Here is a 57,671-nt window from a genome sequence, read left to right as displayed (position 1 = left end):
GACCGCGTAGACATGGCATGGAACCCGCACCGCTTATCATGGGTGCGGGTTCGTTCTTGATGGTGAAGATTCATGGCTGCTGCCATACATGTTGCGTTGATCGGTTACGGCTATGCCGGCAAGACATTTCATGCTCCGCTGATTACCGGGGTGCCTGGGCTGGCATTGACGAGCGTGGTATCGCGAGACGCGGCCAAGGTGCACGCCGATCTGCCGGATGTCCAGGTGATGGCCGAACCGTCGCAAGCCTTCACCCATCCAGATATCGATTTGGTGGTCATCGCATCGCCCAACGACACGCATGCTCCCCTCGCGCACGCCGCGCTGGAAGCGGGCAAGCACGTCGTGGTGGATAAACCGTTCGCGCTCGACGTGACGCAGGCGCGTGCACTGGCTGGCACAGCGTACAAGCACGATCGCGTGCTGTCGGTCTTCCAGAATCGTCGCTGGGACAGTGACTTTCTCGGGGTGCGACAAGGTATCGACAGCGGCCGGCTCGGCGATGTCGTGCATTTCGAATCGCATATTGATCGCTTTCGACCGCAAGTGCGGGCGCGCTGGCGTGAACAAGCTGGCGCCGGTACGGGGCTGTGGTATGACCTCGGGCCGCATCTGGTCGATCAGGCCCTGGTGCTGTTCGGTCTGCCTGACCAGGTGATGGCGAGTCTTGCGGTGCAGCGTGCGGATGGTGAAACGCCGGATTGGGCGCACGTGGTGCTGATATACGGACAGCGGCGGGTGGTCCTGCATGCCAGCATGCTGGTGGCTGGCGGCAGCCCACGCTTTGTCGTGCATGGTACGCGCGGCAGCGCCGTAAAATATCTGCCCGACCCACAGGAAGCACAGTTGCTGGCTGGCGTGCGTCCAGGCCAGGCCACCTGGGGGGAGGACGAGGACGCGCTGGTCTTCCACGATGGTGCCGGTGGCATATCGCGCGAGCTGGTGCCGTTGGGCGATCAACGGCGGTATTACCAGGCGTTGCGCGATGCCTTGCTCGGCCAGGGCAGCAATCCCGTGACGCCTGCCCAGGCCATCACCGTGATGATGGTGCTTGAAGCAGCGATAGCCGCGGCCGCGCAGGGTAGCGCGGTGAGTCCCCTCTGGACAGTCGAGGATCGTGCCGCCTGGCAAACCGCGCCGTGATAAGAGCGACTTCAAGGAGCCTGTAAAACCTCGCTTATCCGTCGTCCTGGCGTCTTGGCTTTGATGGAACTGGAGGCGCTGGATTACGGCCTTCGCCGGAATGACGATGTCGATGAGAGGTTCCAGCAGGCGCGTTGCCGATCGAAGGCGCGGCAAATGCTATCGTCGCGTGATGAACCGATGCCTCGTCGCGCTGCTGCTCACCGTTTCGGTCATCCTCGATGGCTGCTCATCGCATCAGGCATCACCGGACGACCAGGCCGTACTCGATGCGGTGCTTAGCCAGTCGTGCGCGCAGGGCAAGCACGGAGCCGTCGTACTTTCCACCCAGCCCGTGCTCCCGGATATCGACAAGCAAGGCCAGGCGTCCGGGCCCGGCAGCCTGTCGCTGCAGATGCTCAAGCAACTGGTGGATCGCACACGCGCCACGCAGCGACTGCCCGATATCTCCGCCTGTGCCCAGCTTTATGTGGTCGATGAACAGCGATTGCACACGTTGATGCAGACCCAGGTCGGCAAGCCGACGACCGTAGCGTCTGGACAGGCGATTGCCTTGGGCGATGGCACCGCGTTTCGCGCGACCTTTCCCAACGCGAGAATACTGGTGCGCGTCAGCATGCCCGCCTATGCCGCCGATGGTTTGCAGGCCGTGGTGTATCTCACCGAGGAATGCGGCGGCCTCTGCGCGCACAGCGGGTTTATCGTGCTGAGTCGCTCGAGTGGCACCTGGCGGGTCGTGGACCGCAAGCTTTCCTGGCAATCCTGAAGTGTTTGCAGGCCTATGCATGGCTGCTTGGTTATATGGCTGGCGATTGCCGCGCATCGTAAATAACTTCGCATGCATGGATTTTACATCGGTGAACAATCTCATGTGACTTGGGTCGCGAAGTGAGGCATTGCTTCGAATAATGACTTCATCATGGGTAGGGTTTTTTAATTCACCTGCGTTTCCCTGAAAAATTCAATATTTGCAGCGCCTTTGATATTTGGCGTCATAAAGCAGTTGCACGTCACAAAATGAGTTTGTTGACGCGGGCACAATCGTTTTTATCGCCTTGATGTAACCCTAAGTTACGGATACGAAAGCATTTTCGTACCCGCAAGGGGAGTGTGTCTTCAGGCGACGGCAATGACGGCATCCTATATTGATGATTCGAATTATCTTGCGATTGGATTTAACTCCGATTAATAGGCTCGAATTATGTATGCGCCGAATTTGCGACGGTTGTAATTGCTTTCAGGGGGATTATCCCGACGCCGGATCGTCCGGAGTCGAAAAAACCATCGTTATGGGAGGGTTGTATGCAGTCGAACGTGAAACGTGGGGTGCGTTACATGTTGCAGGTCGCGATCCTGGCCGGTCTTGCGGGAGGAGCCATGTCGGTTCCCACCGCATTCGCTGCCTCGAGCGTGGAACAGCAGGCTGTACAGACCGATCAGTTGCAGGCGCAGGCCCAGACCAACTGGCGTGAAACCATTTCGCATCTTTCCGCGCCGGCCGATGGATGCTTCGAGGCCGAGTATCCCAGCACCACCTGGAAGCAGGTGGCCTGTAATACCGCTCCGGCGCGCGCACACAGCATCCCGCCGGTACCGCCGCATCACCTGACATTGCTCAGTGGTGGTGGCCAGACCGTCGGCAACGGCAACGACTATGCGTTGAAGAGCAACACCCTGATCACCAGCACCGTGGGCTCGTTCCCGTCGGTGACCGGTGTTACCTCCGAGTCGGGCGTGGGCGTATCGTCGTTCGGTGGTGGCGGCATCCTGGGACCGAACGAGTACACGCTGCAGATCAACACCGATTTCAACTCGACTACGTCTTCGTGCGCCGGGCATTCGGGTTGCGTGGTGTGGCAACAGTTCATCTACTCGCCGGATTACAACGTAGACGGCCAGGCCGCCGTATTCATGCAGTATTGGCTGATCGGCTGGGGTAGCAGCCGTTGCCCGAGCGGCTTCGGCAGTGACGGCGAAGGCGATTGCTATGGCAACAGCAGTGCCGCGACTGCTCCGGACGTACCGGCGACCCAGTTGGCCAACCTCAAGTTGACCGGCACCGTGGTCAATGGCGGCAACGACACCGTGACCTTCACCAACGGCACCCACGCCTATAGCGCTAGCGGCAGCGACAGCAAGCTGCACATTGCCAGCGTGTGGAAGTCGTCGGAGTTCAACGTGGTCGGCAATGCTGGCGGTTCGAAGGCCCAGTTCAACTCGGGTTCCTCGGTCACCGTGAAGGTCGCCGTCAGCAACGGTAGCACCTCGGCGCCGACCTGCGCGTCGAATGCCGGTTCCACGGGTGAGACCAACAACCTGACCCTGCATTCGTGCACGACAGCGGGTGGTTCGAACCCGTCGATCCAGTTCACTGAATCGAACTGATGTAAGCTTGTTGAAGCCTCGCAGGGCTTGAGTGGGTAAAGAGCCGGGAGGGCAACCTCCCGGCTCTTTGTTTTCTGGTGGCCATTGTCCCATTGCAAGTCGCCGTTGACCCCAGGAGCGACTTCAGTTGCGATGCAAGGTGCGACGAGGTCGTGGCTTGGCGGTTTTCAGGGCCCGCATTCGCGACCCAGGCCGCTCCGGCGAGTCTCGGTGCTTCTGACGGTGATGGCCAGCGCCAGGGCAGCGACCAGGGCAACCGGTATGCCGAGCAGCCAGGGCAGCCTGGTCGATAGCCCGTACAGATACATGCCTGATGCGGGACCGGCCGAATCCTTCAGGTCATTGGCGGTGGAGATCGCCGCCATGTAGCTTGCGCGTGCCGATGGCGCTGCCATGGCATTGACCGCAACCGGGATCAGCGGGCCGATCAAGGCCTGTGCAAGAGCCATCAATGTGACGCAAGCACCCAATGACACGAGACTTGGTGTGAGCAACAGCGTGCAGAAGCCGCCTGCAAGCACGACGCCTGCGCCAAGCAGCAGTGAATACGCGGACATGCGCGAACTCCAGCGTGTGATTGGCCACTGCAACGCCACGGCTGCCGCCGCCGCATACGAGAACAGCAGGCCGACGCCAGTGGTGGAAAGCGCGCGCTCGCCATGTGCGTAGAGCGGCAGTATGGCTTCCGTCCATCCGCCGACGATCTCCATGAGCGTAAACCACAGCAGCAGGCTGGCGAGGCGTCGGTCGCGAAAGGCTGGCAACAATGAAGACAAGCCTTCTTCATCCTCGTCTTCCTGGTCATCGCTGGCCGCCACGTTGGCTGCCGTGGCACGCGTCTCGGGAAGAATCGCCAGGATGATCAGCGAGGCCATGAGCAAGGCAAGGCCACAACCGGAAAACACGCTGTTCAGCGAGATCAGTGCCAGGGCCGACCCGAGCGCCGGGCCCACCACGTGCCCGCTGCCAGCGGCCATGCGCGCCATGGCATAGCGCATGCGCAGTGACTCGTCATCTGCCGTATCGGCGATGACAGTGGCGATGGTCGGATGCAGGGCGCACTCGAACATGCCGATGGCCAGCAAGCTCACGGCCACGGCGATCATCCCCTGCAGATGCGCCAGCAGCATGAAACCGACACCCACGCCCAGTGTCGAGAGCAGCAGCACAGGACGCCGCCCAAGCCGGTCGGCAATGCCGCCGAGAATAGGTGTGGCCACCAGTTCACCGCCGGCATAGCACGCCAGCAGCAAACCGATATAGCGGGTCGGTATGGCCGCCTCGTGCTGCGCCCAGAGCGCGAAGAATGGCATCAGTGCACCGTCTGCCAGGCCAGCGAGAAAATACAGGCACATTGCCGTGGCATCCGGTCGGATGCGTATTCGTGGCAGGAAAGGCGTAGCGAGCAGGGAAGGCGTTTTCATCGATCAACCTCGGGCGCAGGCCCGCGAGCATGCGTAGCTCGCGTGGCGACATTGCGCGTTGGTTGACGTAAACGCTTACGGCATAGCCGGATGGCTTGGCGGCGAGGACGCTAACATGCCCGGCCCGGCGGTTCAAGAACACCGCCTTGGTTTCCTGGCTGGCCTATCAGTGCTGCAAGCTTTGCAGGTAGGCCTGGAACATATCCGCCAGCGCATCGGCGTAGGTGATGATGTCGCTGTCACGACGTGGCGTTTCGGAGAACTGTTTTCCCACCGCGCTCAGCGTGTGGGTGATCAGTTTCGCGGCCATGTCGAAGGTCTGCTCCGTCGCCCCGGGCAATGCTTCGCGCATGAACGCACGAATGATCTGCGCGCCCTCGGCCTTGGCACTCAGTGTCTCGGGTGCATTGCGATAAAGCGGCGCCGCGTCACTGAGTGCGGTACGCATGCCTGCCTCCTCGCACTCGGAACGAATGAAGGCGTGGACCAGTTTGCGCAGGCGATCGACAGGCGATAGCGACCTGTCTTCGAGGATAGTGCGCAGCATGTCCAGCGTTTGCCGCCACTCGTCGCTTTGCAGGCGATAGAGAATGGCGGCCTTGTTGGGAAAATACTGATACAGCGAACCCACGCTGACCCCGGCCTTTTCGGCAACGCGGGCCGTGGTGAAGCGCTGGGCGCCTTCCTTCGCCAAAACGTGAACCGCCGCCTCCAGGATGACCGCGACAAGCTCGGTCGAGCGCGCCTGTTTGGGCTGTTTTCGTGGGGAAAGCCGTGGTCTGGGTTGCTCGGTCATGGGGCGCCGGAAATGCGATTAGAAAACGCGATGAATTCATCGCATTCTAAGCCGATCGCTATGGCGTAACCAACCCCTCGGAATACCCATGACTACCTTGAACGCCGCGCCTGTGGCGCCCCTGCTCGACCAACTGTTTCGTGAAGCCAAGGCATCCTCGCCCCTGTCGTCGCCGGCCATGGCCGCCCTGTCGTCTCAGGAGCGCGGCCGCCTCCTGCGCAGCCGTACCGATTACCGCGAGTTCTACGGTCACCTGAAGGACTTTCCTCTGGCGGTCTCACGCGAGACCGGCTTGTTGCTGTACATGCTCGCGCGCAGCATCGGTGCCAGGCACATCGTCGAGTTCGGCACGTCATTCGGCATTTCCACGCTGCATCTGGCGTCTGCGCTGCGCGACAATGGTGGCGGCCAGCTGATCACCAGCGAGTTCGAACCCTCGAAGGTCATTCGCGCACGCGAACACCTGGCCGCAGGCGGTTTGCTGGATCTGGTGGACATCCGCGAAGGCGACGCCCTGCAGACGCTGGCGAGGGATCTGCCCGACAGCGTCGACCTGTTGCTGCTCGACGGTGCCAAGGCACTCTATGGTGATGTGCTGGACCTGGTCGAGCACCGGCTGCGGCCCGGTGCACTGATCGTGGCCGACAATGCCGACTTCAATCCAGACTATCTGACGCGGATGCGCGCTCCGGAAGGTGGCTACTTGTCGGTTCCGTTCGGCGAGGATGTGGAGTTGTCGATGCGAGCGGTATGAAGCAGGCGGCTATTCGCGCACCCGCGAGGCGTCGGGTGCAAGAGCAGAATTCGGGCTCACCGGCTTTTACCCCTCACTCCTCACGCCCAACTCCTGACCTCCCCGATACACGCATGCAGGGACAATACGCGCTCATGTCGACATCAAGACGCTTTGCCGGATCCCTCCATGGCTTTTCTACGATCGACTCCGCGTGCACGCCATGGGCTGGCGTGGTTCTTGGCCACGCTGCTCGCCGCTTGCAGCGGACGTCATGGCGACGCACAGCAGGCCAGTGCCCCGTCGGGTCCCGACAGCGCGCAGCAGGATGCGGCATCGACGGCTGAGTGCGAAGGTCATGTACTGGTCAAGGCGATGCCGCCCAAGGCCACGATCGGCGGCCTGCCGTTCAAGCGCTGGAGCTGCACATTCAACGCCATCACGGCCATTTACGGTGACGACAATGGGCGAGAGGTGGATGTATCGCTGACGGACACGCGCTCGCCTGGGCTGGACAAGCCCGACGTCGCGCCTGGCGTGAAAGCCACATTCGAGCGCCAGCGCAACATGACCAAGGCCACCTTGCAGATGATGCTGGATACCATCGACGGCATGAAGGCCAATCCAGAGCTGCTGCCGGCCTATGGCGGCCCCGACTATCTATCCGTCGCCTTGCCCGAACCGACCGGCGATCGCCTCGTCATCGAGGTACCACGCAAGGACGACGGCGGGCCCGTGCAGGTGGTGGCGCTGCCCAGGGATCGCTATGTCCTGGGCATCCAGGCCAAGGATCACGGCACCGCCGTCGGCGGCATGACGGCGTCGCAAGCCCAGGCACTCTACGATCCGTTCATCAAGGCCTATCACCCCGAACGCTTGCCGTGAGGTACCACGGCTCCAGATGGCAGGCCAGGAACCGTGGCATTGCCATCATGCCGGTTGCACGCTTTGTCGGTAACGCCAGCGCACGTATTTCCGCAATGTCTCGGTACTCGGTGCCGGGCAGGGCATGCCGTGGCGCGATAGGTCCTCCACGGCATTGCCAAGCGGGATGCGCGAGGGCTCCTCGGCATCTTCTTCGACCAGTTCGGCTGGCATGACCGCCGCCAGGCGGCTGGTCGCCGGCTGCGCCGCGCACTGGCGGCGCCACGCGCGATAGTCGACTGTCTTGACCGACAGTTCCTCGATGGCCGCGATCTGACGGGTCAATTCGCTCAGCTGGAATGACTGCATGCTGGCGAGATTGAAGCTTCGTCCATGAATGTCATCGCGCATGGATAGCTCAACGATGCATGCACTCATGTAATCGACCGGCAGGGAGTTGATGCCGGTATCAACCTCGGGAACACGCTCAAGCCGCAGGCAGGCATCAATGAACAGGCTCCAGGTGTCGCTGGGGTTGCTGGCGCCGCTGTCACGTGCCGCGCCGATATGTGTCGGACGGTAGATCGTATAGGGAATGCCGCGTTCACCGCCGATACGCAACAGGCGTTCGGCGACCCATTTGCTCTGCGCATAGCCCGATGCCAGCCCTCGCCAGTGCTCGGCCAGTTCACTCTCGGTGGTGACGTGTACCCCCGCCGTTTGCGCCAGCGGTATCGTGCTCAGCGTGGATACGTAGTGCACATGCTTGGGCGTGCCTTGTGCGGCAAGCCGCAGAATCTCCTGCGTACCGAGCACGTTGGCGGCCTTGAGGCTTTCGTAGGTATGCAGCGAATTGACCCAGGCGCCGTTGTGGTAGATCACGTCGATCAGGTTGGCCAAGTGATCGAAGCGCGTGCGGTCCTGGCCCAGCAAGGGCAAGGCGAGGTCGCCAGCGATCACCGACACGCGCGCCCGCTCGTACTCATCCAGGCCGAGCTGGCGCATGTTGGCATCCAGCCTGGCTCGCGCATCCGCATCGTCATCACCGCGAACCAGGCAATGCACGACGGCACGGCTGCATTCGAGCAGGCGTACAAGCAGGAATGCGCCGAGAAACCCCGATGCGCCGGTCAGCAGGATATGCTGCGGCTCGTCGCCTTGGCGGGGCGCAGAAGACGCACGGATGGTCTCATCCAACACCAACTCGGCGTCCAAGTCGAGCATGTCATGATCGCGTGACTTATTGGAGCTTATCAACGCGGCCATGTCCTTGAGCACCGGGTGATTGAACAGGTCACGCACGGCGACTGGTTTGTCGAACTGCTCGTGCATGCGCGCAGCCAGCCGGGTGACCAGCAGCGAATGGCCGCCGAGCTCGAAGAAGTGATCATGTCGCCCGATGCGTTCGACACCGAGCAGTTCACCCCACAGCGTGGCGATCGCGTGCTCGGCGACGCCTTGCGGCGGTGCATAGGTGCGTCGTGCGAACGCCTGGTCGCCGGGGGCGGGCAGGGCCTTGCGATCGAGCTTGCCATGCGAGGTCAGCGGCATCGCCTCCATGGCCACGAAAGCCGTGGGCACCATGTATTCGGGCAGGCGCTTGGCGAGGTGTTCGCGTAGCTGCGCAATGGCATTGGCAGCCGGCTTGTCCAGCACGACATAGGCCACCAGTCGCTTGTCGCCGGGTACGTCTTCGCGCGCCAGCACCACACACTCGCGAACCGCGGCGTGGCTCGCCAGATTGGCCTCGATCTCGCCCAGCTCGATGCGAAACCCGCGCAGCTTGACCTGATGATCGTTGCGGCCGAGGAAAACCAGGTTGCCATCGGGAAGGTAGCGCATCAGGTCGCCGCTACGATACATGCGTGCCTGTGGCTTATCATCGAATGGGTCGGAGACGAAGCGCTCCGCATTCAGCGCAGGGCGGTCCAGGTAGCCGCGCGCGACGTTCGCACCCCCGATATACAGCTCGCCGATGCTGCCGCGAGGCACGGGCAGGCCGTGTTCGTCGAGCAAGTACAGGCGAGTATTCCCGATGGGACGCCCTACCGGCACCACGGACAGTTCGCCTGGCTCATCGGGGCAGACCCAGGTGCTGGCACAGACGGTGATCTCGGTGGGGCCATAGGCATTGGCAAGTCTTGCGTAGCGGCTCCAGTGACGAAACAGGCCAGGGCTGGATGCATCGCCCGCAAAGATCAACATTGGGCGGTGCGCCCAGCACGGGGCTTCGGCATGGCCCTGCAGGAACGCCGGTGGCAGCGTGGCATGGGTGATGCGCTGGCGTCCGATGAAGGCCATGAACGCGGATGGGCTCTGCCGTTCGGCGACCGACGGCAGGTACAGCGCCGCACCCGCGGTGAACGCCATCGAGCACTCGAAGATGCTGGCGTCGAAGCCGGCGGAGGCAAACTGGCTGATGCGGCTATCTGCGTCGATACCCAGGCGCTCACCAAGCGAGTGGCCCAGATTGATGATGCCATGGTGCTCGACCATCACACCCTTGGGCGCGCCGGTGGAGCCGGACGTGTAGATCACATACGCCAAGGCCCGGGCATCGAGGCCTGGCACGGCCGGATTGTCGCCTGGCTCATGCTCCCATGCCGATGCCTGATCCATATCGAGCGCCGGCAACCGGCCTCTCGCACCGGCTCCCAGGGCCTCGCGACCGATCTCGTCGCAAAGCAGCAGACGCGGTGTTGCATCGAGGAGGATATGGTCCAGGCGTGCAGAGGCGTACGCCGGATCCAGCGGCACGTACACGCCACCGGCTTTCATGATCGCCAGCAGGCCGACGAACATGGAGACCCCCTTCTCCACACACAATGCTACGCGATCGCCCGGTCGCACAGCCATGCGTGCCAGGTGATGCGCGAGGTGGTTGGCCCGTGCGTTCAGGTCGGCATAGGTCACCTGTTCCTGTTGGCTGACCAGCGCCAGCGAATGCGGCGATTCGTGGGCGTGACGCTCCACCTGTTGATGCAGGCACAACGATTCGACCGCCATATCGGTGCGGTTCCACATTTCTATCAACTGCTCGCGTTCGTCGTCGGCGAGCATCGGGATGCGATGCAGCGGGCGCGTATCGCCAGCAGCCATGGCTTTGAGCACGTTGCGCAGATAGCCGGCGTGGCGTTCGATGGTCGATCGATCGAACAGCGCCGTGGCATAGTTGATGCCGCCCCGGATGTGGCCGTCGGCGTCGCTCAGAATCAACTCCTGGTCGAACTTCACCCAGTCAAAGTCGCCATGCGCCGGTGTGGCGGTCATTCCCGGCAGGTTCCAGGAACCTTCGTCATGGCTCTGCCACGCCAGCAGCACCTGGACCAGCGGTGTGTGGTCGATGCGACGAGGCACCTTGGCCAGCTCCACGATGCGCTCGAAGGGAAGCTCCTGATGTGCCTGGGCATCCAGTGCGATCGTGCGAACGTGGCGTAGCAGTGATGCGACATCGGTGGCCTCATGCAGGTCGATGCGCAGCGGCAGCGTGTTGACGAAAAAGCCGATCAGCGATTCAAGTTCCGGTCGTCCCCGACCGGCCGTCGGCGTGCCGATCACGATGTCGCGCTGCCCGGATAGTCGCGAAAGCACCAGCGCCCACGCGGCCAGCACGATCATGAAAAGCGTCGCGCCGTGGTGCTGCGCGAGCCGCTTGAGATCCTGCGTCAAGTTGGCATCCAGCTCGATCGGAACAAAGGCACCCTCGAACGACTGCCGTGCCGGGCGTGGTCGATCCGTGGGAAGCTCAAGCAAGGATGGCGATCCGGCGAGTTGGTCTTGCCAGAAAGTGACCTGTTCAAGCATGCGTTCGCTGACCAGCCAGCCATGCTCCCATGCCGCATAGTCGGCGTACTGGATCGGCAGTGGGGCCAGCATGTCGGAACGCGAACCCTGTGCCTGGGCATAGCAGGCGCCGAGCTCTCGGGAGAGAATGCCCAGCGACCAGCCGTCGGCCACGATGTGGTGCAAGGTCAGTTGCAATACATGCTGTTGTTCTTCGGTGCGCAGCAGACTGGCGCGAAGCAGCGGCCCTGCCGCCAGATCGAAGGGCCGGTTGCGCTCTCGGGCGAGCAGTATGGTGGCTGCGTCTACACGTTCGCTTGCACCGTAGTGACGAAGATCATGCTGGTGAAGTGCAACCTCGGCATTGCTGTCCAACAGCCGGGCATGCGGCTGGCCGTGTCGCGCGACGAATACCGTGCGCAGACTTTCATGGCGTGCGAACACTTGTTGCAACGCTTCGCGCAGCGCGGGCACATCCAGCGGGCCGTCCAGTTGCACGGCAATCGGGATGTGGTAAGTCGCGCTGTCGCCATCGAGCTGGGCGAGAAACCACAGGCGTTGCTGTGCATGCGACAGGGGTAGCATCTCCCCGCGCGTGGCGCGTGGGATGCCGGTCTGCTGGTGGGGAGTCGAGCGCTGCTGTTGGGCAATGCGTGCGGCCAGATCATGCAATACCGGCCACGCAAACAGGTCGGCCAGTGGCAGGCTGGCACCGAATGCCTGGGCGATGCGGCTGAGCAGGCGTACCGCGATCAGAGAGTGGCCGCCGAGTTCGAAGAACTGATCGCGGCGACCGACTTGGGCGACGCCCAGGAGATCCTGCCAGAGTGCGGCAAGCCTGGTTTCCACATCGCCACGCGGTGCTTCGTAATGGGCGCGGACCAGGGCCTGTTCGTCGGGTGCGGGCAGTGCCTGACGATCGAGCTTGCCATGGGCCGTCAAAGGAATAGCCTCCAGCGTGACGAATGCGGCAGGCACCATGTATGCCGGCAGCGTGGCGGCCAGGTAGGCGTGCCATGTCGCAGGATTGTCATCGGCATGCGAGCCCGCGACGACGTAGGCCACCAGTTGAATCTCGCCTTGCGCGTCGTTGCGTGCGATCACCGCGCACTCGCGCACGCTGGCATGTTCGGCCAGGCGTGCCTCGATTTCACCCAGCTCGATACGGAACCCGCGCAGCTTGACCTGGTGATCGTTGCGACCAAGAAATATCAGGCGGCCATCTGGCAGGTGCCGCGCCAGGTCGCCGGTGCGATACATGCGCGCTCCGGTACGCGTATCGAACGGATCGGCAAGAAAGCGTGCGGCAGTCAGGTCATCGCGCCCCAGATAGCCGCGCGCGATGCTCAAGCCGCCGATGTACAGTTCGCCGGCGACTCCCACCGGCACGGGCTGTCCATGCCCATCGAGCACATAGGTGCGTGCATTGGCGATGGGACGACCAATCGGCACATGGGGCAGTGATGTGGCGATGCTGCCGGCCGGCAGGACCTGTGCGGTGACCACGTGGGTCTCGGTCGGGCCATAGTGGTTGTGCAGGTCGCAGGCCGGCAGACGGGTGAACAGGCGCTGGATCTGCGGCGTGAGGCGCAGTTGCTCCCCTGCTACGATGATCGCGCGCAACTCGGGCAGCAGCGCCGTGCCGTCATCGCGGATATCTTCGGCCGCCTCGGCCAGGGCCTGTAGCGCGATATAGGGCAGGAATACCCGTTGCACGCGTTGGTGGCGCAGCAGCGCGATCAGCTTGCCGAACTGCATGCGCGTGCGTGTATCGACCAGTACCAGGGATGCACCCGCGCACAGGGTGGTAAAGATCTCCTGGAACGCGACGTCGAATCCAAGTGCAGCAAATTGCAGTGTTTTCGGAGCCGGCAAACCGGCCTTTACGGCTTCGGCCAGCTGCCATTGCACGAGGTTGACCAGCGGCCGGTGCGGCATCGCCACACCCTTGGGCGTGCCGGTAGAGCCGGACGTGTAGATGACATAGGCAAGGCTGCTGGCGTCGGTGCCCTCGGGCGATGGAAGGTTCTCTTCGGCCAGGTCGGTGCCATGCATGGCAAGCTCGCCGATATCCACGCAGCGATATCGGGCCAGTGAGGATACCCCGAGCGCTTCATGCCCTGCGGTATCGTGCAGTACCAGCTCGGCACCGGCCTCGGACAGCACCTGACGCAGCCGTTCGCTGGGATAGGACGGGTCCAGCGGTACGTAGCAGGCACCGGCCTTGAGAATGGCCAAAAGTGCGCAGATCATGTCGAAGCCGCGCTCCGCGCACAGGGCGATGCGCGGGTCGCTGCGCACTCCCGTGCCGACCCCCAGCGATCGCAGGTGACGAGCCCATTGATTGGCCCTGGCGTTCAACGCGCCATAGGAGAGTGCCTGGTCGTCGCATATCAATGCCGTGGCCTGCGGCGAGCTGGCTGCGTGCTGCTCGAACAGGCGATGGATAGCATCGACCGAGACAGGATCGACAGCGGTATCGTTCCAGCGCGCGAGCTGGGCCAGCTCGTGGCTATCGGGCAACGGCACGCGCAAGGCCGTAGCCGGATCGGCCACCATGGCCTCCAGGGTCGTGCTCAGGTAACCGATATGGCGGTCGATGGTCGTTTCGTCAAAGAGCGCCGTGGCATAGCCAAGGCCGCCGACGATAGCGTCTTCGGTTTCGTACAGGTGCAGCTCGAGATCGTAGCGAATCGACTCCAGCGACATAGGCGACTGGCTGATCGTCAGACCTGGCAGTTCAAAGCCGGTCTTGTCGTTGCTCTGCCAGGCAAACAACACCTGGAACAGCGGCGAATGATCCAGCCGACGCGAGGGCTTGGCGATGTCCACGATCTGCTCGAACGGAAGATCCTGGTTTTCCTGTGCCGCCAGCGTCGTGCGCCGCACGCGCGACAACAACGTCAGGGCATCGGGTTCGCCCGACAGGTCGATGCGCAAAGGCAAGGTACTGACGAAAAAGCCGATCAAGGGCTCGATTTCGCGCTGGCCGCGATTGGCCGACAAGGTACCGATCATGACATCGTCCTGGCCCGACAGCCTGGCCAGCACCGCGGCCCATGCGGCAGTTACCAGCATATACAGGCTCATGCCATGCTGCTTGCCCAGCTGGCGCAGCCGACGCGTCAGTGCAACGTCCAAGCGTATGGGGCGCATCGCACCGGCAAACGACTGGCGCGACGGTCGCGGATGATCGGTGGGCAGGTGCAGCAGGTCGGGCGCACCATGCAAGGCGTCCTTCCAATACGCGGCCTGGTCACGCAGTCGTTCGCTCGACAGCACGGTATGTTGCCAAGCGGCGTAGTCGGGGTACTGCACACGTAACGCGGGCAGCGGGTCAGCCTGTCCCTGTGCAAACGCGACGTAGAGCGCGTTGATCTCGCGTGCCAGCAGGTTGATCGACCAGCCATCGGAGACGATATGGTGCATGCCCAGCTGAAGTACATGCCGGCGGTCACCCAGGCGAATCACGTTGGCGCGCACCAGCGGGCCATGCTCCATGTCATAAGCCGCGTGCGCATGGTCGTGCTTATATCGGGCCAGCAGCTCATCGGCATGAGGGGATTGGCGCAGGTCATGCACCACCAGCGGAAACGGCGTATGTGCTGGAAGCAGCGACGCGCGCGGCTCGCCGTCGATCGCATGGAAAACGGTGCGCAAGGCTTCATGGCGGTGGAGCAGGCGGTCGAGTGCTTGTTGCAATGCCGGGATGTCCAGCGCGCCCTCCAACTGCAGCACCAGGGAGACATGATAGGTGGCGTTGGCTTGATCGAGCTGGGCCATGAACCACAGCCGTTGCTGTGCATAGGAAAGCGGGATGTGATCGCCGTGCGACACCGCGACGATGGGAGGCAGCGTCGCCGTCCCTGCGCCGTCATGATCGGAGGCGATCGCCTCGGCCAGGGCTGCCAGCGTGGGATGATTGAACAGGCTTGCCAGCGGTAGCGAGACACCGAACTGTTGGGAGACCTTGCCGAGCAGGCGAATCGCGATCAGCGAATGTCCGCCCAGCTCGAAGAAATGATCGTGTCGACCAACGCGTGCCAGGTCCAGCAACTGGCACCACAACTGGGCCAGCGACGCCTCGATGCCATCGCGCGGTGCCTCATAGGCGCGATGCGCGAACGCTGCCTCGTCAGGCTCGGGCAACGCCTTGCGATCGAGTTTGCCGTTGGGCGTCAACGGAAAGGCATCCAGGCGGACAAACGCCGAAGGGATCATGTAGGGCGGCAATTCGACGGCAAGATGCGCGCGCAGGTCGTTGGCGTCCCCGTCGCCCACCACATAAGCGACCAGGCGACGATCATGCGACTCGCCGCGTGCAAGCACCACCGCTTCGTGGACTTGCCGATGGTTGGCCAATCGCGTCTCGATCTCGCCCAGTTCGATGCGGTAGCCGCGAATCTTGACCTGATGGTCATTGCGTCCGAGGAATTCGATGTTGCCATCGGGTAGAAAACGAGCAAGGTCGCCGGTGCGATACATACGTGCATCGGCAACCGGCGAGAATGGATCGCTCAGAAAACGCTCCATGGTGAGCTGGGGGCGATCAAGATAACCACGGGCAACACCCGCGCCGCCGATGTAAAGCTCGCCGACGGCGCCGACCGGCACAGGTTGACGATATGCATCGAGCAGGTAGGCCCGCGTGTTGGCGATCGGGCGTCCGATGCATGACACTTCCATGGGCCGATCCACCGCAAGCATGGTGGCGTTGACCGTGGTTTCGGTGGGGCCATATGCATTGAACAGGGCAGGACGATGGCTCTGGCGACGCAGCCACGCCGAAGCGGCGGCCAGGCTCATGGCGTCGCCGCCGGCACTGACCTGGCGCAGGCAGACGGGTAGTTCCAGCTCCGGTTGGGCCAACGCCAGTTGAGCCCAGAACGTGCTGGGCAGGTTGAGGTACGTGAGCTGGTGGACGGCACAGAACGCGGCGAAGGCGGCCGGCGATTCCAGGCAGGCATCCGTGCGCAATACCAGCGTCGCGCCGGTAAGCAGCGCGGGAAAGATTTCCTCCACGGACATGTCGAACGCAATGGACGCGAACTGCAACAGGCGGTCGTCGGCGGTGAACTGGTAGGCATGCCGCAGTGCGGTGACCTGATGGCATACCTGGCGATGCTCGACCATCACGCCTTTGGGCTGGCCCGTAGAACCGGAGGTGTAGATCACGTAGGCCAGCCGCCGTGAATCCAGGCCTTCTACCTGCGGACGCTCGCGCGACAAACTCGCCCAGGCGAGGGCGGCGCCATCCAGGTCGAGCACTGGCAGTTGGGCCGGCGGCGCTCCCAGTGCCTGGCGACCGGCCCGGTCGGCCAACAGCAGTCGTGGCTGTGCATCGCCCAGCACATAAGCGACGCGCTCAGCCGGATAGGACGGGTCAATCGGCACGTATGCGCCGCCGGCCTTCAGGATCGCGAGCATGGCAACGATGGTTGCCGGTTGTCGCGCGGCGCACAGCGCTACCCGATCGTCCGGGCCCACACCCAGCGCGATCAGGTGCTGTGCCAACTGATTTGCGCGCGCATCGACCTCGGCATAGGTCAGGCTCGTATCCTCGTGCACCAGTGCGATGGCATCGGGTCGCCGTGCGGCCTGCTGCTCGAAGCATGCATGCACGCATGCGTCCTGGGGATAGTCGATAGCCGTTGCATTCCAGGCGTCGAACTGGGCGCGCTCCTGCGGGGTGACGATCGGCAAGCTGTCAAGCGAACTCTGCGGATCGGCGAGAAGCGCCTGCGTGAAGCGCATGAAACGATCTTGCAGCACGGCGATCTCGGCCTGGCTGTAATAGGCGTGGCCAAAGATGAAGAACAGCGATGTCTCTCGGCGATGCAGGTCATCGCGCACGCACAGGCGCAATGGTGTGCTTTCGTAATCGTTCGTGCACTTGAATACAAACGCCGTGACGTCGCCGAACCGGAGCGGTACGCCGCCGTTTTCATACGAGATGGAAAGTTCGTAGAGTTGGTCGCGCTGGCGAGCAAACAAGCCCAGCCCCTTGTTCAATTGCCCGATCGGAAAGCGCTGGTGGCGATAATCCTGGCGCAGCGAAGGCGCGATGGCCTTGAGCAGATCGACGAACGAACCGCGCAGGTCAAAGGCCAGCCGCATGGCCGACACATTGGTGAACATGCCGACAGTCCTGCGGGCGTCGGCATCCTTGCGGTTGAGCACGGATAAGCCGATGACCAGCTCCTCGCGCTGGTGCAGGCGCTGGAAAAAGGCATGGAAGATCGCCAGAACTACCTGAAACCGCGTGGACTGATGGGTGGTGGCCAGGTCGTCGATGCGTGCGTTCAATGCGTCATCGAGGCGCCAGACATGTTCACCGCTGATGGGCGTCTGGTCGTGCACGGCGTGTCGTGCCAAGAGCAGTGGATCGGGAAGATCCCGATACTTTTCATGCCAGTAGTCGCGGTCCTTGGTAAAGCTGGCCGATGCCTGGTAAAGGCGATCCGATTCGACGAATCGGGCATAGGAGGGAGCGGCCAGCTGCGGCTCTTCACCCTGTTCGAGCGCGCTGTACAGGCCCGCGAAGGACTGGAACAACGTATCCATCGCCCAGCCATCGGCGATCAGGTGATGCACGCAGATGAACCATTGATAGTGCGCATCGGCAAGCTTGATCAGTGCATGGCGAAAAAGCGGGGCACCCACCAGGACGAACGGCTGGTTCATGCTGTTGCGCATCCATGTGCGCGCCGAGTCGTCCGGCGACGCATCCTGGGAAAAATCCAGCAACATCAGATCGGCTGGCATATCGGCCATGATTCGCTGGCCTGGCAGGTCGTCGTCGCCGGCCATTAGCATGATACGTAGCGAATCGTGTTTTCTTATGGCCAGATTCAGCGCTTTTTCGAAGCGTTGAATATCCATTGAACCGTGAAAATCCAGATAGCCGCCGATATTGTAGGCGGGAGTACTGCCTTTCATGAGGTGATCATGAAAAATATCCAGCTGCGGGCTGGACAAGGGCAGAACATCCGAGCTTTGCAGCAGCGAGGAGCGCAAGTCTTGAGACGACATGGGGGAGGGCTCTTCCGTTCGGTCGGCGAATCGTAGGGAACCCTCAATTATTTATTGTGACAAGCTCCACTTCAATGATGGTCAGGTTGGTTATCTGTGAAAATCGGGCACAATATTTAGCTTGACATGCTGAAATCATTCGCCAAATTAAATTTAGACGTTCTAAATTTTTATTTGGCGAATGCCACGGGGTGGCCGCCTCTATTGTCAATCCGTGGCCGCTTGCCCTTGTCGGCATGAAGAGCCCTCCGCAAGGCGCCGCTGAGATCCTCTCATCAAAATCGGCGAAGGCCGAAATCTGGAGCCTCCAGCCGCATCAGAGCCGAGTCTCAGGGACTCGGCTGCGGCGGGACGACGGACAGGACGGGTACTGAGGTTGCCCAAAGTCAAACCATCGTAGGTAGCGACGTAACTTCGCGAAGTGGCCTCCCTCTTCGTTGATCGTTACGGGATGTCTCGCTCAAGCTCAGCGCGAAGCATGCACCACGCACTGGCAAGCCGCGACCTGGTCGCGGCTTGCCAGCCTTGAGAGCATCGCCCTGCATTTATGGTGCGGATGCCGGATAAATTCGCCCCGCTGGAACGGCGATAAGCGGCATCATCGTGAGTCGCGGGGGAAACTCAATCCGGAATTTCCGGTTCCACCAATTGTGCCAGCAGGGTCAACGATTCCTGCCAACCCAGGTAGCAAGCCTCGACAGGGATCATGTCGGGGATGCCAGCCTGCTCCACGGATAGCTCGGTGCCGCAAAATACCTTCTTCAGCGTCACGGTGGTGATCATTTCGCCTGGAAGGTTGGGGTCATCGAAGACGTCGGTATAGCGCAGACGCTCGTGTGGCTGAAGTTCGAGATAAGTGCCGCCGAAGGCATGCACCTTGCCGGTCGAGAAGTTGGTGAACGACATCTTGAAACCGCCGCCGACCCTGGCGTCCAGGTGATGCACCTTGCCGGTGAAACCGTGGGGCGGCAACCACTTGGCCATGGCGTCGGCATCAGTGAATGCTTTGTACAGGCGTTCGGGGCTGGCTCGAAGTACGCGGTGCAAGGTAACGGTACCCATGATATGACCTCGTTGAGTGATGGGAGGATGACCCTCATGAGAAGGACGAACGAAGCTTGGATATTTCGACAGGCATCCACACCGTCGATCACATCGAGGCAGCGGATACCCGGTCGGCTTGCCGGCGCCGCTCCCTCCCGTGACGGGGCTTGGCCATCCAGCCTGGGTGGTGAATCCAGCGGGGTCGACCAGCTTGGAAGCGTCGGCAATATGTCGACCATAAGGCGCGGCGCGGGTTTCGAGGCGATGGAGCGAGACCAGGATGCTGTTTTTGGACCTGGAAAGCCATGCTCGCCCGATTGAGCCGGCTGCCATGCCGCTTGGATACAATCAAGCCGTGGCTTGGCGATGCGCAGCTTGTATCATGGACAGAGCCAGATCCGTAGCCTTCGCCACGAAGCAACATGACGGCGACGGCACGCATCACCTGGCATCGCTCCGGTCCGCTCAAAGCACAAATCGGAGCATGATCCCTATCTGCATACTGCGACGAGGCGCCTATCGTGATTATTTCCAGCGGTCATCTGGAAGACCCGCGTGTCATCGATTTGCTTGGCTTTCATTTGCGCAGCATGCATGCCAATTCGCCGGCAGGTAACGTCTTTGCCCTGGATCTGTCTGGTCTGAAGCGACCTGACATAGCGTTTTTTGCCGCCTGGGATGGCGATGAGCTGCTTGGTTGCGGCGCGCTGCGCGAACTGTCCGTGACTCATGGCGAGATCAAGTCGATGCGCACTGCACCTGCGCATTTGCGCAAGGGCGCGGCGACGGCATTGCTGCAACATATGATCGCGCTGGCGCAGCAACGTGGTTACGAAAGGCTCAGCCTGGAAACGGGGTCTGGCGAATCCTTCCAGGCTGCCATTGCGATGTATCGGCGTTTTGGTTTCGCCAACGGAGCCCCGTTCGGCGATTACGTTGCCAGTGACTTCAACCAGTTCTTCCATCTCGTGCTAACGCCGGAGGGCGCGCGAGCCTCAAGTGATGACTGACCGGCACAGTTAGCGTAATGTCCGGGCACCCAGGCCGTCCTTGGCTTGAACCAAAGCCTCGCGCCTTGCACGCGGGCTTGTTTCAGTCTGTTGCTTCAGGCGTGGCCTGCCGCGCGGCGGCGTCATCGAGCGCATCTTCCAGGCGATCGTTGCCCCAGTACATGTCGTTACCGACGAAAAACATGGGGGCGCCGAAAATGCCCCGCGCCTTGGCCTGTTCGGTGCGCTCGCGCAAGCGTTGCTTCACCTCGTCGCTACCGGCTTGCTGAAGGATCTGCTCCACGGGCAGCCCGAGTTCGGACAACGCCTCGCTGACCGCCTGTACCGTGTCGATGTCACGGTCCTCGGCAAAGTTCATGCGCATGACACGGCGGCAATAGGCGGCCATCCAGGGCTGGTCTTCACCGAGCAGCGCCACGCGCATGGGTAGCAGTGCTCGTCGCGGAAACTGGCTGGGTTGTCGCCAGGCAAGCCCATATTTCAGGCATTGCCGCGGCATGTCCTGCCAGACATAGCGGCCTTTGGCTTCCTGTAGCACAAAGGGTGAATTATCCCAGCCGAAGCTATGAAAAATAGGGCCAAGAAGGAATGGGCGCCATTGAACGGTCACGCCGCGCGCGGCAGCTTCCTGCTCGATGCGCATGACGCTCAGATAGCTGTAGTTGCTGCCGAATTCGAACCAGCATTCGATCATGGAAAGCTCCGTCGTCAAGAATCAATCGAGAAGGACAAGGCAGCGCGCTTCGATGCTCAGCCGCGGCGGTGCATCCTTGGGTGCGTCCGGGTGCGCGAACGCTGCATGCGGGACGAATCGCGATACGCCACTGAGCCTGGAATCGTACTGCTTGAAGACCAACGCTTCGGGGCGATCCATGGCCGAGTAATACCACCACTGATGGCGAGCCGAGCGGGTGGCCAGGTAGATTTCTCCGTTGCGGCGCGGATAGCGCACTTCGGCCTGAATCAGGTCGCCCGCGTCCACGCTGCGTGCATCGCACACGGCCAGTGGAGTGTCCAATACCGGCCCGCGCAGGGAACGCCATACATTGACGATGCAATAGCGCGAGGATCGGTGGCGATTGAGGTCCTGGCCGAGCACCAGGCCAAGGCGACGCTGACCGGATGCTTCGGTGTAATCGGTATGGATGCGGGCGTTCGGTCCGGCGGTCTGGCCGCGCCTGGCGCGGCCGAAGTTCAGCGACTGGTCGTCAGGTTGGCGCTGGCGTACGAGATGGTCGAATACGAAGGCATGGCGACCGCCGGTCGAAACCAGGGCCAGCTCTTCGAGCTCGGGGTAGTAGACGCGCCGAATTTCATCGTCGTCGTCATGGTTTTGCAGTTGGGTCGGGGCATCCCATAGCTCGAAGCCATCGCGGTGCAACGATGGTTGCATGTCCCGCTTGCGGGCATCGCCGATGCTCATGGTCGCATCATCGAATTCGCCGCTTTCCCACGGCGTGCCGGCTGGCGGCTCATAAGCGTATTGGATGGGCGTCGCATCGCCCGGCACCAGGTAGCTCAACGTCGCTTGCACGATGGGCGGCGAGGGCATGAACCATTTTTGTGCGCCATGCATTGAGGGAATATGCGCTGTGTCTGGTGCGGATAGTTCGGGTTTGATCGACATGCGAGCTCCAGCACACGCCGCAGATGGCGTGTGCGGTTATTGGGCACCGATCACGGCGGCGCCTCAAACGCAAAACATGCGCATCTGGCATGCGTCCGGCGCATGCCAGAACCCGGGTTTCAGGTGATGCCGGCCTCGGCGAGCAGCCACGAGACGACGGCGAGCACGCCGTCGCGGTGTGGCCGGTTGTCCTGGAGCAGCCAGTAGGCGTGATCAGTCCCTTGGGGTTTGCCTGGCGTGTCCAACAACTGCAACTGGCCGCCTTCCAGCCATGATCCGAGCAAGGGTATGCGCCCCAGGGCAATACCCTGGCCAGCCAGGGCCGAATGCACCACCTGATCGTACTGGGTGAAACGCAGTATCGCCTTGGGCCGCACCTTCCAACTGCGGGCCTGCAGCCAGTCGCGCCACTGCAACCAGGGTCGCCTGGCGTCGTCATATTCCAGCAATACCGAGCCATCGAGGTCATCGGGTGATTGCAGGTGATGCCGCCCTGGCTGGGTGCTTGCCACGGGCGCGATCTGCTCATCGAACAGTCGCCTCGCCCCGTTGGGCGCATCGGCGCTGGCGCAATAGCGTATGGCCAGGTCGACATCGTCGACATCGAGGTTCACCAGGCGATTGCTCGCCGCCACGCGCAAATCGATGGCCGGGTGTTGCTGCTGGAAACGCCCCAGTCTGGGCAGCAGCCACAAGGAGGTCAGCCCGATGCTGGCGCTTACCGTGACTGGCTGGGGGATGTTCGTGGCGGATATCGACGTCACCGCCTGTTGCAGCTGCCGCAAGGCGGCATCAGCTTCGCGAAACAATCGCTCGCCTTCGGCGGTAAACGTCACCGCGCGATGACCTCGTTGCAGCAGTTTCACACCCAGGCGTTGTTCGAGCGCCTGTACCTGCCGGCTTACCGCCGACTGGCTCAGGCATAGCTCGTGTGCTGCCTGGGTAATGCTCATATGCCTGCCCACGGCGACGAAGCCGCGCAGCGGCTCCATCAGGGCGTTCAATGGCAACAGGTTAGCTGGCATGCGTTGGCCTCATGCGAGCGGAAAGGCTAGCAGCCTGGAAGCAAAAGTGTGAGCGGCCCAGCGCTGAGGCATGCGCCCGAGTCGCAGGAAAATACGATGTCGCGGACATGCCTGGTGTATGCAGGAGTGCTATCTTTCGAGCTTCGCCGTGCGACGGTGAAGGACTTGGCTGCGCCAGGTTTTCAAGAACAGGGGATGTAACGCATGGCTGGGCTTTGGAAACGGGTAGTTGCCCTGCTGGGTAAGGATACCGTGAGACCTGAGGTCGCCGCTCCGCACGCGAACACCGATCATCAACCGGTGACGTCGTGGGACGAAGGCTATGCAGCGCGCGTGCGTGCCTATGTCGAGCACATCGGCAAGCTGCCGGATGATCTCCTGAAACTCGGCCATCTCGTGGGTACCTGGCCAGGCGGCGGCCTGCATGCGATCCGTGCAAACAAGCTGTCCGAAGATGCCTGGGTCTACACCACCTTTGGCCTGACCAATACGGATATGCCAACGAAGGTCGCGTCTTCGGACCTGGTCGCCGGGCAAGATCCCTTGGGGCGCCTGGATCGGGCCTCTGCCACCTTGCAATCCAGGTCCGGCGTGGACGCGCCTGCCGGTCGCGCCGGCTACGGCTACGAACTCATGGTGCTGGCACACGAAGATGCCGAATGGCCGTTGTGGGTGCTGCAGTGGGTGGCGCAAGCCGAGCTGCTGCATGATGCGGGCATACTCCAGCGCGTCCATGATTATGACGGGCTGACCGTAGAGAATATCCAGGTTGGTGCGCAGGACCATGTGCATTTGCTGATTGCCCATGCGCAAGACGTATTGCCTACGGCAATCGAGTTGCCGCACGGCCGAATGGAGTGGCTCATTGCCACCGTCATCACCGATACCGAGATGCAATGGTCGAAAGAGCACGGCCGGCGTGCCTTGCTCGAGCGTCTGGCGGCCGCGGGTACAGGCCAGTTCAGCGCGCGTGATCGCGCGTCGGTCGTGGAGCCGCCCGCACCGCCGGATTTCTCCGATGTGTCCTCACGCCAGCAACTGGAAGAACTGGCGGCAGAAGGCTTGCTTGAAAAAGTCCTGCTGTTTCCACCGGAGCTGGGCGGCGATGACGTGCCGGCCAACACCTGCTTTGTGTCCACGGCGGCCAGGAAAGCCAAGCAGAAGATCGATCACGACGTGGTCGAACTCTTGCGCACCGGTCATGTGAATCGATACACCGCATCCCCGGCATATCGGGGGCAGAGTTTCGTGCCGGCGACCATTGCCATCAAGGCATGGAGTGATGGCCAGCCGCCTGCTCTGGAACTGATCGTGGATGTGTGGTGATGGTTGACGGCGGCCAGCCGCCGGGAGTTGACGACCGGGCTTATCTGTATATACTCACTATGCACAGTGAGTATCCGTCCATGCATGAGTGACGAACTGGTTCTGTCCAGTCACTCCAGCACGCCGATGTATGCGCAGATCGTCGAGCAGGTGGTGGCAAAGGTGATGGCGGGCCAATGGCCTGCAGGGTATCTGTTGCCTTCGATTCGCGAACTGGCCAGTAACAGCCAGGTCAGCGTGATCACGGTCAAACGTGCCTACATGGAGCTTGAGCATGCCGGGATCATCGTGACCCAGCATGGCAAGGGCTCCTTCGTTGCCGATCGGCCCGAAGCGTCACGATCCATGCTGGAAGCGGAGTTTCGTACCCAGTTGACGGGACTGATCGCCACGGCGAGGAAACTGGGATTGGAACCCAGGCAAGTACGCAAGCGGGTGGATGAAGCCTTGCTTCAACCCTCCGACACATCTTAAACGTCCAGGGCGGCTCCCAAGGGGGGATATCGCATGTCTTTGGCCATCGCACTTCATGGCGTCAGAAAGCAGTACGGTGAATTTGCGTTGCACGACGTTGCGTTGACGTTGCCCCTGGGGCAGGTCATGGGGCTGGTAGGCGTCAATGGCGCTGGTAAATCCACCTTGATGCGCCTGCTTGTCGGCCTGGTTCGGGCAGACAGTGGCACGGTCGATGTATTGGGCAAACCCATGCCCGACGCCCAGGTCGAGGTGAAGCAGCAGATCGGCTATGCCTCCGACGATATACGTCTGTATCGCGGACAGAGCCTGCGATGGCATATGGACCTGATCGGCCAGATCTATCCGGCATGGGATGAAACGTATGCGCAAGATCTGCTTTCCCGCTTCGACCTGCGTGCCTCGCAGAAGCTTGGCGGCTTTTCACACGGACAACGCGTCAAGGCGCTGCTGCTACTGATCTTTGCCCGCCACCCGCGCCTGCTGCTGCTGGACGAGCCGACTACCGGCCTCGACCCCGTGGCTCGCGCCGAAGTGCTGGGTGCATTGGCCGACGTGCTCCGCGACGAGGAGCGATCGGTCCTGTTCTCTTCGCATAACACCGCCGACATTGAGCAACTGGCCGATAGCATTACGTTTTTGCACGGCGGCCGCGTGGTCGCCAGCGACGACAGAGAATCCTTCCTCGACCGTTGGCGACGCATTCTGTGTCGCGGTTCGATCGACACATGGCTCGGTGAAGATCCTGGCATCGCCTCGATCCGTGAAAGCGCGCCATTCATCGAAATCAAGACCCACGCCTTTGATGAGTCGTTCCTGCATGGGCTGCGGCACAGAGGCCTGGAGATCGTGTCGGTCGAGCCAATGGCGTTGGAAGACATCTTCGTAACGACCGTTCGCCGGGGAGCAAACCCATGAGCCGCGCACGCATGATCGCCTTGCTGGTCATCAAGGACTGGCAGGTCTACCAGAAGCAACTGGCCGGCTACGTGGCTGGCATGGTGCTGGCACTGGGCCTGATCGGCACGGGCAAGCCCTGGGCATCGTCGGCTGGCGCGCTGTTGTTGCTGGTGTTGCAGGTCGTGGTGGGATCATTCGCGATCCAGAGTTCGCTGTTGACCGAGCGCAAGCAGCAGACGCTCGCCTTCATCATGAGCCTGCCGGTGTCTCCGATGGATGTGTACTGGGGCAAGCTGCTGGCCAATCTGGCGATTTACATGTTGCCCTTCTCGCTGGTGACCGGTGGCATGGTGGCCATGATCATGTTGACCGCGATCCCGGATGGTTCCCTTGTCTGGATGTTGTTGACCGCGATGTTCCTGTTCGCCAGTTTCAGCGCCTCGCTGTGTTTTGCCATCGTAGTGGAATCGGAAGGCTGGAATACCTTCATGATGCTGGCGCTGATGACGTTGCTCGGCCCATTCATGTACCTGGTCGCTCAGCTCGATGGCATCGCACCATTCATCCGTGGCGACCGGGTTGTCTGGAGCCCAGCGGCGCTAGGTGTGCTCGCGGCAGAATGCGCGGCGATCGCCATCGCGATAGGCCTGACCAGCTGGTTACAGAAGCGCAAGACCTCCTTCCTCTAGGAAACCGGCCCATGCCAGACGCGCGGCGGATTCATGCCATGGATAACCTGCGGGCGCTAGCCATGCTCGCGGGTGTCATCTTCCATGCTGCTCTGGCTTATAGCCCGATGGTCCACGGCATCTGGCCCGTGGCGGACAGGCAAAGCTCAAACGCAATCGACGCCATTGCCTGGTGGCTGCATATGTTTCGCATGCCGTTGTTCTTTGTGGTGGCAGGCTTCTTTGCGGCCATGCTGGTTGCCAGGCGAGGGCTCTGGAACATGTTCCGCTCACGGCTGCGCCGCATCCTGGTGCCGCTGGTCGTGGGCTTGCCCATCGTATGGAGCAGTACTTACTGGCTCACCGTATTGGCTGCCCGCACGGTGCGTTATCCATCGCCGATGCTGGCATGGATACGGCGCTACGCGTCGAATCATGGAAGCGTGCCGTTCATTCCCGGGCTCGCACACCTGTGGTTTCTCGCATATTTGATGCTGTTTACCATTCTGGTCTGGGTGGTTTCCACGATGGAAACCGGGCGCTGGCACGCACGCATGAAGACACGAAAAGCGTCGTGGTTGATCGCATGGCTGCTCCCCTTGGTGTTATCGCTGGCGCTCGGCGCAACCAGTCAACCCTTTCCCGCGCCCGAATCCCTGCTTCCCCAGCTATGGGCGGTGATTTTCTTTGGTGCGTATTTCGGGCTCGGCTACCATCTTTATCTCTATCGGGCGTTCATCGACGACATCAAGACCCTGGCGCCCTGGTTGTTCATCGCCGCCATGGTGGCCTACGTCGTACTGCATGGGAGCTGGAGTCACGCCGATATGCACGATGACGCGATCAAGGCGGCGCTCGAGTCGTGCGTTGGATGTTGGTTGACACTTTGCTGCCTGGTGGCCGGCTGGACATGGCTCGATATATCGAACCGGCTTCTACGATGGCTGGCGGATGCATCGTATTGGGTATACCTGGTGCACCTGCCGATACTCCTTGGCGTGCAGTATGGCCTGCTCGACCTGGAATGGCACTGGAGCCTCAAGCTGGTCGTGTCGGTACTGCTGACCTTGCTTGTTTGCCTGGCAAGTTATTCCTTGTTGGTTGCCAGGACAGGGCTGCGTCGTTGGGTGGGCGGCGGCCAGCCGTCAATCGGTAAGCAAGGGCGTAACGTTCTTTCTGCCTCTCCGATCTGAAGAGACCCAAGAGCCTGTCGCGAAGGTTTTCCAAGCCTGTACATTCTCCCTTTGAACGGCGCATGCTTTGGCCGATGCGCATGATGCGGCTCTCCCTGGGTCGCATGCGCGAAGCGTCTGCCCCGTCCCCAAGGAGCCACACGTGAAAAAACTCATCAATGACCCGCTGCATGTCGTGCAGGACATGGTTGAAGGCCTGGTGGCCGCCGATGGCCGCCTTTCCCGCGTGGAAGGACACAACGTCATCGTACGCAGTGACCATGCGGCGCATGCGTCAGCCGGAAAGGTCGCGATTATCTCGGGAGGAGGCGCAGGACATGAGCCTGCGCACGCCGGCTATGTCGGTGAAGGCATGTTGACGGCAGCCGTCATCGGCGAAGTTTTCACTTCACCCAGTGTGGATGCTGTACTGGCGGCCTTGCGTACGGTTACCGGACCTGCCGGGACCTTGATGATCGTGAAGAATTACACGGGAGATCGCCTCAACTTCGGGCTTGCTGCTGAAATTGCCCGCGCTTCGGGGCTGCGTGTTGAGATGGTCGTGGTCGGTGATGACGTAGCACTCGAAGCAACAGGAGCCGTCGGGCGGCGCGGAATCGCCGGCACCGTCTTCGTGCACAAGGTGGCCGGTGCCGCGGCAGCTGCGGGCTTGTCGCTTGCCGAGGTAGTCAACGAAGCGAGTGCGGCCAGCCATAACGTATTCAGTATGGGGCTCGGCCTGGGACCGTGCATCGTTCCGGCCGCAGGAAAAGCCGGATTCGAGCTGGGCGCCGACGAAGTCGAATATGGCCTGGGTATTCATGGCGAGAAGGGAACGCAACGCGGGCATGTCGAAGTCGCCGATGCCATGGTCGATACGATGATGGATCGCCTGCTTGCATCCAGCCAGTTGCGTGCAGGTGATAAGGTCGCGGTATTGATCAATAACCTGGGAGGTAGCGCGGTGCAGGAGTTGGCGATTGTCAATCGCCATGTGCTTGCTCGCCTGCACCAGGCCGGCATCGCTGCAGAAGCTTCATGGGCGGGTACCTTTCTCAGTGCGCTTGAAATGCCCGGTTGCTCGGTGTCCTTGCTGCGACTCGATCCGTCCAGGCTTGAGCGGCTTCTTGCGCCAACGGCAGCGGCTGCCTGGACTACCGCGACGCATCCGGCTTCAACGCCGCCGGTCAAAGCGCCTGCGACGGATGACCTGCATGCGGGTGATTCCGCGCTTGTTGGACCGACGTGGGCGCAACCTGCCGACGCAGATCGCTTCGTGGCCTGCCTGCATGGCGTCGCAGCGGCGCTACGTGAGGCGGAAAGTGAGTTGACGGAGCTCGATTCGATCGTTGGCGATGGCGATATCGGCCTGAGCCTGAGTCGTGGTGTCAACGCGATGCTCGATGCGCTCCCTGCGCTGGATGCATCCCATCCTGCGTCTGTGCTGGCTGCGTTGTCGGGCATTCTTCGCCGCGTGATCGGTGGAACGTCAGGGCCTCTGTATGCTGTATTCATGTTGCGCGCGGCAGTGACGCTTTCGGCATCGTCCAGTGCCAGCGACATCGATGCCTGGCGGGATGCTTTTCGTGCGGGGGTGGAAGGCGTGCAGGATCTCGGTGGCGGGCGCGCTGGTGATCGCACCATGCTCGACGCGCTCATCCCCGCCGCGGATGCGATCGCCGAAGCGGCCGGCCGGGCGATGGCTGTCGCATCGGTGGCCCATGCGGCCGCTGATGCAGCACAAGCGGGCGCACAAGCCACCAGTCAGATGTCCCCCCGCCTGGGCCGCTCTTCGTACCTGGGCGATCGCACCCGTGGTCATGCCGATCCCGGTGCGGTCGCCGTGGCACTGTGGTTGGCCGCGATTGCCGAGACCCTGGGTGCGTGAGTTCGGGGCGTGGGCAGTTGACGTATCCCGCGTCCCTCCGGTCGTCAAAGACCTTGCCGTACGGATTCATCCGCACATGATGGCTATCGAAACCCCGAGCCGTGACCGAAGTCGCTCCTGCAACGCCACAAAGGCACGATGCGTCTCCAGGGTGGAGCAAATTCATCGGCGAAGCCATCTGCGATCCATTCGCAGGTGGTGGCTGTCGAAACCATCAAGCCTCGCCCCCATCGCGACCTGCATCGGCCACTACAAAGCCACTCCTTCGAGACCCTGTCCGCCCACCACACCACATCGCTTGAACGAATCGCTGCCGTGCCGTCACGGCTGCCCGCCGGCGCGTATTGTTGCATCGTTGATGGCACGCACCTTGGATTCGTCCACTTTCTCGATCTTGCGGTCATAGGTGTACAAGCCGTTGTGCTCGCCCTCGACGTCGGTGATCTGGGTATAGACACTGCCAGATACGCCGACCGACGGGCCCTTGTCGCGTAGCACCGCGGTGTTGGCGACATAGCCATCGGTCAGCGCGTCGCTGTCCTTGACCGCGCCATAGGGATTGATGGGGGTATTGGGCCATACATGACCGGGCACGCCCAACGTCAGGCCGCCGTGTTCACCGTCGATCGCCGCGCGCTCGGCATCCGGGCTGGGCAGGCCGGGGCCTTGATAGTCATGGACGTCGTAGACATCGCCCGCATGCGGATCACCCTTGGTATCGCAACAGTTGGCGCCGCTGCGTGCATCCACCAGGCGTGACGGGTCAAGCTGCTTGATCTGCGCGGCCAGTTCGCCCGCCGCCGGGATGCTCCATCGGCCCCAGCCTTCGTTGAACGCAATCCAGCCGATGATCGAGGTTTCTCCCTTGAGCTGCTTGACGATGGCAGAGACGTCGTCGCGGAATTGCGTCTTGTCCGCGTCGCTCAGCGCATCGTTGTGTCCGTTCGAGAGTGCCGGCATATACTGCCAGACCATCAGGCCGATGCGATCGGCCCAGTAATACCAGCGCGCCGGTTCCACCTTGATGTGCTTGCGGATGGTATTGAAGCCCAGGTCCTTGGTTTTCTGTATGTCGAATTTCAGGGCGGCGTCGGTGGGTGCGGTGTAGATGCCGTCGGGCCAGTAGCCCTGGTCCAGCGTGGCGAGCAGGAATGTCGGCTTGCCATTCAACACGATGCGATTGCGACCGTCGACTTTTGCGATGGCAATGCTGCGCAAGCCCGCATAGCTGGTGACGTCGTCACGCTGTTTGCCTTGTATCAACGTGGCCTTGAAGGTGTACAGAAACGGGTCCTGCGGGCTCCACAGGTGAGGGTGAGCGATAGCCAGGTGCAGTGGCTGGCTCGCGGGCCCGGTTGCTGCGCCCACCGGCTTGCCGCCGGCTTACGCGTCAACATGTTTGGCAGATAAGTCATGGTGTCAACTTCCCAATGCAAATGTGCGCGATAAAAATCGGCACAGGTGATCCCCTGTTTGATCACTGCTCGCGGATTCGTGGTCTCAAGACGGCACTCGTCCTCCTGCTTTTTGGATCGATCTAAAATTTCGACAACCGGAAGGCGGCCATCCCTCTCGATGGATGCTTCATGCTTCCGGGGGGGTTACGGTCAGAATTCGGCTCATGCGTAGCCTTATGTGGCCGCCTGTTGCGACAAAATGAGCAAGGCGACCACCATCCAGACCACCGCTCGCCGCTCTCCCAACAGAAGAAACATGCGCACATGGCAGCCTGGTTATCGCGGAAAAGCGGGTAAAACCTCGTCTCATCTAGCGGCTTCCCATTCCCTCGTCGGTCTGGCGGGAAGCAGCAGCAAGCCGGTCAGCGCTCGCGCGCCGACTTGTTAGCCCTCCCACCCTTATCAAGCGCCACAGAGGTGTCGCCACGGCGACATGATCTACGTCACACTTAACTTGGATCGATCTAAATCCCCTGTGACAAATTAATACGCCGAATTCGCAAGCTGTCACGCTGCGGCGCAAAAATTCACATCAGACAAGGGGGAGATGAGGGCGCGAATGGACGGTCACGGAAGTATCGTGACCCGTAAATCGGCCGGGATATTCGGCGGGAAACGCCTGCCGATTATTTTTGAATCGCTAGTCCTTCGCCGGCCAGATGATGGCCTGAGCCACGACGACATGTTCGCCGTTGAATGTTGCGGCAGGCGAGCCATAAAGCTCGTAGCCAAGATTCAAGGCTTCGGAAACACGATGGCAAAACGAAGCATCATCCTTGCCCGTGAGCAGGCGATAACGAGGAAGGCCATCAGGAGGCAGGTTGTGCATGTCGCGTGTCCAGGGGTTCTACGCCGCGCAAAGCTTAGCGCATGCCGGGCAACTGCTCATGAGCCTGATGGCAGCTACCTGGCAGGGGCGCGACAGTATTGGCCTTCGATCCTGGCCGCGTCGGTCGGCTTGTTGCCAGGTCAAGCGTTGGATAGCCATCGGTCGGGTCAGTCGCATGAGCCGATCACGGATCTGATCGGCTCACGACCCGATCGGGCTACCCATCAGGCCCAGGGATTGATCGCGTTTCGGCGTCCAGGCCCATGCCTCTAAACTTGCCGATGCGATAAGACTCAAAGGAGCTGCAAAGATGCCCGGCACAACAAACTCGCTTCCTGGCGACGTGCCTTTGGAAATGTCGAAGCGTGCTCCAGGCATTCACCGTGTCGCCCCCAATGAAACCTGGCAACTGGTCATCGAGTTTGCTGGCAGCGAACATCGACTGTTCAATGCAAGCATCGCCCGCGAGGACTTGGGATGGACGCAACTTGCCTATCCCAGAACGTTCAAGCATCTGACGTACACGGAGCAACACGTGGCCTGGCCGCAGGTAGGTGAATTGCCTGCCAGCTACCTTTACGAACATTCGGTGCCCCTGACCGCCGAGCGACGGGAGAATCAACTGCTTCGCCTGAGCTATAAAAACCAGGCGCCCACGACCGAGCATCCGTCGCACCATGTCTATGATGTGCACGTCTATCCGTTCAGCACGCGACTGTTCGGCGTTGGCCAATCCATCGGTGGCGGTCATGCGGAAATGGGTGGTTCCCGGCGCGTGACCGTCGATCAATTGCTGGCGATGCCGCAATGGGAACAGCACTTTGTCCTTGCCGGCGGTGAATGGGCCATCCCTGCCATCCGGAAATACGATGGTCACGTGGCCGCACTGTCGCATCTGCTGGTCCAGGAGATCTGTCGCCGCGAAGGCTTATGACCGCCGCAGTTTCCTGCAGGGAGGCCATGGAGCGCGTTCAGGCTCTCCTTGGGATCGATTTGTCAGGCTGATCGCATCGGGAGCCTGGAAAGTGGATGCCACTTCCTGCTCTGATATACACGTCCAGCAACAAAGTGATCCAGGTGAGCCGCGGCATGGGCAAAGGACGTTACAGGCGCTATGGATGAACATGGGATGGGATCGGGGCGGGTGACCGTCGCCCTCATCGCTGGACTCATTGTGATCAGCTTCATGGCGCTGTATGCGCTGCCGTCCCGGCAGATGGTGGCGCCGCCCAAGATCGCCGTGGTCGAAAAGCCCGTCGTGCCTGTCGTCGAGCTGTGGCTGAGCACGGCCGATCGCCGGCTGAAGCTTGAGCCGCAGCCCGACATCGCCATGAGTGCGCGCGGCAAGGCCGACGCCGACATCGTGGTGGACGTACACAAGACCTATCAATCCATGGTGGGATTCGGCGCGGCCATGACCGACTCGTCGGCCTGGTTGATCCAGAACAAGCTCAATGCGCTGCAACGCGCCGCCTTGTTGCATGAGCTCTACGGACCGCCGCCAAACCTCGACTTCAACATGATGCGCCTGACGATTGGTGCATCGGATTTTTCGTTGAAGCCCTACACGCTCGATGACGTGCCTGTCGGTGATAGCGACCCGTCGCTTGAGCATTTCAATGTGGCATCCAACCTGCTCGACGTGATACCGACGGTACGCCAGATCCTGGCCATCGATCCCCAGCTCGCCATTGTCGCGACGTCATGGAGTGCGCCGGCATGGATGAAGAGCAGCGAGAACCTGATTGGCGGTACGTTGCTGGAGCAGTACGAAAGCGTGTACGCGGACTATCTGCTCAAGTACATCGACACCTATCGCAAGTATGGCATTCCCATTTTTGCGCTGACCCTGCAAAACGAACCTGCTTTCCAGCCCTTGACCTATCCGGGCATGGCGATGGGATCCGAGCAGCGAACGCGCCTGATCGCCAATTACCTCGGTCCCAAGCTGGCCACACGCAAGCCCTTCACGCGCATCATGGAGTGGGATCACAACTGGAGTCATCCCGAACAGGCATCGAGCGTGCTCGCCTATCCAGAGGCTGCCCGTTATGTCGACAGCATCGCCTGGCACTGCTACGAAGGCAGCCCCTATGCACAAGGGCGCCTGCATCGAGCTTTTCCGAGCAAGGATGCGTATCTCACCGAATGTTCCGGCGGCGATTGGGCGTCGAGTATTCACGGCGAGCTGTTATGGTTCTCGCGCAACCTGTTGATCGCAAGCATCCGGCAATGGGCACGCGGCGTCATCTACTGGAATCTGGCGCTCGATGAAAACCACGGCCCGCATTTTGGCGGATGCGCCAACTGCAAGGGCGTGATCACCATCGACTCGAAAACCGGCGAGGTGAGTCGCAACGATGAATACTACGCCCTCGCGCATTTCAGCCGCTTCGTGTTGCCGGGCGCGTTTCGGGTGAACTCGACCGATACCGACAAGGGCATCGCGAACGTGGCATTCCAGAACACGGTGGATAGTTCCATCGTGCTGGTGGTGGTGAACAGCAACGCCGAAGAGCGCCATCTTTCCGTCGTCGACGATCAAAGCCGGTTCGAATACATGATGCCACCGAAAAGTGTCGGCACCTTTGTATGGAGCCAGTATCCAGGGCTTAGCTTGATACGACGTGCCGCCTGGTGGGTGCAGGCGAGAATGGCCAAGAGCGGGCTTTAAAGCCAGGGATTTTCCTGCGCTGTATCAAGCGGCCATCGCATGATGGGATGCCTGTCGCGAGGGCGTGCCCCGGTTCGCGGCAGCACGACGCGCCGCAAACCTCTCCCATCCATCCCTATCCTTGTTGGCCGTCCGTCATCCAGCTCCGCGTCGCTTTCAGAAACCGGCCAGCACGAAGAACAGGAGCAGCTTCTTGAGTTCCAGAAACCATGAAAGGGCGCGAGCCCCAACGTTATCGCCTGCGAGCACGGGGTGACTTCTTGCCGATATGGGGTTCCGATCGCCATTGCGCCACCGCCAGCCGGGACGTGAGAAAGTCCGCTAGCACGCTGACTTTTGCTGGCCGTGCGCGGGTCGTCGGCGTGACAAAATACAGGCCACCGGATGGCATATTCCAATCAGGCAAGACGGGTTCGAGTTGCCCGCTGCGAAAGTATTCGGTGGCGATGAATTCGGGCACTTCGGTAATCGCCGTGCCTGCCAATATGGTAGGAAGCAGGATCTCCACACTGGTGGCGCGCAGCATGCCTGTAGGTGTGATGCTGCATTCCTCGCCACTTCGTTCATGGGTGAAATGCCATACATCCCTGCGGTTGCGGATGGCGTAACTCAGGCATGGATGGGCGCCAAGATCACGGGGATGCTGCGGTCGGCCACGAAGAGAGAGGTAGTCCGGAGCGGCCACCAGGAATCGACGCATCGGGGCGATGAGCCGCGCCACTAGTGATGAATCTTCCATGGCGGCGATGCGCAACGCCGCATCGAAGCCTTCGCCGATCAGGTCTGCTCGTGCATCGCTGGCATGCAGGTCGATAGCTATATCCGGATAGGCGCGAAAGAATTCCGGCAACAACGGCGCAACCCAGCGCGTACCGAACGATAGCGGCACAGCGAGCTTGATCAGGCCGCGCGGCCGGCGCGATGTCTCGCGTGCGAAATCCTCGGCATCCGCGGCATCGGTATAGATCTTCGTGGCGCGTTCTGCGAGGGAGCGGCCGTAATCGGTGAGGGACAATCGACGCGATGTTCGATTGAACAGGCGACCGCCAAGTCGCTCTTCCAGTCGGGTGACCGCACGCGACACCGTCGCCACCGAGACGCCCATGGCCGTGGCTGCCCCGGCAAAAGAGCCTTCTTCGGCCACCTTGCCGAACATGGCCAGGCCTTCAAAATCGGGAAGTTTGGACATATCAAATATGCAATGATGGTTTTCATTTGTTGCTATTTCGAAAAATAGCATGCGGCCCTAGATTTGTCTCACCCCACAACAGGAGACAAACCATGGCTCGCAAACTGGAAGGAAAGATTGCCGTTGTCACGGGCGGCACCAGCGGTATCGGACTGGCTACGGCCAAGCGTTTTGCATTGGAAGGAGCCCAGGTGTTCGTCACCGGTCGCCGCCAGCAGGAGCTTCAGGCCGCGGTGGCGGCGATTGGTTCAGGCGCCATCGGCGTGCAGGCCGACTCCGCCGATCTCAATGACCTCAATCGTCTCTACGAGCGGGTCAAGAACGAAGCCGGTCGCATCGATATCCTGTTCGTCAACGCCGGAGGTGGCTCGATGCTGCCGCTTGGCTCCATCACCGAAGAACATTACGAAGATACCTTTGGTCGCAATGTGAAGGGCGTGCTGTTCACCGTGCAAAAAGCGCTGCCTCTGCTTGTCGATGGTGCATCGGTGATCCTGACGGGGTCCAACGTAAGCATCAAGGGCACGCCGGCCTTCAGCGTCTACAGTGCGACGAAGGCGGCGGTACGCAATTTCGCGCGTAGCTGGACGCTTGATCTCAAGTCGCGGGGTATTCGCGTCAACGTGATCAGTCCCGGCCCGATCAAGACACCGGGCCTGGTCGAACTCGCCGGTTCCGACCCCGCAGACCAGCAAGGGATGCTCGACTACATGGCATCCACGGTTCCGCTCGGCCGGGTGGGGGACCCTAACGACGTGGCGGGCGCCGCGGTATTTCTTGCCTCGCCGGATGCTGCATTCATCGCCGGGATCGAGCTCTTCATCGATGGCGGTCAAGCGCAAGTCTGAATCAATCGGCTGCTGGCATATCCATTGCCAGCAGCCCGATTTTCTTGTCGTTACGTGAATGCGAGATCCGTTGAATCGTCTTACCTGTGACGCATCGCATCTACGATAGAAGCAGCCGCGTGTGCACCACGATGCAAGGCCGGGCCGAGTGCCATGCCCGTAGTGTGATCGGTACCACCGGCATACCGTTTTGTTCGAACGTAACGCAATATTTTAAAGCATTGGCTTGCATGGATTGCCATGACGGTGCCACTACGGCGCGTGCAAGTCGATCTGCTCGCAAGCAGAGCGCGTGTTACTGCAAGGCCGCCCGGAGAGTAGCTGCCAGTTCCATGCGTTCTTCCACGGTGTATGGAGCCTTGGGTCTGGCGTACAGATCGTCTTTGGCATAACGAGGAAACACATGGAGGTGGTAATGCCACACATCCTGGTTGCCAGCTGGGCCGTTATGTTGGCGAGTGGAAATGCCGTTGCACCCGAAGGCGGTCAGCATGGCCTGCGCCAGGCGACGCGTGGCGCGAAAGAAATCGCTGCCAAGGTCATCCGGCATATCCAGCACGTTTTCGTAGTGTCGTCGAGGAATCACCAGGCAATTCCCCTTGATGCCGGCGTAGCAGAGCGTGGGAATCAGGGCGTAAACGTTGGTCTCCACGAGCACGACGGCAGACTCCGAAGCCGGCGAAGGAAGCGTCTCGGCAATGCCGCAGAACGGACATTCGTAGCCGGGTGGAGCATGCTTCATAAGGCTTGGCTATCCACAGACTTTATGAGGAGGTTAATTCAGGATTCTGTGGTGCCACTTGGCCAGGCGTCAAGTTGGAATGCAATGGCTTGGCTTGCATTGCGCGGCGATAACTCTCGGCTTCAAGCGGCCCATTGCGGCATGGATTCTGTTTGTATTTTTGCGGCGCAAACCGGAAGTCCGTCAAGCAAGCCACTTCTCTTGTGTCAGCCTGCCACCAAGGAACGTCGAGATCGCCGCGGCACATCAAGCCAAGTTGCTGGATCGCTTTAAGGCGATGCAGCATCCATACAGAAGATCCCATGCATCGCGGTAAGCAAAGCTGCGACGCGCGAGTCCGCCATGCGATAGATGATCGACCTCGATTCGCGTCGGGTAGCGACCAGCTGTCGTTGACGCAGCTCGGCCAATTGCTGGGAGAGTGCTGGCTGGCGGATCCCGGTCGCTTCCTCCAGGCCGCCCACTGTCATTTCCCCCTGGGCGAGCTGGCACAGCAGCAGCAGGCGCGATGGCGTGGCCATAAAGCGCAGCAACTCGGAAACTTCAGGCACGCGCGCTTTCATGACGGCAAGGTCGGCCGGGGTGAACGAGGGGCTGGTAGCGGGCAGGGACGCCATGGACACCTTGGATTTTGCGGGAAAAGCGCCGCGAGCGGCTTCGGTGCAACCTACCACGAATTCAATAGTTGCATACTTTCATAAATCATGTAATTATCTCGCCATCCAACCGACGCGGAGCGTGCCGTGAACCCGTCCGTAGCTGCAGATGTCTCCTTGGAGTGGGCTTCTGGCATCGTCCTCAAGGCGCACGCCAACCCTGCATTTTCGCCTCATGTGCAGACCTTCTTCGATCCGGTCACTTTCACGGCCACCCATGTAGTACGCGATCCTGCTTCGTCCGCATGCGCCATTATCGATAGCGTGCTTGACTTCGACATGGCCGCGGGACGCACCTCCACAGACTCTGCCTCGGCACTGGTGCGGTATGTGCGCGAGGAAGGCCTGAACGTCCAGTGGCTGCTGGAAACCCATGCGCATGCCGACCATCTCTCGGCGGCCCCATGGCTGCAAGAGCAGGTGGGCGGCACGTTAGCTATCGGCGAGCACATCACTGCTGTGCAGGACACCTTTGGCAAGGTCTTCCATGCCGGTGCCGACTTCAAACGGGATGGCAGCCAGTTCGATCGTCTTTTCGCTGATGGCGCCACCTTCAACATCGGGAATCTAGAGGCGATAGCGCTACACGTGCCGGGCCATACCCCAGCATGTCTGGCCTATGTGATCGGAGACGCGGTGTTTCCCGGCGACACCCTCTTTATGCCGGACTATGGCACCGCCCGTTGCGATTTCCCTGGTGGTTCGGCACGCCAACTATATCGCTCGATCCACCGCCTGCTGGCGCTACCGGATCATGCCCGGGTTTTCCTATGCCATGACTACAAGGCCACCGGCCGCGATCATTTCGCATGGGAAACCACCATCGGCGCCGAAAGGGCGTCCAACGTGCACGTACACGACGGCGTGACCGAAGCGATGTTCGTGGAGATGCGGGAAGCACGGGATGCCGCGCTCCCCATGCCTCGCCTCATCCTGCCATCAGTACAAGTCAACATGCGCGCCGGCCACCTGCCCGAGCCCGACGACAACGGCGTGCGCTACCTCAAGCTGCCGGTGGACTTGCTATGACCCTGCACCCCTTGGCGTGGTATTGGCCGCTCCTAGGCGGTGTGATGATCGGCACGGCTGCCGGGGCCTACCTGGTTCTTGCCGGACGCATCGCTGGCGTCTCCGGTCTGCTTGCCAAGACCCTAGGCCTGTCGGAAGGCGACGGACGAGGTATCGCTGCGCTGTTCCTGGCTGGACTTGCCGTGGCATCAGGCTTGGCACTTCAGATCAAGCCCATTCCACTGCCGCCTCTCTCCGTCAACGGTGCGATGGAGCTTGTGGCAGCGGGGTTGCTGGTCGGCTACGGAACACGTCTGGGCGCTGGATGCACCAGCGGACATGGCGTGTGTGGCTTGAGCAGGGCTTCGCCACGATCCATGGTGGCCACCCTCGTGTTCATGCTGATGGGCATGGCCACGGTCGCCCTGATGCGAATGGTTACCGGGGGTGCGCCATGATCCGGCTGGCTGCATTCCTCTGCGGCGCGTTATTCGGATTCGGACTGCTCGTTTCCGACATGGCCAACCCGGCGCGCGTGCTTGCCTTCCTCGACGTCACTGGCACTTGGGACCCTGCCCTGGCGCTGGTCATGGTTGGCGCGCTGATCCCCTCCGCCGCGGCCTACCGATGGATGCGTGCCCGCGAAAAGCCCCTGCTTGCCGCGTCGCTGCATGTTCCAACCCACCGCACGATCGACCGGAACCTGATCGCTGGCGCGGCGATATTCGGTGTGGGTTGGGGATTGGCTGGGGTCTGCCCAGGCCCTGCCATCGCACTGCTTGGAACGGGCCAGCCCTTCGCGCTCGTCTTCGCAGGCGCCATGATCGCAGGCATGCTTGTGCATGGATTCGTTCATCGGCGTCGATCAGCGCTCTGATCTTGATCGCTGCGAATAGGGCCGCTCTGCGCAATGCCATAGCGTCTATGAGCACGTGGTGGCGTTGCCACCAACGTTCACGCTCGACATGCCACCCACTCAATTGGCGCGTTGCCTCTGAAGATGACTGATACTCACGATCAATTGAGCGGCTTTTCCTTGACCGGCCTAACAATCGCATACCAGCGACGTCAGTGTCGTTTTCGCATGTTATCGATGTGAACGCAGCTTGCTGCTCTACTCTGCATCGCCTGCACATGGCAGCCGCGAGAATGTCGCCATGGCTGCGTTTCATCTTCTATGCCTGATAAGCCTCGCCCTCAGCGGCCTTAGTGCCCTGGGCCTGTCGATTTATCTCGTCAGGCACCCCTTACGCATGCGGGTGATGAACGTTGTCTGGCCAGTCTGCGCTCTCTTCGGATCGGTTTGGATCGTGTGGTTCTTCGTCCGATATGGCCGCACTACGGAGAAGCAGCCACGTTGGGCAAGCGTGGCCAAGGGAACGTTGCATTGCGGAAGCGGGTGCACGCTTGGCGACGTACTGGCCGAATATCTCGTGCTCGGTGCTCCTGGTGTGGCAGTTGCCTTCGGCTGGCACTGGCTGTTCGACGGGAAGCTCTTCGCCACCTGGATTCTCGACACCTTACTCGCCTTCGGCTTCGGCATCGCTTTCCAGTATTTCGCCATTGTTCCAATGCGGCATCTTTCGCCGTGGGATGGCTTCAAGGCAGCGCTTCGCGCCGATATCGCTTCTCTGCTCGCCTGGCAGGGAGGCATGTTTGGGGCGATGGCCATAGTGCAGCTTTGGCTTTATCCGCGCGTTCTCGGTGGACCGTCCTCGGCTGGGCATGTCGAATTCTGGTTTGCCATGCAGTGGGCAATGGTCGCGGGTTTTTTCACCAGCTATCCAGTGAATGCCGTGCTAATGCGTCGTGGCATCAAGGAATCGATGTGACTGCTTGCATGCGAGGCAATGGCGCGAGATTCCGCCGCCCTGACGCGGCGAAAACACGCTTTCGACCTTGCAGCATCGCCTGTACGTGCAGGATGACGTCACCAAGCTGGTGATGGAAAACGGCAAGATCAAACTGCGGCGCGAGTATCTGAACCTCATCGCGACTGCGCGGATGTTGTTGCCGCAAGGACTGGCGAGCGTGCCGATCCGCAGTGTTGAGCTGTCCATGGCCGCGCCTTGAAACGCCTGCGATCTTTCGCCTAGCGGGAGCGGCCACGGGAACGTTGCCGCTCCTGTCCGGTCAGTGCGCTCTTGGGGCTCGTTTCTGATTCGCCATTACGATGCGTTCTTGCCGTTGTGCACGATGATCAACTGAGTGATCAGGTCGCTGCGGATCGTAAAGTAGTAGGTCAGCACGAATGGATCCGGCAGTTTCGACTTGTCGAAATCGCCATCCACGCGAAAACGAGCGATCGCGTTGCCCGATTGCGCATAAGCCTTCTCGATGCCCAACGTGACGCTGGCACCGATGATTTCTTCGCGTGCCCAGGCGCGAATCGCGGCATGGCCAAGGAATTCCCGCTTGGCGTCATTAATGAGCGCATCGGGTGCAAGCGTTGCCATGAGTGCGTCGAGATGACGCTGGTTGATGGCTTCGACATGACTGCGTACAACGTCGGGCAACGCCTCGATGGATATCTGCTGCATGGTTTATGGCTCCTTGGGAACGGAGCCAGCGTAGGTCGCACGTGTGTCTGGATGTGTCAGTAGTGTTTTGCCGAGGCGTGCTTGGATTGGCTTTCCATACCGTCGCCGCCGCGTCTGCGTGCGTTCGAGCGCGGTTCGCGATTGGCTGCCGGGTGTGATCTGCCGCGGCAGTGATATGCGCACAGTGCGGGGCACCGGGTCGGATGATGGCCGGGCACACCGCTAACCCTCGAACTCCGTCATGTCCTAAATCATTGCATATGCGACATTGAGGATATTGCCCGCCGTTCTCAGAATTCAGCTCAAGCACCGACGCCCTGTCGGGCCAAACTGAAGAGAGAAACGACATGACTCACTCCACGAAAGGTACTGCGCTGGTTACCGGCGCTTCCACCGGGATCGGCGCTGTGTATGCCGATCGCCTCGCCAGGCGCGGTTACGACCTGATCCTGGTCGCCCGCAACGAGCAGCGGCTTAATACCCTGGACCGCCAGATCACCGCCGAAACGGGCCGCACGGTGCTGGCGATTCCCGCCGACCTCAACGACAAGGCCGCGCTGGCCAGGATCGAGGCCATTCTGCGCACCGACCGCAACATCACCATGCTGGTGAACAACGCGGGTATCGGTTCGGTGGCATCGGTGCTCGACAGCAATGCCGATGAGATGGAAGCGATGATCTCGCTCAACATCACTGCGTTGACGCGCCTTACGTATGCAGCAGCCCCTGCATTCGTTGCACGTGGCGCAGGCACCATCGTCAACATCAGCTCGGCTGTGGCCATTGCGGCAGAGAAGTTGAACGGCGTTTACAGCGCGTCGAAATCCTACGTGCTGAGCTTCGGCCATCGCCTGCATCAAGATCTCGCCGACAAGGGCGTACGCATCCAGACCGTATTGCCGGCCGCCACCGCCACGGAATTCTGGGACGTCGCCGGCTACGCGTCGCAGAAACAAGCCGCTTCCACCATGTCGACCGAAGACCTGGTCGATGCCGCGCTGGCCGGCCTCGACCAGGGCGAGCTGATCACCATTCCCGCGCTTCACGACAACGACGACTGGTCCCGCTGGGAAGCTGGCCGTCTGGATCTATCCGCAAAGCTCGTCAACGCAAAGCCCGCTCCGCGTTACGTACTACCCACCCAAGCTCGGGTGTAAATCGCCCACCCATCATTTAGCCATTCAAACCAAAGAGAGAAATTACCATGAACATCATGAAACTCAGCGCCGCCGTACTGGCCATGGCCACCGCCATCGTCGTTCCGCCCACCGTATCCGCCCAGTCGCGCGGCAAAGTGCTCGTCGTCATGTCAAGCGCCCACGAGTTGGATCTGCGCGAAGGCAAGAAGTACAGCACCGGCTACTATCTCAACGAATTCGTCGTGCCGTACCGCAAGTTGATCGAAGCCGGGTACGAGCCGGTTATCGCCAACCCGAATGGCGACCAGCCGGTGATGGATGCCAACTCGAACAACAAGATGTTTTTCGGCGGCGACGACGCGGCCCGCGCCGATGCGCTGAAGTATGCCCAGGGTATCGAGCAGCTCAAGCGCCCCAAGACGCTGGCATCGGTGGTTGCCGAAGGTACGCAGGGTTACGTTGGCCTGTTCATCCCGGGCGGCCACGCGCCGATGGTCGATCTGCTGAAGGACAAGAACCTCGGCAAGATCCTGGTCAGCTTCCATGAAACGGGTCGCCCGACCGGCATCATCTGCCATGGCCCAATCGTGCTGTTGTCGGCGCTGAATGATCCGAACGCGTTTATCGCTTCGCTGATCGCCAACGATGGCAAGGCCAATTCGCTGGCCAAAGACTGGCCGTATGCCGGCTATCGCGTGACGGTGTTCTCCACTGGCGAAGAACAGCAGCTAGAAGGCCCGAACGGCCTGGGCGGCAACGTGCAGTTCTACCCGGTGAACGCGTTGGCCGAAGCGGGTGCGCACGTGGATTCGGTGGCCAACTGGCACAGCAACGTTGTCGTGGACCGCGAGCTGATCACTGGCCAGCAGCCGATGTCGGCCCCGGCGTTCGGCGACACGCTGGTGGCGCAGTTAAACAAGGCGATCAAGCGCTAAGCTGCAGCAACAAACTTTGCCAAACAAAAAGCCGGCGGAAACCCCTGGCTTTTTAATGTGCGATTCCACGGCGAGCAATCAAAGCGTGTGAGCGACGTGAGCCAACACGCTTTGGATGTTGCCAACGTCAGTGCTCGCCGGGTGTCCAGTCCGGACTGTAGCCACCCAAGGCAGGGTGATACATCTCATCGCCGGAGTGCTGCGTGAATTCGACGTTTAGTCGATGCTCTTCAAGGCCAAGGATGTCGATGCAGTGCGCGCATAGTGCTCTCGCCACTTCCATCCTCAGTTCGGGCGGGCGTCCGGATCGAATGTCGAGCATCATCACCGAGACGGGAATCGGTTCGGCGCCGGCTTCGGGGATTCGCCACACGCCACCTTCGCCAAGTTCGCGGATGGCGACGCTGATGCGCCGGATATCCACCGACATCAGGCGTGCATAGGTTTCGCTCATCGTCGCGGCCAGTGACTGCTTCAGCGGTGCCGGATAATGGCCGGTTACATCGAGTTGCAAGTACGGCATGAAACCTCTCAAAGCTTGAATGTTTTTCCGGTGGTGCCCAGGCTGAGCATGTAGGCCTGCAAGTGGGCAGGGAGACTTTCGAACCACGCCTGTTCTTCGCCTGGTACAGGAAGCACGCGGCCGAACTCGACCATATCGGTGGGCACGAGGTTGCAAAGGTAGATCCAGATATCCTGCTCCTTGACGCCAGTGATCGCGCTTACGTCTTTCATGATGTTCAGCATCAACGTCTGGCGCACCGCATCCGTGCGGCCAGCGCGAATGTCGCCGCGAATCCAAATGTGTGCGTCGCTGAGCGTTCCGCCCAGGAAGCGCAGCTTGGTAGGGCTTTCATCGATGTCCACCTGCACGAAAAAAGCCGGCGCGCCGGTCGCGTCGCTGTGGCGGCGGCCGATGGCCGTGGCGATTTCCGTTTTTTGTTCCTTCGTCAAACGCTGGGGAGGAACCGAACAAACGTAGGTTGGCATGACGCAAAACCTCGGGTTTTGGGGCAAAACAAAAAAGGGTCGCGAGCTTCGCCACCCTTGCAGGTTATCGATAACTATTGACGCCGATCCGGTGTCGGATGGTCTCGATACCGGATCGGACGTACGGCCTGCCTTGGCGATCAGTCGGGAATGGCGAAGCGCGAAGCAGGTTTGCCATTGGCGAAACCCGGTGCCATCGCATTACGTGCATCGTCGTAAGCCTGGTAGAGCGAAGCATCTTCCAGCGCCGGAATGGTGACAAACTCGCCTTGATCCAACCCTACCAGCGCGGCGCGCACGACATCGTCGGGCGTCATCGTGGTCGCATCGGCAAGCGAATCCGACGCCTTGCCAGCGCGATCCCAGAACTCCGTACGCGTGGTGGCCGGCAGCACCGCCTGGATGCGGATGCCCTTTGCCGACAGTTCGTTGCGCAGCGATTGGGCGTAGGCCAGCACAAAGGCCTTAGATGCGCTGTAGACGCCGTTCAGCCATTCGGCCTTGATGCCGACCACCGAACCGACCTGCACGATCGTGCCTGCGCCGCGCTTCAAGAAGGCCGGCACGGCGGCCATGGTGAGTCGCACCAGGGCGGTGATGTTGATATCGATCATGCTTTCCATGTCGTCGACATCGGAATCTACCAATGGCGTGATCGCGCCGACGCCGGCGTTGTTCACCAGCATGGTGATGCTCGAATCCGTGCGCAGAATCTCTTCGACCATGCGCAAGTCAGCAGGAACAACGAGATCTGCTTCCAACACTTCGAAATTGCGGCCCGTTTCGTTGGTGAGGCGGGATGCCAACGCATTCATGCGTTGGCGATTGCGCGCCACCAGGATGACGTCATAGCCGCGCTCGGCCAGTCGTTGCGCGTAACGCGCGCCGATGCCAGTCGAAGCGCCGGTGACGAGGGCAGTGCCCAGATTTTCTGTGCTCATGATGATCTCCAAAGTTAGCTGGCGGATGGCCAGCACATGGAGAGATCGTAGAGAGCCGCGCGCGCACGATCCATGTCGGATAGGCAGGGTTTTCAGGCCATGCGAGCGTGCGCGTCAGCAGCGCACGGCAATCGGCGACAGTCGTTCAGATGGCCAATTCCGCCGCCGCTGACGCGCGCTGAATGGCCTGTGGCGGTTGCCCGAACGCACGCAAGAAGGCTTGCCGCATCCGCTCGCGGTCGCCAAAGCCGGTCTCGCGCGCAATCACTTCGATCGGCAGCCGGCTGGTTTCCATCATCATCCTGGCCGCTTCCACGCGCAGGCGTTCGATGGCTTTGGCCGGCGATTGCCCGGTTTCCTCGCGGAACACGCGGCTGAACTGGCGCGCGCTCAAGCGTGCTGCTTCGGCGAGTGTTTCCACCGACAGTTCGCTACCGAGATTTTCTTTCGCATACGCCAGCGCCAACTGCACGCGATCGGATTTGGCATTGAGTTCAAGCAGCGCGGAAAACTGCGATTGACCGCCCCCGCGCCTCTGATACACCACCAGCTTGCGCGCGACCATGCGCGCGACTTCCACGCCGAGATCTTTCTCGATAACGGCAAGGGCGAGATCCAGGCCGGCGCTCATGCCAGCCGACGTCCACACCTGTCCATCGATGACGAAGATGCGGTCTTCTTCCAACTGCACGTTCGGATAGCGCTTCTGGAAATCGCGCGCGTGGAACCAGTGCGTGGTCGCGCGCTTGCCATCCAGCAAGCCTGCTTCGGCAAGCACGAAGGCGCCGGTGCAGACCGAAGCGATGCGGCGCGAATGCTGGGGTGCGTTCCTGACGTAGTCGAGCAAACTTGCCGGTGGCATCCGGCATTCGTTGTCTCCGGTGACTATCAGCGTGTCGTAGCCCACCTTGTTGATCGGCACGGTGTTGACCGAGAAGCCTTGCGACGACATCACCGCACCGCCTTCCTCGGAGATCAGTTTGAAGTCATAGGCCGGCGTGTCGTGCATCAGGTTCGCGTACTCGAACACCGTGCCGACGACGAGGCCAAGCGCCTGGAAATTGGGATAAACGAGGAGGCCGACGGTGTGCATGATCTTCTCCGAACGGAGTGTCCTAAATCATTGAATATGGATTAAATGAGACGTACTGCAAAAAAATCAAGCATTTCCCGAATGGATTTGGCGCCGCGTGACGGCGTAAATCTTGGCATATACGTCATTAAGGTCGCGGTGGGTGGCGCCTAAATTGTTCGCCACGGACGAGGCAATGCGTGCTCAAACACCGCCGCTACCAAATCGCCTTACCAGCACGTAGCGCTCCGCAAGGAGCTCCTTGCAAGCCAATGAGTGCGTCGCGGGTGCGGCGCGCTCCGGGCACCCTCACGGGCATATCTGGAGAATTTCATGGCATATCAAATCTTCAATCCCACCACCGGCGAACTGGTCAAAACCTGGCCCAGCTATTCGGATCAACAGGTCGAAGAGGCGCTGGCCGCCGCGCATAAGCTCTACAAATCGCAGTGGTCCAAGGGCCCGATCCAGCCGCGCTTGGTGGTGTTGCGTAAACTCGCCGACCTGATCGACGCGCGCACGGAAGAGCTGGCACGTATCATCACCGCCGAAATGGGCAAGCTGATCGTCGAGAGTCGCGCCGAAGTACAGGTGATCGCGCTACTCAAAATCGGGGGACGTCGAAGCTAGTCAAGGCATCGCAGGACTATGCAAGTACCCAATATGGGTACTATGACTACGCGCGAAAAGGCTTCATCACGCTGGTGGCGACACTACCGTTAACCGCAGTTCCTGGCATCCTGAAAGCCAAGAATTAGTTCGATATTTATTGGCCGAAGGCCTTGGCTTACTTCCTGGCGGAAGATATATGGGTTAAAACCGTCATACTCGGATGGCCGATCTCCGCTGTTGGCCTTGGATTATATTTTATCTACTAGGTTTCTTTTGGCGGACCAACATAAGATAGAAAGAAGAAGCGATATCTGGCCCTCACCGCTCTTCAGTGTAGCTGGGAAGAATAAGGGAACGCCTGTGAGGGCTGGCTTCTTCGAGAAAATCACATCGCTCCGCAGACCGCTGTAGAATGCCCCTGGGCTCGTCATTCAAGTTGTAGAAATAACGGTCGATATCGTCCTCATTACCTACCCTCCGAATATACGTGCCTCTTGGCAGGCAGCGTGGCATTCCAATGCAAAAGGAACTCAGATGAATCTTACGGAATATGAGACGAAGCAACTCAGCGCTATTACAGCCTGGAAGGCGGAAGAGCCCTCTGTCGTCTCGCAGGCCGTGGGTATCGCATTGACGCCAGTGTCCTGGCTGATCAACAAGATCGTGCCGGTATCGGCCATCCAAGGGTTGCTGGAGCTGTCCTCTTCCGCGGCAGACTGGCTAACGGATACCGGGGACATCCTTCGCGACGCGGGCGTGTCGAGCCTCGAAGAGCTTAAGTCACTTGATCTGGCGCGGTCCGACAAGTTGGCTGATGAGGTCCACAACTGGGCCATAGGTATTGCCGGTGCGGAGGGCGCCGCCACAGGCGCGGCTGGCATTTTTGGTATTGCTGCAGATATTCCCGCAGTACTGGTCCTGGCTTTGCGCACGATCCACAAGATCGGTGCCTGCTACGGCTACGAAGCGAAAACGAAGGATGACAAGGATTTCATGCTGGGCGTACTTTCCGCTTCAAGCGCCAATGAAATGGCCGAGAAAACGGCAGCGCTGACCGCCTTGCGCATGATCCAGGTAACCATCGCCAAGACCACATGGAAGAAGATTGCCGAGAAAGCCGCCTCGGACAGGTTGAGCAAGGAGGCCGGGGTGATCGCCATCAAAACACTGGCAAAGCAGCTTGGCGTTAACCTGACGAAGCGAAAGGCACTTCAAGCTATTCCTGCTATCGGAGCAGTGGTAGGAGGCTCGGTGAACAGTTGGTACCTCAGAGAGATCGGCTGGGCGGCACGACGCTCCTTTCAAGAGCGCTGGTTGGTCGACAATGAACGGATTGTCGACGCAGCGCTGATTTGATGTCGATACTGGATGCCAACATCTCCATCGGAATGGAACAACTATGTTTCTAGTCGGCAAGGGCTACAGCAAAGCCATCAAAGACCTGGCCGTCTCCGATGAGACTGTGGATATGGCCATTGCCTTTTGGGGAAAGGGTGCGAACGATGTCCTTCTTGGGGCGGCCGTCGGCAAGCGCCGAATCATTTGTAATCTCCTGAGCGGAGGAACCAACCCCAGCGTCATCGGGGAGCTAATGAAGCACACGAACGTGGAGGTCAAACAGCTGAGCAACCTGCATGCGAAAGTGCTGTTGGGAGCCAGCTACGGCATCATCGGATCCGCTAACTTTTCTGCCAATGGCCTTGGCTTCGAGGGCGACGAGGTTGGCCATTGGATCGAGGCGGGCTATCGGGTGGAGGATCAGGCACACCTTGAACAGGCACGTGATTGGTTCAAGACTCAATGGGATAGTGCAGAGACCGTCGACGACGATATGATCAGGGAGGCATATCTTCGCTGGAAACCCCATCGTGCCGGTCGTCCAAAGCCCGCAACGTCGAACAGCAACAGATTTGCGATTGATAACAGCAACTGGATGACGTTCCTTGATCGCGGCATCAAGCTCATATTGTGGCGTTCGGTTCCTACTAGAGCGGAACGCAAGCTCGAACAGGCAGATCGGGAGCAACGTCAGCTGAGTCGGAGCATGGGGGCGAAGGCTCACCGGAAAGCCTCCATCTCGCTGGACTATTACCACAATTGGCAAAGCTACCTCAGTCGTGACTTATCGGATAGATATATTGACATTCAATATAAAAAGCGCGGCGGTACGGTCTGCCACGGCGCACGTCGCCCCCTCGCCGGTGGACATAAGACCTATCCGGGCGGCATGGTGATGGATGTCATGGAGGCGACCGATGGCTTGTTTGGTATGTCCTTAAAAGGTAAGGAGCGCGAGGCATTCGCTATGTTAATCAAGCCTGTGCTGGATAGTCACTTCATTAGCTGGTCGAAGAAACAGAACAAAGACTATTCTTCGAGCGTTGGAGCTGTTATCAGCCTTGATCGGGTATTGCGCTATCGATTTGGCAGTGCAGGCAGAGCGGAGTATGGCAATCCAATGTTCAATTGGTTGCTGCAGTGTGGATGCATGGTCAGTGATTTTCTAGGGATGCGCTGTGTAGCAATAGACACCACGACACCGCAAGTTCGTATCGGACTTGGCGAGAGAGCGTTGCGTTACAAGGACGAGCCGGCCTTGCGCCGCGTAAGCGTACTTCTTTACTTGGCCGGGCCAAACGTTGTTTGCGGCGTATTTCTTCCGAAGGAAGAGGCGCGCCAGTTTGGCTTTCCGGCGGACCGCCATACCGGTAAAGACCGCAGTTGGATCCAGTGGCCGATTGAAAAAACGCCCGCGGTTCTTTTTCGGCTCGTTGAAGCAGGCATGCCACGCTTCCTAGCGAAGTGCAAGACATCGACGATCGAGACGTCCAACTTGCGTTGGCCGGCCGCTGGCGCGACTTCGCCGCAGTTACCGATGCCGCCGACACAGTCGATGAGCAAGCAAGGGCCTCGGTAACTGGTGCAGCAGTGGCGGCATGCCACAAGCGTCTGTTGTTCAGCGGTGGCCGTTCAATCTAGTGGCGGAATATATAGCTAATTCCATAACTGGAATCTCGCACCTCCTATGCATCGGTCGATATGGAAGCGTAAGCTCCCCCGTCGGACAGACATCTCATAACTAGAACTTTCTGGCATTGTTCCCAAGTCAGGAGGTTCCATGCGCACATCGAAGTTCACCGAGACGCAGATCGTCTCGATTCTCAAGCAGGCCGACGCCGGGGTGCCGGTGAAGGATCTGTGTCGCCAGGCTGGCATCAGTGCCGCCACGTACTACCAGTGGAAGAGCAAGTACGGCGGCCTGGAGGCGTCCGAGTTGCGCCGGGTGAAGGACCTGGAGGCGGAGAACGCCAAGCTGAAGCGTATGTACGCGGAGTTGGCGCTGGATAACGCGGCACTGAAGGACCTGATCGCAAAAAAACTATAGGGCCGGCCCATAAGCGAGAGGCGGTGCGCTTCCTGACCGAAGTGCACAACCGCCCATTGAGCCGGTCCTGCGGATATCTGGGGCTGTCGCGAGCGGCCTGGTACGCGCCGCCACTGGACTGGACGATGCGCGACGCGGAGTTGATCGCCGCCCTGGCAAAGCTGGTGGAAGAGCGGCCAAGCCGGGGCTTCTGGAAGTGCAGCGACCAGTTGCGCAAGAAGCGAAAGGATTGGAACCCAAAACGGATTTACCGTGTGTACAAAGCGATGAAGCTCAACATCCGGCGCGCAGCGAGGCGCCGCCTTCCGAAACGCGAGCGTGTCGCGCTTTATGTGCCGAGGCTGCCGGATACCGTGTGGTCCATTGATTTCATGAGTGATGCTCTAGCTTGCGGCCGTCGCTTCCGGACGTTCAACGTCGTCGACGACTTCAACCGGGAGGCGCTGCATATTGAAGTGGATACATCGATTACCTCGAGCCGCTTGGTGCGAGTTTTCGATCAGATCAAGCGCGACCACGGACTGCCGCAGGTGGTGCGTTCAGACAACGGGCCGGAGTTCCTGGGCGAAGCGTTCACCCAGTGGGCAAAAGCCAATGGCGTGGCAATTCAATACATCCAGCCCGGCAAGCCCAACCAGAATGCCTTTATCGAACGCTTCAATCGCACCTTCCGCGAGGAGGTCCTGGACCAGCACCTCTTTGCCCGCCTCGAAGATGTTCGCGAGGCGGCACACTGGTGGATGATCGACTACAACGAAGTACGACCCCATGATGCACTTGGCGGCCTCAGCCCCGTCGAATTCCGCACCAATCACGCCAGAAATTCTACTTTTGATGTGTCTGCTTGACGGCGGAGCTTACGCCACGACCGAGGATGCTTCGAAGGGCCGAGTACGACCCAAAGCCGCCGTTCCACGTGTCCGGCTTTGCGTTAGGTTGTTAGCCGGACGTGGCAAGGATAAGCTCCTGCAAAATGGGTTGCGTAGGCGTTTCATTGCGCGATCGGGGATGTATAGCCGGACAGGCGTGTCCGTATATTCAATAGTTCGGCCTAATTAGGGCGCCCATGCAAAGTGTAGAGTTCATTGAAGCTGCATACCAGACACTTATCGAGTTCGATTTACGCAGGAGCTTTTATAACGCAGGCCAGCGCTTTGAAATTCACACGTACGCGGGGAAGCAAGAAAACGCGCTTGGGTATGACCTGGAAGCACTCGCTCTTGTGCCGCTATTTCTGCAGTTAAAGGTTGCAGACCTTTACCCCACGTTTTCTAAATCACCTCTGCAAGCTGCGCGAAGAAAACTTAGAATTGCAGACGCTCCCGGCTGTTACGCATTTCCACTTCACCCAGACAAGAAGTCCGCCAGGTATAAGCAGCATAACTTGCTTGCGGCTCTGCACTCAAACGGAAATTACTCGCGATATGTTGCCCCGCTCTTCCACACGAAATCCGACCTTGAGCGTTACAAGTACTCATTTCGGGAGCCGTTCTGGGGTCCTAGCGCCGCTGGATTGTGGGATGCCGGTTGGTATTACTGGCGAGACTATCTTTCATTTGACCACTCGATCAGCATTGTTCCCCATAGACAAGTCGCTGACCCCACAACGGTAAGTCACCACTACACCTACAGCCTAAAAAAGCACGTTTGCTTCCATTCCGAGCCGGAGCGGGCGGAGGACGGCAAGAGCTTCGTGGAATCTGTATATGAAGAGCTGACACGCGCGCAATCAGCAGAGCCAATATCATTGGCAGCGATCAACACAAAGATCATTGCCGCGCTGGAGCAAATCGAGGAAGACGGTGATCTGGCAGAAAGATTCCATGAGGGGCAATCACCTAGGCGCCAGTATTTCATTTTGGCGAACCGGTTGAAACGCACCTTCAATATCGACTGTGTGCTTGTGTCCGCTCGGGGATAGGCCTAACGATCCCTCCAAGCCGACGCCGCTTCGCGGCGCGGCTTAACTCAGGTGTTGACTGTCCGCTTCTGGCCCGGTCGCCCTCCGCTGCTCGCAAGCGTTGCCTGCTCGACGTCACCCGTATTGGTCAGGCTCGACGTCAACAATAGGCAACGCGATGATGCTGATGGCAGCCAGTTTGCCGGCTGCGGGCAATTTCTCTAGCGAAGCTGGTTGGTTGCTTAGGGGACGTCGCCCCTTCTCGACATCTTGCTAGATCCCACGTGCGCCGGTTCTCAAGAACTGATGGATATCCCTCCACCAGCGGCTCGGCGTAGGAAGAAACGGCGAGCTATCGGTCAGGAGCGCCTGGGCAGATACCGGCAGTTGCTGGAAGAAGCCCTTCAAAGAGGGCCTCCTTATCCAACACACGAGGCCTTGGCCACGCAGGCTGATATGCACCCTCACGCACGGCCGGCATGTTTAGACAACCTCGTTCGTCAGCTTCACCAACTGCGCGCAAACGACGTGAAGCAACGGTGTACTCAGAAGCAGGCACAGATCGACCAGTTGGTGCTTGATCGCACCAGGATGGATGGCTCATATCCTCGCAAACCGTTTATCAGAACGATAGTTGCTGAGGCCGAAGCGCCCGTGCACACCGTCCGCGACAGGGTGCGCTTCCTTTGCGACTAGGTCGGCCAATGAGCCATCTGCCGTCACCTTAAGTCATTCAGTCAGTCCGCCGTCGCGCGCGTCTCGGCACGCGATCGGGTCGTTGCAGCCCCAAAGGACTAAATGGCCTACGAGGCCCTGCCCTGCCTAACTGCGGCCAAAGCCGGCCAACTTATGCTTTCCATAAACAAGAACTTGGCCAAATTGGCCACTTTTTGGTTTAGAGAACACGGACATCTTTGGACTGTTGTGTGGTGGGCCCACCAGGATTCGAACCTGGAACCAAGGGATTATGAGTCCCCTGCTCTAACCGTTGAGCTATAGGCCCGCGTCGTGCGGTGCCGCATTGCGCGGCTGGGAACGTCGAATTTTAGCCGCTGGGCGGTGGGGCGTCGAGAGTGGTGGGGTGGGTCGCGGTGTGGGGCTTGGGGGCGTAGGCTGGTGGTTCCTTCCTGTGGAGTGGCTTCCATGAGTATCGAGTCGGTGGCGAGGCGCCTGGTGGAGTTGTGTCGGGCGGGACAGTTCGAGGCGGCGCAACGGGAGTTGTATGCCCAGGATGCCGAGAGCCTGGAGCCGCCAGGCGCGCAGCCGGGCGCGCTGGGGAGCGTGAAGGGGCTCGATGCCATCCTGAAGAAGGGGCAGGCGTTCCAGGATGCCGTGGATGACCTGCATCGCATTGAGGTCAGCGATCCGCTGGTGGCGGGCCAATGGTTCAGCATCACCATGACCTTGGATGTGACCATGAAGCAACACGGACGGCAGTTGATGACCGAGATCTGTGTGTACCACGTCAAGGATGACAAGGTGATCTCGGAACAGTTCTTCTACGACATGGGCTGACGGCGACCGTTCGGACGGGTCGGAAAATTTCTTTTTTCCTTGGCGTTGCGGCGACGTGCGCGTGCAGTAAGCTTCGCCCACATTCCGGTCGATACGTTGAGGAGGGGCCATGAAGCGTTTGCTGTTGGGTATGGGTCTGGTGCTTGGCATGGGCCTGATGGCTTCGCCGGTCATGGCGCAGCCGGTTCACCATCCTGTGCATCACCCGGTGCACCATCGCGTGCATCATCCGGTACACCACCGTCACCCGGTGCATCATCGCCGGCCGGTGCATCACCGGGTGGTTCACCACCGCTGATGGTTGGAAAGGGCTCGCCTCGGCGGGCCCTTTCTTTTTGCGAAGTGCCGATAGAAGCCAGGGCATCGATGCTCTTCGTCGATCCCTGTCCTCAGCTTCGTCGAGAAGCCCCTGGCGCACCGCCCTTGACGGTACTGGTCCAGGCGACCGTCGATCTTCATGTCGTCAAGCCGTGGCATGGGGCGGGTGTTCTCGGGGAATGTCCCGGATTTATGCGTGCGGACAGGTCTTCTGGCGCGCGCCATCGCGAATGAGCCACACCAGGGCGGTCATGTCGGAGCTGTCGAGCTGATCGGGTTGTTCCCCGAAGGCGCATTGCGAGGCGTGCACGAGATCCGGGCCATACGGTGCCGGGAACCCTTGGCTTGCGATGATGGCCAGACGCTCGTCATCGGACAGGTGCAGCGCGTTGAGCTGGGACCATAGAAAATAGTGCAGCCCCCAGTAGCGGGATGTCGAGAAATCGACTTGCCGCATCAGCAAGCGCGTGGAGTAGGGAACCAGGTCCGGAGTCTGCATTTGCAATTGGGCAGCGAAGCCTGGTGAGGGGACGCGGTCTGCTGCCGGTGCATGCGCTATGGCGATGCGCATGTCCAGGCGGGCTGGCTGGAATACGCATACGTCGTACGCGGCCAATGCCAGCAAGGGAAGCAGCAACAGCGTCGCGACACAGATCAACCAGGATTTCATCGAAGTCTCCTTGGCTGGCAGTGTGGTCCTGCGATGTGGCTGATACGGGTTGCCAGATGGCGAATTGAAGGCGGCCTGCCGGAAGAATGCGGAAGCAGGGAAGGCCAGCCAGCCAAGACAAGGCCTTTACACCAGGTTGTCCCGGGATGGCCTCCGTGCCGAGCGGCTGAGTTGCGCTAAACTCAATACGTAAGTTGCTGATTAATATTGTTATTTATTAAATTGCGCCGCGCCGCAGCAGTGTGATTGTGTAGCAGCCCTGACCGGCGTATCGTACGCATCCATTCCGTTACGCGTAACGCGTAGCGTCAGGGAGCGCCGGCAAAGCCATGTCATCCAAACAGGCAGTCAGCACGGGAGCGCAACGCCAGAAGGCGTTTCGTGAACGCATGACGCGGATGGGCATGACGATTCCGCGGATCTACATGACTTCGAGCGAACAGGCGTTGGTCAGGGAGTTTCTGCGTAGTCACCGCAACGTGCGCACCGAACGGTTGATCGAGGGCATGGACCTCGCCGACATGAACGACAAATGGAGCACGCAAGGCTTGTTCGATGCCTTGCGCGAGTACGCGGCCACACGGCCGCATCTGGTCGATATCCGCATGCACGATGCGCCGCCCGCCGTGGAACTGGCGCTGGCGCACTACGGTGACCAGCCCGTGCAACTGGTTGTGAGCGAGCATGAGATCTTCATGGCCGTGGCCTTGTGCGATGTGGCCTCGGTTATCGATCCGGCTCGTTTCAATGAGGCCTGCCTGCGCCTGGGGCCGCGCCTGCCGTTATCCAACGTGGGTCTGGTTGGCGATCACTACATTCTGTTTGGACAGATTTCCGCGCATGCGCCACTGGCCAATATCGTCGAGGAGCTCGACGTGATGGGGCGCAACGCCATCGATACGGTCAACGAACTCTCCGGTCTTATCCGATAGGGAAAATTGCCATGCATCGTCTACGTCAACCGTGTGTCTGCGCGGCGCCTGGTGCCATGCGTTAGTCGCCCATTCCAAGGGGTTTTCCGGTTTATCCATCGAGGGCTGCCCGCGCACCGGGTGGCTAGGGGTCGCTTTGCCAGTTGCTGGCAGCGGCCGATTTTTCGAGCTCTCCCGGCGAGGCCGGGGCTCATTACACAAGGACATTCAGCCATGACCTGGCTCATTGCAATCGCTGCTGCCGTTGTTGTGTTGATCGTGCTGGTTTTCATATCCAACGTCATTGTCTACATACCCAATGACCGCGTGGGTGTGGTCGAACGCCTGTGGGGCGCACCGTCGCTGGTGCGTGGATTGATCGCGCTGAACGCGGAGGTGGGTTATCAGCCGCGTGTGCTGCGTGGCGGCTTGCACTACTTCGCGCCTTTTCAGTATCGGGTGCACAAGGTGGAACTGGTGACCATCCCGCAAGGCGAAATTGGCTACATCTTTGCGCGCGACGGCGAAGACCTGATCGATGGTCAGGCCTTGGGTCGCAATGTGGAGCCAGGTATCGAAGATGCCGCCGCGTTTCTGAAGGCGCACGGCCAGAAGGGCCCGCAGCGTGCCATCCTGCGCGAAGGTACGTATGCCATCAACGTGGCGCAGTTCGCCATCATCACGGCTACGCGGGTGCATGGCTTGCTGCTATCGGAGGAGGAGCGTGGCACCATCGATCAGATGGGCAACGTGCTGCGTGATCGCGGTGGCTTCTCGCCCGTGGTCATCGTGGGTGGCCATCCAAAAGCTGCCACGGAAGATGCCGTCAATGACATGCTCGGTGTGGTCACCGTGCACGATGGCCCGGTGCTGCCTGCCGATGAAATCGTCGCCCCGCGCGTGGGTCAGGATGCCGCCAATCGCCTGACCTTCCATAACAATTTCCAGAACATCGATGCCTTCCTGCGCGCCGGCGGTAGTCGTGGTCGCCAGCACCAGGTGCTGGTGGAAGGCACGTATTACATCAACCGCTTGTTTGCCACGGTGGATTTCATTCCCAAGACCGTGGTGCCGGTGGGCTTTGTGGGTGTAGTGGTTTCCTATATCGGCAAGCAGGGCATGGATCGCTCGGGCGAGGGCTATTCGCATGGCGAACTGGTGGACAACGAATGCCGTGGCGTGTGGAAAGAGCCGTTGCTGCCGGGCAAGTATGCCTTCAACACCTATGCGGGCAAGATCCAACTGGTGCCGACGACCAATTTCATTTTGAAATGGACGCCGGAAGTCACCAACAATCACAAATTCGACGAAAACCTGTCGGAAGTGTCGTTGATCACCAAGGACGCCTTCGAGCCGTTGCTGCCGTTGTCGGTGGTGGTGCATATCGACTATCGCAAGGCACCGTTGGTGGTGCAGCGCTTCGGTGACATCAAGCGCCTGGTGGACCAGACGCTGGACCCGATGGTGAGTGCGTATTTCAAGAACATCGGCCAGACCAAGACGTTGATCCAGTTGATCCAGGATCGCGCGGACGTGCAGAAGGTCGCTGGCGTGGAAATGATGACGCGCTTTGCAGCCTATAACCTGGAGCTTCAGGAAGTGCTGATCGGTACGCCGCATGGCAGCACCGGAAATGCCTCTGGCGCGCGCATCGATGCGATCCTCAATCAGCTGCGTGATCGCCAGGTGGCACTGGAGCAGGTGGCGACGTTCGAGTTGCAGGAGCAGTCGACGGTGAAGGAGCGCTCGCTGCGTGAGGCGCGCGCCAAGACTGACATCCAGGCCGAGCTGACCAATTCGGTGATCCATATCGAGATCAAGAAGAACGTGGGTGAGGCATCGGTGGTGGAGGCCAACAAGCGAGCCGAGGTCATTGGTATCGATGCCGATGCCGAACGTCGTCGCCTGACTGCCGAAGGCGATGGCCGCGCCAGTGCGATTGCTGCGGTGGGTAAGGCCGAGGCGGAGGCTATTCACGCCAAGTCCAAGGCGTTGACCGGCGAAGGTGCGCGCCTGCAACTGATCAATACCCTGGGCGCACAGTTC

General features: G+C 60.5%; 50 protein-coding genes and 1 tRNA gene (2 of these 51 running past the window's edge). 32 read left to right on the top strand and 19 right to left on the bottom strand.

Annotated elements, in window-relative coordinates; translation table 11 throughout:
* The 4 genes from VF436_RS02855 to VF436_RS02840 all read left to right on the top strand — a co-directional run.
* On the top strand, positions 1-2 hold a 2-nt sliver of the coding sequence (locus VF436_RS02855; RefSeq protein ID WP_330902466.1) for a carboxymuconolactone decarboxylase family protein. It extends 535 nt beyond the left edge of the window; only 2 of the gene's 537 nt are visible here; its start codon lies off the left edge, out of view; only part of the stop codon is in view: it crosses the left edge, with 2 bases visible at positions 1-2.
* 70 nt (positions 3-72) lie between these two features.
* The gene (locus VF436_RS02850; protein WP_330902465.1) at positions 73-1,143 is read left to right on the top strand and encodes an oxidoreductase; all 1,071 of its coding nucleotides are present in this window, start codon (positions 73-75) and stop codon (positions 1,141-1,143) included.
* 172 nt (positions 1,144-1,315) lie between these two features.
* On the top strand, positions 1,316-1,909 hold the full coding sequence (locus tag VF436_RS02845) for a hypothetical protein (RefSeq protein ID WP_330902464.1): 594 nt from the start codon (positions 1,316-1,318) through the stop codon (positions 1,907-1,909).
* Between the two features lie 536 nt (positions 1,910-2,445).
* Positions 2,446-3,528: a hypothetical protein gene (locus tag VF436_RS02840; protein WP_330902463.1), complete on the top strand. Its 1,083-nt coding sequence runs from the start codon at positions 2,446-2,448 to the stop codon at positions 3,526-3,528.
* A 167-nt stretch (positions 3,529-3,695) separates the two neighbouring features.
* Here the strand turns inward: VF436_RS02840 and VF436_RS02835 are convergent, their stop codons facing one another.
* Positions 3,696-4,952: an MFS transporter gene (locus VF436_RS02835; RefSeq protein WP_330902462.1), complete on the bottom strand. Its 1,257-nt coding sequence runs from the start codon at positions 4,950-4,952 to the stop codon at positions 3,696-3,698.
* Between the two features lie 166 nt (positions 4,953-5,118).
* A complete protein-coding gene (locus VF436_RS02830) occupies positions 5,119-5,748 on the bottom strand; it encodes a TetR family transcriptional regulator (protein ID WP_330902461.1) in 630 nt (209 codons plus the stop codon).
* A gap of 88 nt (positions 5,749-5,836) precedes the next feature.
* On the opposite strand from VF436_RS02830, the gene VF436_RS02825 reads away from it, so the two are divergent.
* Together VF436_RS02825 and VF436_RS02820 are read left to right on the top strand one after the other, a co-directional pair.
* A complete protein-coding gene (locus VF436_RS02825; protein WP_330902460.1) occupies positions 5,837-6,502 on the top strand; it encodes an O-methyltransferase in 666 nt (221 codons plus the stop codon).
* A gap of 168 nt (positions 6,503-6,670) precedes the next feature.
* On the top strand, positions 6,671-7,366 hold the full coding sequence (locus VF436_RS02820; RefSeq protein ID WP_330902459.1) for a hypothetical protein: 696 nt from the start codon (positions 6,671-6,673) through the stop codon (positions 7,364-7,366).
* Positions 7,367-7,411: 45 nt separating this feature from the next.
* On the opposite strand, the gene VF436_RS02815 is transcribed toward VF436_RS02820, so the two are convergent.
* Together VF436_RS02815 and VF436_RS02810 are read right to left on the bottom strand one after the other, a co-directional pair.
* A complete protein-coding gene (locus VF436_RS02815) occupies positions 7,412-18,160 on the bottom strand; it encodes an amino acid adenylation domain-containing protein (protein ID WP_330902458.1) in 10,749 nt (3,582 codons plus the stop codon).
* Between the two features lie 621 nt (positions 18,161-18,781).
* Positions 18,782-19,222, bottom strand: coding sequence for an SRPBCC family protein (locus tag VF436_RS02810; RefSeq protein WP_330902457.1), 441 nt, complete (start codon positions 19,220-19,222; stop codon positions 18,782-18,784).
* Between the two features lie 503 nt (positions 19,223-19,725).
* Between VF436_RS02810 and VF436_RS02805 the strand changes: the two genes are divergently transcribed.
* Positions 19,726-20,214, top strand: coding sequence for a GNAT family N-acetyltransferase (locus tag VF436_RS02805; RefSeq protein ID WP_330902456.1), 489 nt, complete (start codon positions 19,726-19,728; stop codon positions 20,212-20,214).
* Positions 20,215-20,296: 82 nt separating this feature from the next.
* On the opposite strand, the gene VF436_RS02800 is transcribed toward VF436_RS02805, so the two are convergent.
* From VF436_RS02800 to VF436_RS02790, 3 genes are all read right to left on the bottom strand, one after another.
* Positions 20,297-20,908 carry a 2-hydroxychromene-2-carboxylate isomerase gene (locus VF436_RS02800; protein WP_330902455.1) on the bottom strand — a complete coding sequence of 204 codons (612 nt, stop codon included), beginning with the start codon at positions 20,906-20,908 and terminating at the stop codon, positions 20,297-20,299.
* 21 nt (positions 20,909-20,929) lie between these two features.
* Positions 20,930-21,841, bottom strand: coding sequence for a CmcJ/NvfI family oxidoreductase (locus VF436_RS02795; protein ID WP_330902454.1), 912 nt, complete (start codon positions 21,839-21,841; stop codon positions 20,930-20,932).
* Between the two features lie 119 nt (positions 21,842-21,960).
* Positions 21,961-22,866: a LysR substrate-binding domain-containing protein gene (locus tag VF436_RS02790; protein ID WP_330902453.1), complete on the bottom strand. Its 906-nt coding sequence runs from the start codon at positions 22,864-22,866 to the stop codon at positions 21,961-21,963.
* A 204-nt stretch (positions 22,867-23,070) separates the two neighbouring features.
* Between VF436_RS02790 and VF436_RS02785 the strand changes: the two genes are divergently transcribed.
* From VF436_RS02785 to dhaL, 6 genes are all read left to right on the top strand, one after another.
* Entirely contained in the window at positions 23,071-24,192 is a 1,122-nt protein-coding gene (locus VF436_RS02785) for a suppressor of fused domain protein (protein WP_330902452.1), read from the top strand.
* A gap of 84 nt (positions 24,193-24,276) precedes the next feature.
* Entirely contained in the window at positions 24,277-24,666 is a 390-nt protein-coding gene (locus VF436_RS02780; RefSeq protein ID WP_330902451.1) for a GntR family transcriptional regulator, read from the top strand.
* A 33-nt stretch (positions 24,667-24,699) separates the two neighbouring features.
* Complete coding sequence (locus VF436_RS02775) at positions 24,700-25,584, top strand: ABC transporter ATP-binding protein (RefSeq protein ID WP_330902450.1); 885 nt, start codon at positions 24,700-24,702, stop codon at positions 25,582-25,584.
* Positions 25,581-26,255, top strand: a complete 675-nt coding sequence (locus VF436_RS02770; protein WP_330902449.1) for a hypothetical protein — start codon at positions 25,581-25,583, stop codon at positions 26,253-26,255. The genes VF436_RS02775 and VF436_RS02770 overlap by 4 nt, the downstream gene beginning before the upstream one ends.
* Before the next feature lie 38 nt (positions 26,256-26,293).
* Positions 26,294-27,427, top strand: coding sequence for an acyltransferase family protein (locus VF436_RS02765; protein ID WP_330902448.1), 1,134 nt, complete (start codon positions 26,294-26,296; stop codon positions 27,425-27,427).
* A 142-nt stretch (positions 27,428-27,569) separates the two neighbouring features.
* Entirely contained in the window at positions 27,570-29,294 is a 1,725-nt protein-coding gene (dhaL, locus tag VF436_RS02760) for a dihydroxyacetone kinase subunit DhaL (RefSeq protein ID WP_330902447.1), read from the top strand.
* A 321-nt stretch (positions 29,295-29,615) separates the two neighbouring features.
* Here the strand turns inward: dhaL and VF436_RS02755 are convergent, their stop codons facing one another.
* Entirely contained in the window at positions 29,616-30,662 is a 1,047-nt protein-coding gene (locus VF436_RS02755; RefSeq protein ID WP_330902446.1) for a glycoside hydrolase family 2 TIM barrel-domain containing protein, read from the bottom strand.
* Between the two features lie 729 nt (positions 30,663-31,391).
* Positions 31,392-31,580 (bottom strand): DUF1737 domain-containing protein, encoded by a 189-nt coding sequence (locus VF436_RS02750; protein ID WP_330902445.1) that lies wholly within the window; start codon positions 31,578-31,580, stop codon positions 31,392-31,394.
* Between the two features lie 310 nt (positions 31,581-31,890).
* Between VF436_RS02750 and VF436_RS02745 the strand changes: the two genes are divergently transcribed.
* Together VF436_RS02745 and VF436_RS02740 are read left to right on the top strand one after the other, a co-directional pair.
* Complete coding sequence (locus tag VF436_RS02745) at positions 31,891-32,514, top strand: hypothetical protein (RefSeq protein WP_330902444.1); 624 nt, start codon at positions 31,891-31,893, stop codon at positions 32,512-32,514.
* 282 nt (positions 32,515-32,796) lie between these two features.
* Positions 32,797-34,254 (top strand): glycoside hydrolase family 30 protein, encoded by a 1,458-nt coding sequence (locus VF436_RS02740; protein WP_414649803.1) that lies wholly within the window; start codon positions 32,797-32,799, stop codon positions 34,252-34,254.
* Between the two features lie 232 nt (positions 34,255-34,486).
* Here the strand turns inward: VF436_RS02740 and VF436_RS02735 are convergent, their stop codons facing one another.
* Positions 34,487-35,443 carry a LysR family transcriptional regulator gene (locus tag VF436_RS02735; protein WP_330902442.1) on the bottom strand — a complete coding sequence of 319 codons (957 nt, stop codon included), beginning with the start codon at positions 35,441-35,443 and terminating at the stop codon, positions 34,487-34,489.
* A 92-nt stretch (positions 35,444-35,535) separates the two neighbouring features.
* Between VF436_RS02735 and VF436_RS02730 the strand changes: the two genes are divergently transcribed.
* Positions 35,536-36,291 carry an SDR family oxidoreductase gene (locus VF436_RS02730; RefSeq protein WP_330902441.1) on the top strand — a complete coding sequence of 252 codons (756 nt, stop codon included), beginning with the start codon at positions 35,536-35,538 and terminating at the stop codon, positions 36,289-36,291.
* A 295-nt stretch (positions 36,292-36,586) separates the two neighbouring features.
* Here the strand turns inward: VF436_RS02730 and VF436_RS02725 are convergent, their stop codons facing one another.
* Together VF436_RS02725 and VF436_RS02720 are read right to left on the bottom strand one after the other, a co-directional pair.
* Positions 36,587-37,033 carry an HIT family protein gene (locus VF436_RS02725; protein WP_330902440.1) on the bottom strand — a complete coding sequence of 149 codons (447 nt, stop codon included), beginning with the start codon at positions 37,031-37,033 and terminating at the stop codon, positions 36,587-36,589.
* A 269-nt stretch (positions 37,034-37,302) separates the two neighbouring features.
* Positions 37,303-37,596, bottom strand: a complete 294-nt coding sequence (locus VF436_RS02720; protein WP_330902483.1) for a metalloregulator ArsR/SmtB family transcription factor — start codon at positions 37,594-37,596, stop codon at positions 37,303-37,305.
* Positions 37,597-37,806: 210 nt separating this feature from the next.
* Here VF436_RS02720 and VF436_RS02715 point away from each other — a divergent pair, with 210 nt between their 5' ends.
* The 5 genes from VF436_RS02715 (at position 37,807) to VF436_RS02695 (ending at position 40,770) form a co-directional block, all read left to right on the top strand.
* Positions 37,807-38,718 (top strand): MBL fold metallo-hydrolase, encoded by a 912-nt coding sequence (locus VF436_RS02715; protein WP_414649802.1) that lies wholly within the window; start codon positions 37,807-37,809, stop codon positions 38,716-38,718.
* A complete protein-coding gene (locus tag VF436_RS02710) occupies positions 38,715-39,155 on the top strand; it encodes a YeeE/YedE family protein (RefSeq protein WP_330902439.1) in 441 nt (146 codons plus the stop codon). The genes VF436_RS02715 and VF436_RS02710 overlap by 4 nt, the downstream gene beginning before the upstream one ends.
* Positions 39,152-39,574 (top strand): DUF6691 family protein, encoded by a 423-nt coding sequence (locus VF436_RS02705; RefSeq protein ID WP_330902438.1) that lies wholly within the window; start codon positions 39,152-39,154, stop codon positions 39,572-39,574. Before VF436_RS02710 ends, VF436_RS02705 begins: the two co-directional genes overlap by 4 nt.
* Positions 39,575-39,950: 376 nt before the next feature.
* The gene (locus VF436_RS02700) at positions 39,951-40,529 is read left to right on the top strand and encodes a DUF4396 domain-containing protein (RefSeq protein WP_330902437.1); all 579 of its coding nucleotides are present in this window, start codon (positions 39,951-39,953) and stop codon (positions 40,527-40,529) included.
* A 67-nt stretch (positions 40,530-40,596) separates the two neighbouring features.
* The gene (locus VF436_RS02695; RefSeq protein WP_330902436.1) at positions 40,597-40,770 is read left to right on the top strand and encodes a hypothetical protein; all 174 of its coding nucleotides are present in this window, start codon (positions 40,597-40,599) and stop codon (positions 40,768-40,770) included.
* A gap of 95 nt (positions 40,771-40,865) precedes the next feature.
* Here VF436_RS02695 and VF436_RS02690 read toward each other — a convergent pair whose 3' ends face one another.
* Complete coding sequence (locus VF436_RS02690; RefSeq protein WP_330902435.1) at positions 40,866-41,237, bottom strand: nuclear transport factor 2 family protein; 372 nt, start codon at positions 41,235-41,237, stop codon at positions 40,866-40,868.
* Positions 41,238-41,584: 347 nt separating this feature from the next.
* Here VF436_RS02690 and VF436_RS02685 point away from each other — a divergent pair, with 347 nt between their 5' ends.
* Complete coding sequence (locus tag VF436_RS02685; protein WP_330902434.1) at positions 41,585-42,394, top strand: SDR family oxidoreductase; 810 nt, start codon at positions 41,585-41,587, stop codon at positions 42,392-42,394.
* 47 nt (positions 42,395-42,441) lie between these two features.
* On the top strand, positions 42,442-43,311 hold the full coding sequence (locus VF436_RS02680) for a type 1 glutamine amidotransferase domain-containing protein (protein WP_330902433.1): 870 nt from the start codon (positions 42,442-42,444) through the stop codon (positions 43,309-43,311).
* Positions 43,312-43,438: 127 nt separating this feature from the next.
* Here VF436_RS02680 and VF436_RS02675 read toward each other — a convergent pair whose 3' ends face one another.
* From VF436_RS02675 to VF436_RS02660, 4 genes are all read right to left on the bottom strand, one after another.
* Positions 43,439-43,834 carry a hypothetical protein gene (locus VF436_RS02675; protein WP_330902432.1) on the bottom strand — a complete coding sequence of 132 codons (396 nt, stop codon included), beginning with the start codon at positions 43,832-43,834 and terminating at the stop codon, positions 43,439-43,441.
* 8 nt (positions 43,835-43,842) lie between these two features.
* Entirely contained in the window at positions 43,843-44,301 is a 459-nt protein-coding gene (locus VF436_RS02670) for a tautomerase family protein (RefSeq protein WP_330902431.1), read from the bottom strand.
* A gap of 140 nt (positions 44,302-44,441) precedes the next feature.
* Complete coding sequence (locus VF436_RS02665) at positions 44,442-45,242, bottom strand: SDR family oxidoreductase (protein WP_330902430.1); 801 nt, start codon at positions 45,240-45,242, stop codon at positions 44,442-44,444.
* Positions 45,243-45,387: 145 nt separating this feature from the next.
* A complete protein-coding gene (locus tag VF436_RS02660) occupies positions 45,388-46,335 on the bottom strand; it encodes a GlxA family transcriptional regulator (RefSeq protein ID WP_330902429.1) in 948 nt (315 codons plus the stop codon).
* A gap of 312 nt (positions 46,336-46,647) precedes the next feature.
* Here VF436_RS02660 and VF436_RS02655 point away from each other — a divergent pair, with 312 nt between their 5' ends.
* The 5 genes from VF436_RS02655 to VF436_RS02635 all read left to right on the top strand — a co-directional run bounded on the left by VF436_RS02655 (position 46,648) and on the right by VF436_RS02635 (position 52,232).
* Complete coding sequence (locus VF436_RS02655) at positions 46,648-46,944, top strand: aldehyde dehydrogenase family protein (RefSeq protein WP_330902428.1); 297 nt, start codon at positions 46,648-46,650, stop codon at positions 46,942-46,944.
* 516 nt (positions 46,945-47,460) lie between these two features.
* Positions 47,461-48,282 carry an EcsC family protein gene (locus VF436_RS02650; RefSeq protein WP_330902427.1) on the top strand — a complete coding sequence of 274 codons (822 nt, stop codon included), beginning with the start codon at positions 47,461-47,463 and terminating at the stop codon, positions 48,280-48,282.
* Positions 48,283-48,325: 43 nt separating this feature from the next.
* On the top strand, positions 48,326-49,843 hold the full coding sequence (locus VF436_RS02645) for a phospholipase D family protein (RefSeq protein WP_330902426.1): 1,518 nt from the start codon (positions 48,326-48,328) through the stop codon (positions 49,841-49,843).
* Between the two features lie 201 nt (positions 49,844-50,044).
* Positions 50,045-51,159 (top strand): IS3 family transposase gene (locus VF436_RS02640; RefSeq protein ID WP_330902425.1). Its coding sequence is split into 2 segments (ribosomal slippage): positions 50,045-50,297 and positions 50,297-51,159, totalling 1,116 coding nucleotides; the frame shifts between segments, so codons are not numbered across the junction.
* 218 nt (positions 51,160-51,377) lie between these two features.
* Entirely contained in the window at positions 51,378-52,232 is an 855-nt protein-coding gene (locus tag VF436_RS02635; protein ID WP_330902424.1) for a hypothetical protein, read from the top strand.
* Positions 52,233-53,138: 906 nt separating this feature from the next.
* On the opposite strand, the gene VF436_RS02630 is transcribed toward VF436_RS02635, so the two are convergent.
* Positions 53,139-53,214 (bottom strand) — tRNA-Ile (locus VF436_RS02630).
* A gap of 140 nt (positions 53,215-53,354) precedes the next feature.
* Between VF436_RS02630 and VF436_RS02625 the strand changes: the two genes are divergently transcribed.
* Complete coding sequence (locus tag VF436_RS02625) at positions 53,355-53,726, top strand: nuclear transport factor 2 family protein (protein WP_330902423.1); 372 nt, start codon at positions 53,355-53,357, stop codon at positions 53,724-53,726.
* Positions 53,727-53,835: 109 nt separating this feature from the next.
* Complete coding sequence (locus tag VF436_RS02620) at positions 53,836-54,024, top strand: hypothetical protein (RefSeq protein ID WP_330902422.1); 189 nt, start codon at positions 53,836-53,838, stop codon at positions 54,022-54,024.
* Positions 54,025-54,234: 210 nt separating this feature from the next.
* Here the strand turns inward: VF436_RS02620 and VF436_RS02615 are convergent, their stop codons facing one another.
* Entirely contained in the window at positions 54,235-54,714 is a 480-nt protein-coding gene (locus tag VF436_RS02615) for a hypothetical protein (protein ID WP_330902421.1), read from the bottom strand.
* A gap of 329 nt (positions 54,715-55,043) precedes the next feature.
* Between VF436_RS02615 and VF436_RS02610 the strand changes: the two genes are divergently transcribed.
* Positions 55,044-55,646 (top strand): DUF2170 family protein, encoded by a 603-nt coding sequence (locus tag VF436_RS02610; protein ID WP_330902420.1) that lies wholly within the window; start codon positions 55,044-55,046, stop codon positions 55,644-55,646.
* Positions 55,647-55,859: 213 nt separating this feature from the next.
* A protein-coding gene (locus VF436_RS02605) for an SPFH domain-containing protein (protein ID WP_330902419.1) crosses the window boundary here: on the top strand, positions 55,860-57,671 show its 5' portion. 177 nt of this gene lie beyond the right edge of the window; 1,812 of the gene's 1,989 nt are visible here — the first part of the coding sequence; its start codon is at positions 55,860-55,862; its stop codon lies beyond the right edge, outside the window.

This window comes from Dyella sp. (assembly GCF_036384435.1).
In the GTDB taxonomy this organism is placed as follows: domain Bacteria; phylum Pseudomonadota; class Gammaproteobacteria; order Xanthomonadales; family Rhodanobacteraceae; genus GSA-30.
The sequence above is the reverse complement of the archived record's forward strand: the minus strand, read 5'-3'. Positions and strand labels throughout refer to the sequence as shown.

Bases quoted from the DNA above. Each gene is read 5' to 3' on its own strand.
- VF436_RS02685 (WP_330902434.1), top strand. From the start codon at position 41,585: ATGACTCACTCCACGAAAGGTACTGCGCTGGTTACCGGCGCTTCCACC.
- VF436_RS02705 (WP_330902438.1), top strand. From the start codon at position 39,152: ATGATCCGGCTGGCTGCATTCCTCTGCGGCGCGTTATTCGGATTCGGA.
- VF436_RS02785 (WP_330902452.1), top strand. From the start codon at position 23,071: ATGGCTGGGCTTTGGAAACGGGTAGTTGCCCTGCTGGGTAAGGATACC.
- VF436_RS02775 (WP_330902450.1), top strand. From the start codon at position 24,700: ATGTCTTTGGCCATCGCACTTCATGGCGTCAGAAAGCAGTACGGTGAA.
- VF436_RS02700 (WP_330902437.1), top strand. From the start codon at position 39,951: ATGCGGGTGATGAACGTTGTCTGGCCAGTCTGCGCTCTCTTCGGATCG.
- VF436_RS02690 (WP_330902435.1), bottom strand. From the start codon at position 41,237: ATGCAGCAGATATCCATCGAGGCGTTGCCCGACGTTGTACGCAGTCAT.
- VF436_RS02620 (WP_330902422.1), top strand. From the start codon at position 53,836: ATGAAGCGTTTGCTGTTGGGTATGGGTCTGGTGCTTGGCATGGGCCTG.
- VF436_RS02680 (WP_330902433.1), top strand. From the start codon at position 42,442: ATGAACATCATGAAACTCAGCGCCGCCGTACTGGCCATGGCCACCGCC.
- VF436_RS02780 (WP_330902451.1), top strand. From the start codon at position 24,277: ATGAGTGACGAACTGGTTCTGTCCAGTCACTCCAGCACGCCGATGTAT.
- VF436_RS02820 (WP_330902459.1), top strand. From the start codon at position 6,671: ATGGCTTTTCTACGATCGACTCCGCGTGCACGCCATGGGCTGGCGTGG.
- VF436_RS02650 (WP_330902427.1), top strand. From the start codon at position 47,461: ATGAATCTTACGGAATATGAGACGAAGCAACTCAGCGCTATTACAGCC.
- VF436_RS02790 (WP_330902453.1), bottom strand. From the start codon at position 22,866: ATGCCAGCTAACCTGTTGCCATTGAACGCCCTGATGGAGCCGCTGCGC.
- VF436_RS02710 (WP_330902439.1), top strand. From the start codon at position 38,715: ATGACCCTGCACCCCTTGGCGTGGTATTGGCCGCTCCTAGGCGGTGTG.
- VF436_RS02615 (WP_330902421.1), bottom strand. From the start codon at position 54,714: ATGAAATCCTGGTTGATCTGTGTCGCGACGCTGTTGCTGCTTCCCTTG.
- VF436_RS02720 (WP_330902483.1), bottom strand. From the start codon at position 37,596: ATGAAAGCGCGCGTGCCTGAAGTTTCCGAGTTGCTGCGCTTTATGGCC.
- VF436_RS02765 (WP_330902448.1), top strand. From the start codon at position 26,294: ATGGATAACCTGCGGGCGCTAGCCATGCTCGCGGGTGTCATCTTCCAT.
- VF436_RS02625 (WP_330902423.1), top strand. From the start codon at position 53,355: ATGAGTATCGAGTCGGTGGCGAGGCGCCTGGTGGAGTTGTGTCGGGCG.
- VF436_RS02825 (WP_330902460.1), top strand. From the start codon at position 5,837: ATGACTACCTTGAACGCCGCGCCTGTGGCGCCCCTGCTCGACCAACTG.
- VF436_RS02740 (WP_414649803.1), top strand. From the start codon at position 32,797: ATGGTGGCGCCGCCCAAGATCGCCGTGGTCGAAAAGCCCGTCGTGCCT.
- VF436_RS02730 (WP_330902441.1), top strand. From the start codon at position 35,536: ATGGCTCGCAAACTGGAAGGAAAGATTGCCGTTGTCACGGGCGGCACC.
- VF436_RS02750 (WP_330902445.1), bottom strand. From the start codon at position 31,580: ATGCACAACCTGCCTCCTGATGGCCTTCCTCGTTATCGCCTGCTCACG.
- VF436_RS02610 (WP_330902420.1), top strand. From the start codon at position 55,044: ATGTCATCCAAACAGGCAGTCAGCACGGGAGCGCAACGCCAGAAGGCG.
- VF436_RS02670 (WP_330902431.1), bottom strand. From the start codon at position 44,301: ATGCCAACCTACGTTTGTTCGGTTCCTCCCCAGCGTTTGACGAAGGAA.
- VF436_RS02635 (WP_330902424.1), top strand. From the start codon at position 51,378: ATGCAAAGTGTAGAGTTCATTGAAGCTGCATACCAGACACTTATCGAG.
- VF436_RS02735 (WP_330902442.1), bottom strand. From the start codon at position 35,443: ATGTCCAAACTTCCCGATTTTGAAGGCCTGGCCATGTTCGGCAAGGTG.
- VF436_RS02815 (WP_330902458.1), bottom strand. From the start codon at position 18,160: ATGTCGTCTCAAGACTTGCGCTCCTCGCTGCTGCAAAGCTCGGATGTT.
- VF436_RS02800 (WP_330902455.1), bottom strand. From the start codon at position 20,908: ATGATCGAATGCTGGTTCGAATTCGGCAGCAACTACAGCTATCTGAGC.
- VF436_RS02725 (WP_330902440.1), bottom strand. From the start codon at position 37,033: ATGAAGCATGCTCCACCCGGCTACGAATGTCCGTTCTGCGGCATTGCC.
- VF436_RS02745 (WP_330902444.1), top strand. From the start codon at position 31,891: ATGCCCGGCACAACAAACTCGCTTCCTGGCGACGTGCCTTTGGAAATG.
- VF436_RS02845 (WP_330902464.1), top strand. From the start codon at position 1,316: ATGAACCGATGCCTCGTCGCGCTGCTGCTCACCGTTTCGGTCATCCTC.
- VF436_RS02655 (WP_330902428.1), top strand. From the start codon at position 46,648: ATGGCATATCAAATCTTCAATCCCACCACCGGCGAACTGGTCAAAACC.
- VF436_RS02795 (WP_330902454.1), bottom strand. From the start codon at position 21,841: ATGTCGATCAAACCCGAACTATCCGCACCAGACACAGCGCATATTCCC.
- VF436_RS02840 (WP_330902463.1), top strand. From the start codon at position 2,446: ATGCAGTCGAACGTGAAACGTGGGGTGCGTTACATGTTGCAGGTCGCG.
- VF436_RS02835 (WP_330902462.1), bottom strand. From the start codon at position 4,952: ATGAAAACGCCTTCCCTGCTCGCTACGCCTTTCCTGCCACGAATACGC.
- VF436_RS02810 (WP_330902457.1), bottom strand. From the start codon at position 19,222: ATGGGTACCGTTACCTTGCACCGCGTACTTCGAGCCAGCCCCGAACGC.
- VF436_RS02665 (WP_330902430.1), bottom strand. From the start codon at position 45,242: ATGAGCACAGAAAATCTGGGCACTGCCCTCGTCACCGGCGCTTCGACT.
- VF436_RS02675 (WP_330902432.1), bottom strand. From the start codon at position 43,834: ATGCCGTACTTGCAACTCGATGTAACCGGCCATTATCCGGCACCGCTG.
- VF436_RS02850 (WP_330902465.1), top strand. From the start codon at position 73: ATGGCTGCTGCCATACATGTTGCGTTGATCGGTTACGGCTATGCCGGC.
- VF436_RS02645 (WP_330902426.1), top strand. From the start codon at position 48,326: ATGTTTCTAGTCGGCAAGGGCTACAGCAAAGCCATCAAAGACCTGGCC.
- VF436_RS02660 (WP_330902429.1), bottom strand. From the start codon at position 46,335: ATGCACACCGTCGGCCTCCTCGTTTATCCCAATTTCCAGGCGCTTGGC.
- VF436_RS02770 (WP_330902449.1), top strand. From the start codon at position 25,581: ATGAGCCGCGCACGCATGATCGCCTTGCTGGTCATCAAGGACTGGCAG.
- VF436_RS02830 (WP_330902461.1), bottom strand. From the start codon at position 5,748: ATGACCGAGCAACCCAGACCACGGCTTTCCCCACGAAAACAGCCCAAA.